General features: G+C 71.1%; 53 protein-coding genes (2 of these 53 cut by a window edge). 12 read left to right on the top strand and 41 right to left on the bottom strand.

Features of this window, described 5'->3' with window-relative positions; translation table 11 throughout:
* The 4 genes from ACIPSE_RS19555 to ACIPSE_RS19540 all read right to left on the bottom strand — a co-directional run.
* Positions 1-226, bottom strand: the 5' portion of a protein-coding gene (locus ACIPSE_RS19555) for a GntR family transcriptional regulator (protein ID WP_401664272.1). Its footprint begins 425 nt before the window's first position; 226 of the gene's 651 nt are visible here — the first part of the coding sequence; its start codon is at positions 224-226; its stop codon lies off the left edge, out of view.
* 98 nt (positions 227-324) lie between these two features.
* Positions 325-1,905: a TROVE domain-containing protein gene (locus ACIPSE_RS19550; RefSeq protein WP_401664269.1), complete on the bottom strand. Its 1,581-nt coding sequence runs from the start codon at positions 1,903-1,905 to the stop codon at positions 325-327.
* 497 nt (positions 1,906-2,402) lie between these two features.
* Complete coding sequence (locus ACIPSE_RS19545; protein WP_401664266.1) at positions 2,403-3,842, bottom strand: alkaline phosphatase PhoX; 1,440 nt, start codon at positions 3,840-3,842, stop codon at positions 2,403-2,405.
* A 269-nt stretch (positions 3,843-4,111) separates the two neighbouring features.
* On the bottom strand, positions 4,112-5,542 hold the full coding sequence (locus ACIPSE_RS19540) for a hypothetical protein (RefSeq protein WP_401664263.1): 1,431 nt from the start codon (positions 5,540-5,542) through the stop codon (positions 4,112-4,114).
* A 376-nt stretch (positions 5,543-5,918) separates the two neighbouring features.
* Between ACIPSE_RS19540 and ACIPSE_RS19535 the strand changes: the two genes are divergently transcribed.
* Positions 5,919-7,748, top strand: a complete 1,830-nt coding sequence (locus ACIPSE_RS19535) for an endonuclease/exonuclease/phosphatase family protein (protein ID WP_401664260.1) — start codon at positions 5,919-5,921, stop codon at positions 7,746-7,748.
* A gap of 24 nt (positions 7,749-7,772) precedes the next feature.
* Here ACIPSE_RS19535 and ACIPSE_RS19530 read toward each other — a convergent pair whose 3' ends face one another.
* The 5 genes from ACIPSE_RS19530 to ACIPSE_RS19510 all read right to left on the bottom strand — a co-directional run bounded on the left by ACIPSE_RS19530 (position 7,773) and on the right by ACIPSE_RS19510 (position 10,894).
* Entirely contained in the window at positions 7,773-8,522 is a 750-nt protein-coding gene (locus ACIPSE_RS19530) for an SRPBCC domain-containing protein (RefSeq protein WP_401664258.1), read from the bottom strand.
* 3 nt (positions 8,523-8,525) lie between these two features.
* On the bottom strand, positions 8,526-9,170 hold the full coding sequence (locus tag ACIPSE_RS19525; protein WP_401664255.1) for an ArsR/SmtB family transcription factor: 645 nt from the start codon (positions 9,168-9,170) through the stop codon (positions 8,526-8,528).
* A gap of 84 nt (positions 9,171-9,254) precedes the next feature.
* Positions 9,255-9,962 (bottom strand): antibiotic biosynthesis monooxygenase, encoded by a 708-nt coding sequence (locus ACIPSE_RS19520; RefSeq protein WP_401664252.1) that lies wholly within the window; start codon positions 9,960-9,962, stop codon positions 9,255-9,257.
* A gap of 99 nt (positions 9,963-10,061) precedes the next feature.
* On the bottom strand, positions 10,062-10,742 hold the full coding sequence (locus ACIPSE_RS19515) for a hypothetical protein (RefSeq protein WP_401664250.1): 681 nt from the start codon (positions 10,740-10,742) through the stop codon (positions 10,062-10,064).
* Complete coding sequence (locus ACIPSE_RS19510; protein WP_401664247.1) at positions 10,739-10,894, bottom strand: hypothetical protein; 156 nt, start codon at positions 10,892-10,894, stop codon at positions 10,739-10,741. The genes ACIPSE_RS19515 and ACIPSE_RS19510 overlap by 4 nt, the downstream gene beginning before the upstream one ends.
* A gap of 164 nt (positions 10,895-11,058) precedes the next feature.
* Here ACIPSE_RS19510 and dapA point away from each other — a divergent pair, with 164 nt between their 5' ends.
* A complete protein-coding gene (dapA, locus tag ACIPSE_RS19505) occupies positions 11,059-11,982 on the top strand; it encodes a 4-hydroxy-tetrahydrodipicolinate synthase (RefSeq protein ID WP_401664244.1) in 924 nt (307 codons plus the stop codon).
* Here the strand turns inward: dapA and ACIPSE_RS19500 are convergent, their stop codons facing one another.
* Both ACIPSE_RS19500 and ACIPSE_RS19495 read right to left on the bottom strand, forming a co-directional pair.
* Positions 11,983-13,194, bottom strand: a complete 1,212-nt coding sequence (locus ACIPSE_RS19500) for a WD40 repeat domain-containing protein (protein ID WP_401664241.1) — start codon at positions 13,192-13,194, stop codon at positions 11,983-11,985.
* On the bottom strand, positions 13,191-13,739 hold the full coding sequence (locus tag ACIPSE_RS19495) for a SigE family RNA polymerase sigma factor (RefSeq protein WP_401664239.1): 549 nt from the start codon (positions 13,737-13,739) through the stop codon (positions 13,191-13,193). The genes ACIPSE_RS19500 and ACIPSE_RS19495 overlap by 4 nt, the downstream gene beginning before the upstream one ends.
* Before the next feature lie 136 nt (positions 13,740-13,875).
* Between ACIPSE_RS19495 and ACIPSE_RS19490 the strand changes: the two genes are divergently transcribed.
* Positions 13,876-14,373, top strand: a complete 498-nt coding sequence (locus ACIPSE_RS19490) for a hypothetical protein (RefSeq protein WP_401664237.1) — start codon at positions 13,876-13,878, stop codon at positions 14,371-14,373.
* 60 nt (positions 14,374-14,433) lie between these two features.
* On the opposite strand, the gene dapD is transcribed toward ACIPSE_RS19490, so the two are convergent.
* The 4 genes from dapD to ACIPSE_RS19470 form a co-directional block, all read right to left on the bottom strand.
* Positions 14,434-15,423, bottom strand: coding sequence for a 2,3,4,5-tetrahydropyridine-2,6-dicarboxylate N-succinyltransferase (dapD, locus tag ACIPSE_RS19485; protein WP_401664234.1), 990 nt, complete (start codon positions 15,421-15,423; stop codon positions 14,434-14,436).
* 54 nt (positions 15,424-15,477) lie between these two features.
* Positions 15,478-16,095 (bottom strand): TetR/AcrR family transcriptional regulator, encoded by a 618-nt coding sequence (locus ACIPSE_RS19480; RefSeq protein WP_401664231.1) that lies wholly within the window; start codon positions 16,093-16,095, stop codon positions 15,478-15,480.
* Complete coding sequence (locus ACIPSE_RS19475) at positions 16,095-16,415, bottom strand: DMT family transporter (protein WP_401664228.1); 321 nt, start codon at positions 16,413-16,415, stop codon at positions 16,095-16,097. The genes ACIPSE_RS19480 and ACIPSE_RS19475 overlap by 1 nt, the downstream gene beginning before the upstream one ends.
* A 91-nt stretch (positions 16,416-16,506) precedes the next feature.
* The gene (locus ACIPSE_RS19470; RefSeq protein WP_401664225.1) at positions 16,507-17,532 is read right to left on the bottom strand and encodes a sulfotransferase family protein; all 1,026 of its coding nucleotides are present in this window, start codon (positions 17,530-17,532) and stop codon (positions 16,507-16,509) included.
* A 220-nt stretch (positions 17,533-17,752) separates the two neighbouring features.
* Between ACIPSE_RS19470 and ACIPSE_RS19465 the strand changes: the two genes are divergently transcribed.
* Positions 17,753-18,583 carry an AbfB domain-containing protein gene (locus ACIPSE_RS19465; protein WP_401664222.1) on the top strand — a complete coding sequence of 277 codons (831 nt, stop codon included), beginning with the start codon at positions 17,753-17,755 and terminating at the stop codon, positions 18,581-18,583.
* A gap of 61 nt (positions 18,584-18,644) precedes the next feature.
* Here the strand turns inward: ACIPSE_RS19465 and ACIPSE_RS19460 are convergent, their stop codons facing one another.
* The 8 genes from ACIPSE_RS19460 to ACIPSE_RS19425 form a co-directional block, all read right to left on the bottom strand.
* The gene (locus ACIPSE_RS19460; RefSeq protein ID WP_401664219.1) at positions 18,645-18,977 is read right to left on the bottom strand and encodes a metal-sulfur cluster assembly factor; all 333 of its coding nucleotides are present in this window, start codon (positions 18,975-18,977) and stop codon (positions 18,645-18,647) included.
* Entirely contained in the window at positions 18,974-19,426 is a 453-nt protein-coding gene (sufU, locus tag ACIPSE_RS19455) for a Fe-S cluster assembly sulfur transfer protein SufU (protein ID WP_401664217.1), read from the bottom strand. Before sufU ends, ACIPSE_RS19460 begins: the two co-directional genes overlap by 4 nt.
* A 101-nt stretch (positions 19,427-19,527) precedes the next feature.
* Positions 19,528-20,784, bottom strand: a complete 1,257-nt coding sequence (locus tag ACIPSE_RS19450; protein WP_401664214.1) for a cysteine desulfurase — start codon at positions 20,782-20,784, stop codon at positions 19,528-19,530.
* The gene (sufC, locus tag ACIPSE_RS19445) at positions 20,781-21,545 is read right to left on the bottom strand and encodes a Fe-S cluster assembly ATPase SufC (RefSeq protein WP_401664211.1); all 765 of its coding nucleotides are present in this window, start codon (positions 21,543-21,545) and stop codon (positions 20,781-20,783) included. Before sufC ends, ACIPSE_RS19450 begins: the two co-directional genes overlap by 4 nt.
* A gap of 7 nt (positions 21,546-21,552) precedes the next feature.
* Positions 21,553-21,870, bottom strand: coding sequence for a non-heme iron oxygenase ferredoxin subunit (locus tag ACIPSE_RS19440; RefSeq protein ID WP_401664208.1), 318 nt, complete (start codon positions 21,868-21,870; stop codon positions 21,553-21,555).
* Positions 21,867-23,060 carry a Fe-S cluster assembly protein SufD gene (gene sufD, locus ACIPSE_RS19435; protein WP_401664205.1) on the bottom strand — a complete coding sequence of 398 codons (1,194 nt, stop codon included), beginning with the start codon at positions 23,058-23,060 and terminating at the stop codon, positions 21,867-21,869. The genes ACIPSE_RS19440 and sufD overlap by 4 nt, the downstream gene beginning before the upstream one ends.
* A gap of 55 nt (positions 23,061-23,115) precedes the next feature.
* Positions 23,116-24,537 (bottom strand): Fe-S cluster assembly protein SufB, encoded by a 1,422-nt coding sequence (gene sufB / locus ACIPSE_RS19430; RefSeq protein WP_401664202.1) that lies wholly within the window; start codon positions 24,535-24,537, stop codon positions 23,116-23,118.
* On the bottom strand, positions 24,534-25,253 hold the full coding sequence (locus ACIPSE_RS19425; RefSeq protein WP_401664199.1) for a helix-turn-helix transcriptional regulator: 720 nt from the start codon (positions 25,251-25,253) through the stop codon (positions 24,534-24,536). Before ACIPSE_RS19425 ends, sufB begins: the two co-directional genes overlap by 4 nt.
* A gap of 275 nt (positions 25,254-25,528) precedes the next feature.
* Between ACIPSE_RS19425 and ACIPSE_RS19420 the strand changes: the two genes are divergently transcribed.
* The 3 genes from ACIPSE_RS19420 to ACIPSE_RS19410 all read left to right on the top strand — a co-directional run bounded on the left by ACIPSE_RS19420 (position 25,529) and on the right by ACIPSE_RS19410 (position 28,329).
* Positions 25,529-26,452 (top strand): ABC transporter ATP-binding protein, encoded by a 924-nt coding sequence (locus ACIPSE_RS19420; protein WP_401664196.1) that lies wholly within the window; start codon positions 25,529-25,531, stop codon positions 26,450-26,452.
* Positions 26,449-27,231, top strand: a complete 783-nt coding sequence (locus ACIPSE_RS19415) for an ABC transporter permease (RefSeq protein WP_401664194.1) — start codon at positions 26,449-26,451, stop codon at positions 27,229-27,231. The genes ACIPSE_RS19420 and ACIPSE_RS19415 overlap by 4 nt, the downstream gene beginning before the upstream one ends.
* 78 nt (positions 27,232-27,309) lie before the next feature.
* A complete protein-coding gene (locus ACIPSE_RS19410; RefSeq protein WP_401664191.1) occupies positions 27,310-28,329 on the top strand; it encodes a heme A synthase in 1,020 nt (339 codons plus the stop codon).
* Here ACIPSE_RS19410 and ACIPSE_RS19405 read toward each other — a convergent pair.
* From ACIPSE_RS19405 to ACIPSE_RS19390, 4 genes are all read right to left on the bottom strand, one after another.
* Positions 28,284-29,021, bottom strand: coding sequence for a nucleotidyltransferase (locus ACIPSE_RS19405; protein ID WP_401664188.1), 738 nt, complete (start codon positions 29,019-29,021; stop codon positions 28,284-28,286). The genes ACIPSE_RS19410 and ACIPSE_RS19405 overlap by 46 nt on opposite strands.
* Before the next feature lie 49 nt (positions 29,022-29,070).
* Positions 29,071-30,177, bottom strand: coding sequence for an amidohydrolase family protein (locus ACIPSE_RS19400; protein ID WP_401664185.1), 1,107 nt, complete (start codon positions 30,175-30,177; stop codon positions 29,071-29,073).
* A 141-nt stretch (positions 30,178-30,318) separates the two neighbouring features.
* A complete protein-coding gene (locus tag ACIPSE_RS19395; protein ID WP_401664183.1) occupies positions 30,319-30,666 on the bottom strand; it encodes a hypothetical protein in 348 nt (115 codons plus the stop codon).
* Between the two features lie 58 nt (positions 30,667-30,724).
* On the bottom strand, positions 30,725-31,678 hold the full coding sequence (locus ACIPSE_RS19390) for a heme o synthase (protein WP_401664180.1): 954 nt from the start codon (positions 31,676-31,678) through the stop codon (positions 30,725-30,727).
* Between the two features lie 399 nt (positions 31,679-32,077).
* On the opposite strand from ACIPSE_RS19390, the gene tkt reads away from it, so the two are divergent.
* The 5 genes from tkt to pgl are packed head-to-tail and all read left to right on the top strand — an operon-like array spanning position 32,078 to position 38,798.
* Positions 32,078-34,165, top strand: a complete 2,088-nt coding sequence (tkt, locus tag ACIPSE_RS19385; protein ID WP_401664177.1) for a transketolase — start codon at positions 32,078-32,080, stop codon at positions 34,163-34,165.
* A 33-nt stretch (positions 34,166-34,198) separates the two neighbouring features.
* Entirely contained in the window at positions 34,199-35,317 is a 1,119-nt protein-coding gene (gene tal, locus ACIPSE_RS19380) for a transaldolase (RefSeq protein WP_401664174.1), read from the top strand.
* Positions 35,318-35,320: 3 nt separating this feature from the next.
* On the top strand, positions 35,321-36,859 hold the full coding sequence (zwf, locus tag ACIPSE_RS19375; protein ID WP_401664171.1) for a glucose-6-phosphate dehydrogenase: 1,539 nt from the start codon (positions 35,321-35,323) through the stop codon (positions 36,857-36,859).
* Positions 36,856-38,019 (top strand): glucose-6-phosphate dehydrogenase assembly protein OpcA, encoded by a 1,164-nt coding sequence (gene opcA, locus ACIPSE_RS19370; RefSeq protein WP_401664168.1) that lies wholly within the window; start codon positions 36,856-36,858, stop codon positions 38,017-38,019. The genes zwf and opcA overlap by 4 nt, the downstream gene beginning before the upstream one ends.
* On the top strand, positions 38,016-38,798 hold the full coding sequence (pgl, locus tag ACIPSE_RS19365; protein WP_401664165.1) for a 6-phosphogluconolactonase: 783 nt from the start codon (positions 38,016-38,018) through the stop codon (positions 38,796-38,798). Before opcA ends, pgl begins: the two co-directional genes overlap by 4 nt.
* 46 nt (positions 38,799-38,844) lie before the next feature.
* Here the strand turns inward: pgl and ACIPSE_RS19360 are convergent, their stop codons facing one another.
* From ACIPSE_RS19360 to ACIPSE_RS19295, 14 genes are all read right to left on the bottom strand, one after another.
* Positions 38,845-39,825 carry a hypothetical protein gene (locus ACIPSE_RS19360; protein ID WP_401664163.1) on the bottom strand — a complete coding sequence of 327 codons (981 nt, stop codon included), beginning with the start codon at positions 39,823-39,825 and terminating at the stop codon, positions 38,845-38,847.
* 98 nt (positions 39,826-39,923) lie between these two features.
* Complete coding sequence (gene pgi, locus ACIPSE_RS19355; RefSeq protein ID WP_401664160.1) at positions 39,924-41,576, bottom strand: glucose-6-phosphate isomerase; 1,653 nt, start codon at positions 41,574-41,576, stop codon at positions 39,924-39,926.
* 52 nt (positions 41,577-41,628) lie between these two features.
* Positions 41,629-42,897 (bottom strand): MFS transporter, encoded by a 1,269-nt coding sequence (locus ACIPSE_RS19350; RefSeq protein WP_401664158.1) that lies wholly within the window; start codon positions 42,895-42,897, stop codon positions 41,629-41,631.
* A gap of 161 nt (positions 42,898-43,058) precedes the next feature.
* Positions 43,059-43,394: an RNA polymerase-binding protein RbpA gene (locus ACIPSE_RS19345; RefSeq protein WP_003976875.1), complete on the bottom strand. Its 336-nt coding sequence runs from the start codon at positions 43,392-43,394 to the stop codon at positions 43,059-43,061.
* A 199-nt stretch (positions 43,395-43,593) separates the two neighbouring features.
* Entirely contained in the window at positions 43,594-43,824 is a 231-nt protein-coding gene (gene secG / locus ACIPSE_RS19340) for a preprotein translocase subunit SecG (protein ID WP_401664457.1), read from the bottom strand.
* 143 nt (positions 43,825-43,967) lie between these two features.
* Positions 43,968-44,744: a triose-phosphate isomerase gene (gene tpiA / locus ACIPSE_RS19335; RefSeq protein ID WP_401664155.1), complete on the bottom strand. Its 777-nt coding sequence runs from the start codon at positions 44,742-44,744 to the stop codon at positions 43,968-43,970.
* 6 nt (positions 44,745-44,750) lie between these two features.
* Positions 44,751-45,962: a phosphoglycerate kinase gene (locus tag ACIPSE_RS19330; RefSeq protein ID WP_401664152.1), complete on the bottom strand. Its 1,212-nt coding sequence runs from the start codon at positions 45,960-45,962 to the stop codon at positions 44,751-44,753.
* Between the two features lie 132 nt (positions 45,963-46,094).
* A complete protein-coding gene (gene gap / locus ACIPSE_RS19325) occupies positions 46,095-47,105 on the bottom strand; it encodes a type I glyceraldehyde-3-phosphate dehydrogenase (protein ID WP_401664150.1) in 1,011 nt (336 codons plus the stop codon).
* A gap of 228 nt (positions 47,106-47,333) precedes the next feature.
* Positions 47,334-50,285, bottom strand: coding sequence for a M14 family zinc carboxypeptidase (locus ACIPSE_RS19320; RefSeq protein ID WP_401664148.1), 2,952 nt, complete (start codon positions 50,283-50,285; stop codon positions 47,334-47,336).
* Positions 50,286-50,475: 190 nt separating this feature from the next.
* Positions 50,476-51,465, bottom strand: coding sequence for a DNA-binding protein WhiA (gene whiA, locus ACIPSE_RS19315; protein ID WP_401664145.1), 990 nt, complete (start codon positions 51,463-51,465; stop codon positions 50,476-50,478).
* Complete coding sequence (gene yvcK / locus ACIPSE_RS19310) at positions 51,456-52,523, bottom strand: uridine diphosphate-N-acetylglucosamine-binding protein YvcK (protein ID WP_401664142.1); 1,068 nt, start codon at positions 52,521-52,523, stop codon at positions 51,456-51,458. The genes whiA and yvcK overlap by 10 nt, the downstream gene beginning before the upstream one ends.
* Positions 52,520-53,488 (bottom strand): RNase adapter RapZ, encoded by a 969-nt coding sequence (gene rapZ, locus ACIPSE_RS19305; RefSeq protein WP_401664139.1) that lies wholly within the window; start codon positions 53,486-53,488, stop codon positions 52,520-52,522. The genes yvcK and rapZ overlap by 4 nt, the downstream gene beginning before the upstream one ends.
* Complete coding sequence (gene uvrC, locus ACIPSE_RS19300) at positions 53,485-55,506, bottom strand: excinuclease ABC subunit UvrC (protein WP_401664136.1); 2,022 nt, start codon at positions 55,504-55,506, stop codon at positions 53,485-53,487. The genes rapZ and uvrC overlap by 4 nt, the downstream gene beginning before the upstream one ends.
* A 75-nt stretch (positions 55,507-55,581) precedes the next feature.
* On the bottom strand, positions 55,582-56,135 hold the 3' portion of the coding sequence (locus ACIPSE_RS19295; RefSeq protein ID WP_401664133.1) for a response regulator. The gene runs 121 nt beyond the window's last position; only the last 554 of its 675 coding nucleotides appear in the window; its start codon lies beyond the right edge, outside the window; it ends in the stop codon at positions 55,582-55,584.

Here is a 56,135-nt window from a genome sequence, read left to right as displayed (position 1 = left end):
TCACCCGGGTGTAGCTCTGCGGCTTGCTCTCCAGCAGCCCCTCGTCCACCAGCCGCGAGAACGCCTCCCGCACCGGTGCCCGCGACAGCCCCAGCCGCTCCGCCAGATCGGCGTCCCGGACGACCTCCCCGGGCGCGAGCTGCCCGATGACGATGGCGTCCCGGATCGACTCGTAGGCCCGGTCGCGGAGGAGGGAGCGGGGGAGGCGGGTGAGGGGTGACTGCATGAACTGAAATGTTAGATGTCACATGTGACCGCAGACAAGACCCCAGACACGACAACGGCCCGCACTCCCCCGAAGTGCGGGCCGCGCCTCACCTCCGACTAGGCCGTCCAGGGCCAGTCCGCGTCCCGGGCGTTCTCCAGCAGAGGCACCATCCGGAACGCCGCGTCCGAGAGGCCGCCGAACGTGTGCCGGTTCGCCGTGCCCGACGGGCCGTGGCCCGCCCGGTACCCGGCGAGGTTCCACGTGTAGACGGGCACCTCGGCGGGGACCTGCTCGGTCGGCCCGCCGTGGCGGCTGTGGGTGTACTGCTCGTCGGTGACGATCAGCACACGGTCGTGTCCCCGGTAGTGGCGGCGGACCGCCTCGGTGGTGTCGGTGCCGCCCAGGTCGCCGAAGCGGTCGAGGATCTTCAGCACCGACTCGCCCCGGCCGTGCGTCACCGGGGAACTGCTGGAGCCGAACTGCACGAGGTCGGCCCGCTCCGCGCGCAGCGCCAGCGCCGTGCCGAAGATCGCCGCCGCGTCGGCCCGGTTGAGCTGGGAGCGGTCGGACAGCCGCGCCCACATCGAGCCGGAGCGGTCGACGAGGATCAGCGAACGGCCGGGCAGCGCGGGCACGTTGGCCAGCGAGTGACCGAGCGCCTGTTCCAGCGGGTACGCCCAGCGCAGCGACGGCGCGTGCCGGTACGCGGCCAGGTAGCGGAAGGGGAACTGCCGCGACCGCGCGACCTCGGCGGGGTCGCTGATCCGTGCCGCGACCAGCGCGGCGACGTCGTCGCCGACTCCGGCCTCGTCGAGATTGCGCAGGTTTCGGGTCAGTGCCATCGCCCCCATGGAGGGGATGACGGCCTCCCAGGCCGCCTTGTCCAGCGGCCCCTGGAGCCAGCCCGCGAGGGCCTCCCAGGTCATGCCCGCCTCGGCGAGCCGCTCGGCGCCGCCCTCGGAGGTGACGACCGCGCGCCGCTCCTCGACGGGCAGTGCCATCAGCGCCCGGTGGGCGGTGAGCAGACGGTTCGACGCGGGCGGCACGGCCGTGTCCGGGTTGTGCCGGCGGTCGAGCGCGTACTGGAACAGCTCGCCCTGCCCTGCCTTGGCGGGGTCCGGCGCCGCGTGCACCAGGTTGAGGATGTCGCCGAAGCGGTACCCCTTGGAGGCGGTGTCGTACTTCAGCAGGGACCTGCCGCTGTAGAGGCGCCGTACGGCGTCGGCGACACCGCGCTTGACGGGCTTGGGCACGTTGCGGCCGTACGTGGCGGTCCAGTAGCCGAGCATCTCGCCGGGCTCGTCCGGGCGCTGGAGCACGGAGGCGACGACCTGCCGGTTGGCGGGGCCGTCGGTGGCGCCCGCGTCGAGGCGTGCCTTCACGTACTCGGCGGCGCCGACGAGGGCCGCGGTGCGCAGGTTGCCCTCGCCGCGCAGCCAGCCGAGCAGGCCGGCGGTCCAGACGGGGTCGGTGACGGCGAGTTCGCGGACGAGACCGGCGTAGCGGTCGTCGCGGGTGTCGCCGGGCTCGTAATAGGTCTGCTGGGAGACGAAGTCGGCGATCGCGAGCAGGAAGAGCTCGGAGCGCGCGTCGCGCTCGCTGCCCCGGCCGCCCTCGTAGGTGCGCAGGACGCGGCCGGTGGAGGTCACGCGGGACGTGGGACGTGCTCTCGCGGCACGCGTGTTGAATCGCGCCATGGTGAATTCCCCCCGAATTCAGTGGTGTTCCGGAGAAAGGCGCGACAGACGGAGGGTGCCCGAGATCCGGGGTCGGCGACGGACTTATCAACTGGCGCGTCTTCCGTTCCGCCACACCGGCGCTGAGCCGATGACGGGATTCGAACCCGCATCCGCATTTCTGCGGACCAGTTCCCTGAAGTAACCGTTGCCTGCGCACCGGGCACCCACCGTGGGTCGCGCCTCCCGAGATCAGGTCGGCGGCGGCGTGGGATTCTTTTGAGAGAAGAAGTAGCCGCAGCCCGCGCACCGGGAGGTGCGATGAAGTTGTGGTGTCCAGAGATCGAGGCCGGCGGAACCGACGTAGGTGCTCTGCCCCTGAGCTACACCGGCGCGTGGTACCGGTGGCGGGACTCGAACCCGCGACCGCCCCATTATGAGTGGAAGTAGGTCCTGCCTTCGCACCTGGACGTTCTTCACTTTAGGAGGCGGGCCGCGGGACGGGCCAGCTATTAAATTCAGCCGCGCTTCTGCCGTTTCCACGGCCCCGTGACGGCGAGCATGATGCCGGGGGTCTGGATGTTGGCGTAGAGGGTCTTGCCGTCGCAGGAGAAGGTGACCCCGGTGAACTCGCTGTATTCGGGCTCGTCCTCGGTGCCTATGTTGAGGTCGTTGCGGGCGATCGGGTAGGTCCGGCCGCTGTCGGTGGCGCCGAAGAGGTGCTGGACGCCTTCGCCGTCCTCGGCGATGACGAGGCCGCCGTAGGGGGAGACGGTGATGTTGTCGGGGCCGTCGAAGGCGCCGTCCTGGGAGGGGTCGGGGTTGACGCCGAGGAGGACCTTGAGGGTGAGGGTGCGACGCTTGGGGTCGTAGAACCAGACCTGGCCGTCGTGCTGGACGGGGCTCTCGTCGCGGGCGTAGGAGGACACGATGTAGGTGCCGCCGTCGCCCCACCACATGCCTTCGAGCTTGCGGGCGCGGGTGACCTGGCCGTCGGTGAACTGCTTGCGCACGGCGACGGTCCGGGCGTCGCGGTCGGGGACCTCGACCCAGTCGACGCCGTAGACGGTGCCGGTCCTCGTGGCGCGGGAGAGGTCGTCGACGAACTGGCCGCCGGAGTCGAAGCACTTGAAGGCTTCGAGGACGCCGGCGTCGTCGGCGAGGGTGCGGAACCTGCCGCGGCCGTGGTGGAAGCCGTGCGGCGGGGTCCAGCGGAACAGGAGTCCGTTGGGCGAGGACGCGTCCTCGGTGAGGTAGGCGTGGCCGCGCTTGGGGTCGATGACGACGGCTTCGTGGTCGTAACGGCCGAGGAACTTCAAGGGCTTGGGGCCGCGGTTGGCCCGGCGGTCGATCGGGTCGACCTCGAAGACGTAGCCGTGGTCCTTGGTCATGCCGTTGGTGCCGGCCTTGTCGGAGTTCTCCTCGCAGGTCAGCCAGGTGCCCCAAGGGGTGCTGCCACCCGCGCAGTTGGTGGAGGTACCGGCGATGCCGACCCATTCGGCGACCTGGCCGCCCGGGCGGACCTCGACGACGGTGCAACCGCCGGAGGCGGCGGGGTCGTAGACGAGGCCCTCGGTGAGGGGGACGGGGTACTTCCAGTTGGCGCGGGGGCCCTTCAGCTCGTGGTTGTTGACGAGGAGGGTGGTGCCGCGGGGCCCCTCGAAGGCGGCGGTGCCGTCGTGGTTGGAGGGGGTGGTCTCCCCCGACTCCAGCGTCGTCCTGCCGCTGTAGGTGATGACGCGGTACGTGAACCCGGCCGGGAGCGCGAGGATGCCGTCGGGGTCGGGCAGCAGCGGTCCGTAGCCGACGCCGCCGCCGTGACCGGCCGCCTCGCTCTCGGTCTCCGTGGACGCGAGGGCGTTGGGCGCGGTGGCGAGGGCGCCGACGGTGCCCGCCAGCGCGACGCCGGCGCCGGTGATCGCGGAGTTTCTGGCGAAGTCCCTGCGGGTGAGCGACATGCGGTCTCCTGAGCGGTGTGTGTGGCCGTGGAGGGTGGCGACCTCGATCGGCGCCACCGTCCCGCCCACGTCTGAACAGGAGTTGAACTCGGGGCGACGTCGGCGGACTCGCTTCCGTGAATCCGTACGGCGGCACTCACGGGAACCGCAAGGGCACCACGAGCCGGGTGGGCACCACGAGCCGTGTGGGCACCACGAGCCAGGTGGGCACCACGAGCCAGGTGGGCACCACGAGCCGGAAAGGCCGGACACGGTGGCCCGCCCGTCGCTCAGCCGCCCTGCTGCGAGCGGGCCTTGAACGCGGCCTTGCGGGCCTCCTTGGCGATCTTCTTGTCGGGGTGGAGGCGGCCCATGGCTTCGAGCACGTCGGCGGTGGCGGGGTGGTCGACGCGCCAGGCGGCGGCGAAGAACCCGCTGTGCTGCTGGGCGAGCCCCTCGACGAGTCCGCGGAGCTCCTCGGAGTTGCCCTCGGCGGCGAGCTGGGCGGCGAGGGTGTCGACGGTGAGCCAGAAGATCATCGTCTCGGAGGGCGGCGGTACGTCGCCGGCGCCGTGTTCGGCGAGCCAGACGCGGGCCAGTCCCCCGAGTTCGGCGTCGTCGAGGACGTCCCGCAGGGCGGGTTCGGCCTCGGGGCCCAGGAGGGACAGGGCCTGCTGGCAGCGCAGACGGCGCAGCGGGGCGCCCTCGTCGGCTCCGCGGCTGGCTGCGAGCAACTCGCGTGCGGCGGGGAGGGGTTCGCGGCGGGTGAGCCACTGCTCGGTCTCGGCCTGCGCGGCGCCGGGCGGGAAACCGGCGGTGCCGTCGAGGAGGGCGTCGGCGCCCTTGTCGGCGAGGTCTCCGACGGCGGGCGCCTCGAAGCCGGCCTCCAGGAGCCGGGCCCGCAGCCCGTACCGGCCGAGCGGGGTGAGCCGGACCATGCCGTAGCGGGAGACGTCGGTGTCGTCGACGGGGGCGGCGGGTTCCTCGTCGGCGTCGGCCATGAGGGCCTCGTCGACGGGCTGGTACTCGACGAGGCCGACGGGTTCGAGGAGGCGGAACTGGTCGTCCAGGCGCATCATCGCGTCGGACACCTGTTCAAGGACGTCGTTGGTGGGTTCGCCCATGTCGCTGGGCACGATCATCGAGGCGGCGAGCGCGGGCAGCGGTACGGGTGCCTCGCCGGGGCCGTCCTCGGTGGCGGTGAGGAGGTAGAGGTTGCCGAGGACGCCGTCGAGGAACTGTGCCTCGGCCTCGGGGTCCCAGTCCAGGGAGGAGAAGTCGATCTCGCCGCCTTCGTCCATGGCGTCGACGAGGTCGTCCAGGTCGGGGACGGCGGCGTCGGCGAGGACGCTCTCCAGGGCGGTCAGCCACACGCCGAGCACCTCGCCCGGCGAGCCGCCGCCGGTGAGCACGGCGAGGTCCTCGCCCGCGGTGACGGTGCCCTCCTCGTCGTCGGTGATCTCGACGAGCCCGGTGTCGACGGCGGTCCGCCAGGCCTCGCTCGCGTGGGCGGCGGCGTCGTCCCCGGTCAGGTCCAGTGCCGCGGCGGCGGCCGGGAGCTGTGCCTCGACGAGTCCGCCGCCGGCGTCCACCCGGGTCGCGGGCCCGGCCCAGCGGGCGAGCCGGGCGGCCCGGGACAGCAACGGCGTGGACAGCGCGTCCCGCGCCAGCTCCGCTTCGGGGTGCAGCCGCACGGGCGGCAGGGGGGAGCTGTCTGACATCGGCGGCTTCTCCTAGGGGGCGATCCGGGTGGCGGGCGACTCGGGAGGGCGTGTCGTACCGCTCAGCCGCTCAGCCTAGACGGATTTCCACCCATGCCGCCCGGTTCATCTGCCCGCCGCCCCTCGTACATGGCCGAATCCTTGACAACTGACCTGATCACGCAGGAGATTACGCGCGTAGAAACCTGCTGGACATGTGTTCACCGAGTGCGGGGAGCCGGTCCGTGCCAGGTTTCTACGCGCGTCACACCGTCCCACCGGTGACGGCTCCCGCCGTTCGTCGCGGCTCCGTCAACGTCTCCTCGCAGCTCCGTCTCGTCTCCTCGCAGTTTCACCCTCGTCCCGGCGCACCACGTATGTCCCCGGAGGGATTCCGTTGCCGAGCAAGTCTTCCGCGCGTCTCGCCGCGCTCACCGTCGCCGCCGTGTGCTCCGTCGCGTCCACGGTGGTCCTGACGTCCCCCGCGCACGCGGACTCCGTGCGCATCCATGACATCCAGGGCACGACCCGGACCTCCCCGTACGCGGGTCAGCAGGTCACGGACGTGTCCGGTGTCGTCACCGGCATCCGTACGTACGGTTCGTCGCGGGGGTTCTGGATCCAGGACCCGGACGCGGACGCGGATCCGGCCACCAGTGAGGGCGTGTTCGTCTTCACCGGCTCCACCCCCAAGGGTGTCGCCGCCGGTGACCTGGTGACGGTCTCCGGCACGGTCACGGAGTACGTGCCCGGCGGCAGCACCTCGGGCAACCAGTCGGTCACCCAGATCTCCAAGCCGGTCACGACGGTCGTCTCCAGCGGCAACGCCGTCCCGGCCGCCACGGTCGTGGACGCCCGGTCGGTCCCGGCCGCCTACGCCCCGGCCGGGGACAGCGCCGCGGGCGGTTCGGTGGGCGCCCTGACGCTGCTGCCCACCCGCTACGCCCTGGACTTCTACGAGTCCCTGGAGGGCATGAACGTCCAGGTCGCGGACGCGCGCGTGGTCGGCGCCAGCGACCCGTACACCGAGCTGTGGGTCACGGTGAAGCCGCGGGAGAACACCTCCCGCCGCGGCGGCACGGTCTACGGCTCCTACGCGTCGCAGAACACCGGCCGGCTCCAGATCCAGTCGCTCGGCGCAGCGTCCGCCTTCCCGGTGGCCGATGTCGGCGACGTCCTGGCGGGCACCACCGCCGGCCCCCTGGACTACAACCAGTACGGCGGTTACACCCTGGTCGCCCACACGATCGGCGCGCTCCAGGACGGCGGCACCGAGCGGGAGACGACCCGCGCGCAGCAGCGGGGCGAGCTGGCCGTCGCGACGTACAACGTGGAGAACCTGGACCCGTCGGACGCCACGTTCGAGGAGCACGCCGCCGCGATCGTGAACCACCTCAAGTCGCCCGACATCGTGTCCCTGGAGGAGATCCAGGACGACAACGGCGCGTCGGACGACGGCACGGTCTCGGCCGGGGTGACGGTGCGGAAGCTGATCGACGCGATCGCCGCCGCGGGCGGCCCGGCGTACGACTGGCGCTCGATCGACCCGGCGAACGACAGCGACGGCGGTGAGCCGGGCGGCAACATCCGTCAGGTGTTCCTCTTCAACCCGGAGCGGGTCTCCTTCACCGACCGCGCGGGCGGTGACGCCACGACGGCCGTCGGCGTGACGAAGGTGCGGGGAAAGGCGGCCCTGACCGTCTCCCCGGGCCGCATCGACCCGACGGACACGGCCTGGGCGTCCAGCCGCAAGCCGCTGGTCGGCGAGTTCGTCTTCCGCGGCAAGACCGTCTTCGTGATCGCCAACCACTTCAACTCCAAGGGCGGCGACCAGGGTCTGACCTCGCAGTACCAGCCCCCGGCCCGCGGCTCGGAGACCCAGCGCCATCAGCAGGCGACGCTGGTGAACGCGTTCGTCAAGGACGTCCTCGCCGCCCAGAAGAACGCGGACGTCGTCGCCCTCGGCGACATCAACGACTTCGAGTTCTCCGGCACCGCCGAGATCCTGGAGTCGGACGGCGCTCTGTGGTCGGCGATCAAGTCCCTGCCGAAGAGCGAGCGTTACTCGTACGTTTACCAGGGCAACGCGCAGGTCCTGGACCAGATCCTGGTCTCCCCGGACATCCGGCGCGGCTGCGACCTCGACTACGACAGCGTGCACATCAACGCGGAGTTCCACGACCAGATCAGCGACCACGACCCGCAGGTGCTGCGCTTCAAGCCGTGACGACCGCCCGGCCCCGGCTCCGGCTCAGCGGGGCCGGGCGAACGTACGGTCCAGCCAGCCCTGCCAGGCGGCCTCGCACGCGCCGATCTCCGCGTCGGCGCCCGGGGCGAAGTCGTGCAGGGAGACGCCGACCGGGTGGCCCCAGTGGTTGCGCCCGAAGATCCGGGTCAGGCTCCGGTCGGTGCGCAGCCCGATGAAGTACGGGTCACGGAAGTCGACGACGGCCTCGAACGCGTCCGGCCCCTGGACCGTCACCTTCGTCCCGGCGCCGACGCCCTCCCCCAGCCCGAGGGCCCGCGCGACGGCTTCGAGCGCGTCGGGCGCCTTGGACGCCTCGGGCCCGTCGAAGGTCGCGAAGGCGACGGGACGGGGCGCGAAGTGGACCAGGTACTCGCGCAGGGTGTGCAGATAGAAGTCGGTGTGCTTCGCGGCGCCGTCGTACTGGTTGTCCCAGTCGTCGACGAAGATCCCGCTGTGCACGTACCGCACCCAGGCCCGCTTGCCGTCGTCGCGCGGCTCGATGGTGTAGTCGAGCTGGTTGGCGCTCTGCTCGGAGATCTCCTCGACGTTCTCGACCCGGTTGGTGTACCGGTGGGGCGGCTCCCACGCGGTGACGGTCGACCCGAAGGGGCCCTTCCCGCCGACGCGGGGCTCGGGCGGCTCCATGGGCCACAGATAGCCACCGGTCCCGGCGGTGACCGCCTCCCACACCTCCTGGGGCGAGGCGTCGACCTCGAACTCCCGGACGATCTCGAACTCTTTGCCTGCGGTCATGATCTACTCCACCTCGTTCTGCTGCGATGGGCCTTGCTGCGGGGCGTGTCGCTCCGCCTCGTCCTGCTGCTTGAGCGTGGGATGGACGGCGACGACGATCCGGTGGTCCCGGCCGCCCGCCGCGCCGGGGGCGTCGTACTTCCGCACCAGCGCGCTGACGCCTGCCGTCAACTCCTCGATGAACGCGGCCCGTTCGGCGGCCGAGGCGAACCGCACCTCGCCGTCCAGGGCGTACGTCGCGAGCCGCTTGCGCGCCTTGGTGGCGCCGGTGATGAGCGCGCCGACGTCCCGCACCAGGCGGGCGCCGAGCGCGAGCAGCCAGCGCGCGGAGAGCTGGTCCCGGAACCGGTCCGGGTCGGGCTGCACGGCGGCGAGCGCGAGCGGCGAGATCACGTACGACGCGGCCGTGGCCCGCATCAGCCGCTCGGTGACGTTCCCCTTGCGCCGCTCCCCCGCCAGCTCGACGAGGCCGTGCCGCTCCAGCGCCTTGAGGTGGTAGTTCACCTTCTGCCGGGGCAGCCCGACCTTCGTGGCCAGCATCGCGGCCGAGGCGGGCCCGGCCGCCAGCTCGGCGAGCAGCCGGGCCCTTATGGGGTCCAGGGAGACCGCGGCGGCCTCGGGGTCCTCGATGACGGTGACGTCCAGCATGGGTCCACCGTCTCACCGAAAACTTTTTTTGTCCAGGCGAAGAATGTTGTCGGTCTGAGTCCGAGGGAAGCGGGGGAGGCGGCCTCAGGTGGCGGGGATCAGCCCGAGGACGTGCTCGTACCGGCGGACCGTGCCGCTCCGCACGCCCGGCCAGTTCCGCACCCGCTCCCACGGGGCGGTGGCCGAGCCGATCCCGTCGCCGGGTGCGGCGAGGGCCTCGCGGTGCGCGCGGGCGCTCTCCCACTCGGCGTAGTTGAGGACGCGGGTCCCGTCGGTGTTCAGGTGGAAGTGGGCGCCGATCCCGCCGGGAGGCGGCTGCGGGTCGCTGTCGAGCGCCTCGAACACGGCGTCCACCCAGGCCCGTTGGCGCTCCGGGTCGGGTCCGTCGAACTCGACGTCGACGATCACGACGCACCCGGGCACCCGGGGGTCGTCCTCGCGGGCGGCACTCCGGTAGTGGCGGAAGCGGTCGAGCCGGACGCTTTCGATGCCGGGTACGGCCGAGTCGATCTCCTCGACGCGCTCGTCCCGGTGCGTCGTGCGGTACCCCTCGAACGCCGCCTCGTCCGTCCACCGCGAGTGGTGCAGCAGCGTGGTGCCGTCCTCCCCGGCGTACACGTGGTACGACAGCAGCCCTCGGGCCGGCCACGCCCGCCGCTCCCACGCCCGCGCGATCGCCGCGACGGCGAGCCGCTGCCGCTCGGGCGTCCCGACCCGCCAGGTGCTGAACAGGGGTGCACCCACGCGGGGATCGGCCGGATCGGGGTGCTCGTCGGTGCGTCGGGTCGTCATGCCGCCTCCACAGGTCGCCGGTCGCCGTGTCACGACGACGACCCTCCGCCCTCAAGCGGGCTTGAGGTCAAGCGGGCCGCGACGGGGACGGTCCGGCGGTCACCCCCGCGGACCCGCGTCCCCGCCCCGCTCACCGAGGCGCGCGAGCTGGGTCTGGAACCAGTCGAGCCGCGCCTGCAACAGAGCCGCCTCGGCGGCGAGTTCGGGCACGCCCAGGCCGTCCTCCGGGCCGGGCGCGGCGCCCCCGCCGGCCGCGACCACCCGCAGCCCCTCCCCCGCGAGCCGCGCGAAGGACGGGAGCGAGACGGACGTACGGCCGCCCACGCACCCCGCGCAGGCGGGGGCGAGGGCGAGCCGGCCGGGCCTGCCCCAGTGGGCGTCGGCGAGGGCGGTGGCGACGGCGCCGCAGGCACAGGGGCCGACGGTGGCGGTGCGGACGCGCTGACGGGCGTAGCGGAAGCCGAGTTCGAAGCGGAGGTAGCGGCCGAGGACGAGCACGTCGAGCAGGACGGCGGTGCGATGCTCGGCGGTGCACAGCATCGCCTCGGCCGTCGCGCGGTCGTGGACGCAGTGGAAGCCGCAGTCGCAGCGGCGGTGCGGCGCCCGGTGCCGCAGGCCGTAGACGCAGGACGCGTCGGCCAGGACTCCGTAGGGCAGCGCGCCGCCGAGCGACACACCGGTGAACCCGGCCCGGGTGCCGTCCTGGGACAGCATCGGGTGGGCGATCTTGTATCCGGTCGGCGGCTCCGTCGGGTGTTCCTCCGGAAGCCGCGGCCTCACCGGGCGGCCGGGACCTCTTCGGGGGCCCGCACCGCCTCGGACTCCGCGACCGTGCCGGGGATTTCGGTGACCTCGGCGATGCCGGTCTCCGGTTCGTCGGTCCGCGGCCGTTCCTCCGCGACTCCGGTGGCGAGTACCTTGCCGAGCTTCATGACGCCTCCCATGACCTGGGGCCGATGACCGTCCTCGCCATGGTGACCCACGGATGCCCGTTCTGGACATAGGGCCTCTGCGCACCCACCTCTCAGCAACACTTACCCGTACCTTGTAGAAGAATTAAGTGGAGCTTCACGATCGGCGTGTCGAGACTACCTTCATGACGTACTCCCCTCCCTCCCCCGCCACGGCTCCGGCTCCGCCCTTCGGGCGCGCCCTGTGCGCCATGATCACGCCGTTCACGGACTCCGGCGCCCTCGACCTGGACGGCGCGCAGCGGCTCGCGGAACGGCTCGTGGCCGAGGGGTGCGACGGGCTGGTGCTGTCCGGTACGACGGGCGAGTCACCGACGACGTCGGACGCCGAGAAGACGGACCTGGTCCGGGCCGTCCGGGAGGCGGTGGGGACGGGGGCGTCGATCCTCACCGGCGTCGGCACCTTCGACACCCGGCACACCGTCGAACTCGCCCTGGCGGCCGAGAAGGCGGGCGCGGACGGGGTGCTGCTGGTCAGCCCGTACTACAGCAGGCCCCCGCAGGACGCGCTCGAAGCGCACTTCCGGCAGATCGCGGACTCCTGCGGCCTGCCGATCGCCCTGTACGACATCCCGGGCCGCACCGGCACCCGGATCGAGCCCGACACCCTGCTGCGCCTGGCGGGCCATCCGCGGGTCGTCGCCGTCAAGGACTGCTCCTACGACTTCCTCGCCGCCCAGAAGGTCATCTCCCGCACCGGGCTGGCGTACTACGCGGGCTGCGACGAACACAACCTGGCCCTGTACGCGGTGGGCGGCGCGGGCTACATCAGCACGGTCGCCAACGCGGTCCCCGCCCATCTCCGCTCCGTCCTGGACGCGTTCGACGCCGGGAACACCGCCGAGGCGGCCCGCCTCCAGCAACGCGCCACCGGGCTGATCGAGTTGACGATGTCCGCCGGACTCCCGGGCACCGTCACGACCAAGGCCCTGCTCACCCGGCTCGGCCTGCCCGCGGGCCCGGTCCGCGCCCCCCTGCTGCCCGCCGGCCGGGAGACGGCCGACGGACTGCTGGCGGCGTACCGGGAGTTGACGGGGGCCGACGCCTGATCAACGGTCGACGAAGAGGGGTTCCCAGGCCTGGCGGTCGACGTCCTCGTCCGGGTCGCGCTCCCCGCTCAGGGGGACGACCGCGTCGACGCCGATGGTGACGAGCACGAGCCGGTCCTTGTATCCGCCGTCCAGGCCGGTGGTGCGGTGCCAGGCGATGAGCCGCCGGTCGTCCGCCCAGGCGACAAGCGTGCCGCCGCGCGCCTTGGTGATCTCCTCACCGGTCAGCGGGTCCCGGATCGAGGAGTACGACCTGCCGGGGTCGCCGTCGACCTCCTTGCTCAGCCCCCAGGCGGCGAGTCGCCCGTTCGGGGAGAGCCGGGCGGGGACGTCCCAGCGCAGGTGGCTCTCGTTCGCGGGAGCGGGGGTCTCGGCGCCGGAGAGGTCGTAGAACTTCTCCATCCCGTCCTTGCCGCCGACGACGCGCGCGTACAGACCGGTGTCGCCGCGGGTGAAGGCGAAGTCGGCGCGGCTCATGACCTCGCGGCCGGACGTGACCTTCCACCACGCGCCGTTGCCGCCGGGCAGGTCCACGAGCCGGAACCCGGTCCGGCTGGTGGCCCGGTCCGCCATCCAGCCCCCCGGTTCGCCCTCCTCGTCCAGGCTCCTGGTGCGCAGGTCGGGGTGGTCGTCGTAGGTGGTCGCCACGAGCCGCTTCCCGTCGCCGGACCAGGCGAGACCGCCCACCCCCTGTTCGACCGGGATCCACCGCTCGACCTCCCCCGTCGTGAGGTCGAGCAGCCCGATCCGGTGGGCGGGCAGGGTCCGTTCGAGGACGGCGGCGGTGCGCGCGCCGGGTGCGACGGCGACGAACGACCAGCGGTCGTCCTTCTCGTATCTGCCGGTGCCGGGATTCAGCAGCCGGTAGGTCCGCTCGAAGACGCCCCGGTCCTTGCCCACGGGCACCGTCCTCGCCGTGTAGTAGGCGGCGAGCACGGTCCGCCCGACGGCGATCATGTCCCGTGGCGGCGACTGCTCCTGATGACCCGTCACCCCACTGGGGCGTACGTCGTCCCGGCCGTCCCGCTCCAGCCGCGGCACCGCCACGGAGACGGCGACGACAGCCGCGGCGGCCATCGCGACGGCCGCGAGCCTGCGGGTGCGGCGGCGCCGCCGCACGGCCAGCACCCGGTCGGCGAAGCCCGGCGCGGGCGCGGCCTGTTCGACGGCCAGGTCCTTCAGGGAGCCGCGGACGAAATCCTCGACGTTCACGGACGTACCTCCGCGGGTGTGTAGTCACGGGCCGGGCGGCTGTGGCCGTCCAGTGCGGCGAGTTCGGGTGCGAGCGCGCGCAGCCGGGCGAGCGAGCGGTGGGTGGTGGAGCGGACGGTCCCGACGGAACAGCCCATGATCCGGGCCACGTCCGCCTCCGGGAGGTCCTCGAAGTAGCGCAGCACGAGGACGGCGCGCTGCCGGGCGGTGAGCCGCGCGAGCGCGCCGCGGATCACCAGGCGCAGCTCCGCGGCGGAGGAGGCGTCGCCGTCCCCGCGTCTCTCCGGCGGCTCGGCGACGGTGAGTTCACGCCGGGGCCACTTCAGGCGCCAGCGGCCGATCTGCTGCCGGTAGAGGATCTGCCGTACGTAGGGCTCCGGTTCGTCGATCCGGTGCCAGCGTCCGGCCGCTTTGATCAGCGCGTTCTGCAACAGGTCCTCGGCCGCGTGCCGGTCGCCGCCGCTGAGCAGCACGGCCGTCCTCAGCAGCGCGGACGACCGGTGCTCCACGAACTCCCGGAACCTGTCCTGCGCTTCGGCGTCCATCGCCACCTTCCCTCCCCCGGTCCGGACCCCGCGCCCAGCCCCTCCACCCCACCCGACGCCTCCACCTTCCCCCCGCTATGCCTGCCGCCGGAGGAATTTCCCGTGGCGGCCCCCGGTCCTCCCGTACGGTGACGGGGTGAGCCGCCCCTTGCTGTTCCTCGACGTCGACGGCCCGCTGAACCCCTACGCGGCGCAGCCGGAGCGCCGCCCGGAGGGGTACACGACGATCCGGGCCGCCGTGGGACCGGGCCGCCCGCTGCGCGTCTGGCTGAACCCGAGCCACGGCCCGGCCCTGCTGGCCCTTCCCTACGACCTGTGCTGGGCGACCACGTGGAGGGACGCCGCCAACCGCTGGATCGCCCCGGTCGTCGGCCTGCCCGAGCTGCCGTACGTCGACTTCGGGGAGCAGCTGTTCGCCCGCCGGCCCGACGGGACGCACTGGAAGACGGAGACGCTCGTGGCGTACGCCGAGGGCCGCCCGTTCGCCTGGGTCGACGACGAACTGGGCCCGGCCGACGCGTCGTACGTCGCCGAGCACCACGGCGGGCGGGCGCTGCTGCACCACGTCGACCCCCGACTGGGCCTGCGCGCGGCGGACTTCACCGCGCTGGAGGAGTTCGCGGCGGACGGGTGACCGGACGCACGAGCGCCCTCCCGGATGTGCCCGGGAGGGCGCCCCACGCTGTAGCGGCGGTCAGTTGTGGCTGTGCAGGACCTCGTTCAGTCCGCCCCACACCGCGTTGTTCGGCCGGGCCTCGACCGTGCCGGTGACCGAGTTGCGGCGGAACAGGATGTTGGACGCGCCGTTGAGCTCGCGGGCCTTGACGATCTGTCCGTCGGGCATGGTGACCCGGGTCCCGGCGGTGACGTAGAGGCCGGCCTCGACGACGCACTCGTCGCCCAGCGCGATACCGACGCCCGCCTCGGCGCCGACCAGGCAGCGCTCGCCGATGGAGATGATGACCGCGCCTCCGCCGGACAGGGTGCCCATGGTGGAGGCGCCGCCGCCGATGTCCGAGCCGTCACCGACGACGACACCGGCGGAGATACGGCCCTCGACCATGGACGTGCCGAGCGTGCCGGCGTTGAAGTTGACGAAGCCCTCGTGCATGACGGTCGTGCCCTCGGCGAGGTGCGCACCGAGGCGGACGCGGTCCGCGTCGGCGATGCGGACGCCCTTGGGGGCGACGTAGTCCGTCATCCGGGGGAACTTGTCGACGGAGGTCACCTGGAGGTGCAGGCCCTCGGCGCGGGCGTTGAGCCGGACCGTCTCGACGTCGTCGACGGCGACGGGGCCGAGCGAGGTCCAGGCCACGTTGGCGAGGAGGCCGAAGATGCCCTCCAGGCTCTGGCCGTGCGGCTTGACCAGGCGGTGCGAGAGCAGGTGCAGCCGCAGGTAGGTGTCGTGCGTGTCGAGGGGCTTCTCGTCGAGCGAGGAGATGACCGTGCGGACCGCGACGACCTCGACGCCCCGGCGCGTGTCCGGGCCGATCGCCTTCGCGGCGCCCTCGCCGAGCAGCTCCACGGCTTTGTCCGCGGACAGCCGCTCGGTACCGGACGGGCCGGGCTCGGCGACGAGCTCGGGGGCGGGGAACCAGGTGTCGAGAACAGTGCCGTCGGCGGCGATCGTGGCAAGGCCGGTGGCCACGGCGCCGGTGGTGCGCGGAGCAGTCGTGTCGGTCATGAGGGCAACCTAACCGGCCGGAGGGCGCGGAGGCCAACCAGCGCCGCGGACGTCTCAGGTGTCGGGCTCCCCGGCCGGTCCGCCGACCGATCCGCCGGCCGGTCCACCGGCCCACCCGCCGGCCCCCGCGTCCCGGTCGGGGATCACCCGGGAGAGCACGTCCCGCGCGTACCCCTCGTCGTAGGGCCGGTCCGTGAGGAGGACCTGGAGGCAGATCCCGTCCATCAGGGCGACCAGGGCCCGGGCGGTGACGGGATCGGTGCGCGGGGTGAGGAGCGCGGCGAGGTCCTCGGCCCACTCGGCGGCGACGGGGCGCAGCGCGGGGCGGCGCAACGCGGCGAGATAGAGCTCGTACTCCAGCTCGACGCCGGTGCGGTCGCCGGCGAGCCACTCGCCCATCCAGCCCGCGAGTTCACCGGCGAGGTCGGCGGCCGGGTCCTCCAGGCCGCCGCGGGCGGCGACGACCTTGGCGAAGCCCTCGTTCGCCTGGCGCAGGGCGGCGACCATCAGCTCGTCGAGGGTGCTGAAGTGGTACGTCGTGGAGCCGAGCGGCACGTCGGCCTCGGCGGCGGCGCTGCGGTGGCTGAGCCCGGACAGGCCCTTCGCGCCGACGACCCGGATCGCCGCGTCGATGATCCGCTGCCGTCGCCCGGGGTCGTAGCGGCGGGCCATCAGTGGGCGCCGCCCAGGTTCAGGACGACGACCCCGAGGATGATCAGCGCGATCCCGGACGCCTTGACGGCGGTCATGCCCTCGCCGAGGAAGACCATGCCGATGGTGACGATGACCGCCGTGCCGACACCGGCCCAGATCGCGTAGGCCGTGCCGACCGAGACGGTCTTCAGCGTCTGCGCGAGCAGCGCGAAGGACACGACATAGCCGAGGACCGTCAGCAGCGACGGCAGGAGCCGGCTGAAGCCCTCGCTGTACTTCATCGCGGTGGTCGCGGCCACCTCTGCCGCGATCGCTCCGGCGAGCATCACATACCCCATGTGTACGAGGGTACATAACAGTGTTCCCACAGGACCCGGACAGCCTGACCGCGGCGCGCGCGGACGACAGGGGCGGGACGCGCCGCCCGCATCACCCCCCGAGCCGAACTCCGGTGAAGGGCCGGGCCGCCGAGACGGGGCCCGGCTCCCGCACCCGCGCCAGGCGGTCGAGTGTCCGCCGCTTGGCGTGGGCGGCGCGGCGCAGCGCCGAGACCCGGTGATAGCGCAGCAGTTCGGCCGGATCGGGCCGGACGGCGCCGCTCAGCGCGTACCCGTTGCGCACCAGCCGCTGCCCCAGCACGGCCTCGCAGAGCCGGATCTGATCCGGCGTCAGCCTGTGCTCCCAGCTGCCCGCGCGGGAGGCGTCCAGGGCGCCGTGGGTGCGCCGGTGCCAGGTCTTGCGGGCCGGTACGGCCTCCCGGGCGACCGCCCGGGGCTCGGTCATCTCGGGCGCGTACTCCTCGCCCAAGTAGCCGCACAGGGAGCGCAGTGGGGGTTCCGGGTCGGCCACGAGGTCCTCGAAGCGCAGCTCGTGCCAGCTGTCGGGGCCGAGCCGCGCGGCGTACCGCCGGGTGACGTCCATGACCTGCGCCCAGGTCGCCACGGCCTCGTGGAAGCCGCGGTGCCACCAGGGCATGCCGAGCAGCGAGGCGACGCAGTCCCGGCCGTCGCGCACGAGGTGCACGAACTGGGCGTCGGGGAAGAGCCGCAGCACCTCCTCGACGTGCAGGGCGTAGGCGGGCCGCTTGTCGCCCCAGCGGACCTTGCCGTGCCGTTCCGCGTACGCGCGCAGGGGGACGCCGAGGGCCGAGCCCAGGGTGGGCGGGGCGCCCTCGATCCGCCGGGCGACGGCGTCCGCGTCCAGGCCCAGCTCATGGAAGCGGGACTCCTCGCGGCCGGTGATCCAGCGGGCGAGCCCGGCCCGGTTGGCGGCGTCCCGCAGATCGCCGAAACCGCGCCGGCCCGCGTAGGCGGGCAGGACGAAGCGGGTCTCGGGAGGCAGCGCGATCCGGGGGTGCGCATGCAGCATGAGCTGCAACAACGTGGTTCCGGAGCGGGGACAGCCGAGCACGAAGACCGGGCGTTCGGAGGGTGCGGGCGCAGCGAAGGTGGACACGTGCGCCACGCTGCCCGGACGGCATGGGCCAGGGCTGGGAGAGCTCTGGGAAACGCCTGTGGATGACGACGCACGCCCGCTGTGAAAACGATATAGAAACCGCTCGCTCAAACGCCTGCTCGAACCGAACCGGGTCCACTACTGTGCCCCCTGCCTCACTGTTCGCACACCCCCCATCACAGCCGGCGCCTTGCCATGGGCTCCGCCGGAGGAACCACGCATGCCAGAAAACCAGTCCCGCCTCCCCCAGCCGTGGGAGAACGGGTGGGTCCCGGACACGTCCCGGGCGCCCGGAACCCGGCGGCTCTATCTCGCGGGCGCGCTGGCGGTGGCCACGGTCGTCACCTGCGCGGCGGCGGTCGCCCTGACGGACCGCAGGCCCGCCCCGTCGGCACAGCCCGCCGCGGAGGACTCGACGTCACCGGGCCTGATCTCCTACGCCACGCCGTCGCCGGGCACGACCACCGCCCCGCCGAACAAGACCGGTCTGACGAGGCCGAAGAAGGACACCGCCTCCGCGTCCGCGAACGAGGAGCAGCACAGCTCCGCCGCCCCCGCCCCGACCGCCGGGCAGACGGCCACCAAGTCCCCCTCGTCCCCGGCGGGTTCGCCCACCCCGAAGACGCCCTCCACGACGTGGCGCTCGGTCCGCGCGGTCAACTACCCCGACCGCTACTGGCACGTCAGCGGCGGCTCCGTGAAGCTCGACCCGCTGCGCGGCTCGGAGTCCCGTGAGGACTCCACCTTCAAGCTGGTCAAGGGCCTGGCGGACAGCTCCTGCTACTCCTTCGCCACGCACGACGGCGAGTATCTGCGCCACCGGAACTTCGTGCTCGTCGCCGACCGCGACGACGGCTCGGCCCTGTTCGAGAAGGACGCCACCTTCTGCCCCCGCGCGTCCTCCTTCTCCGGCGCGGTCATGCTGGAGGCGGTGAACTACCCGGGCCGCTATCTGCGTCACCAGAACTTCCAGCTGAGGCTGGACCCGTACCAGAACGGCGGCACCTACCGCGCCGACTCGGCGTTCCGGCTGGTGGACGGAGTGGCCTGAGCACGCCGAAGGGGCCGCGGCACACCGCCACGGCCCCTTCTTCCAGGTCGAAGACCCTCGCTCAGACGTTGAACCCGAGCGCCCTGAGCTGCTCGCGGCCGTCGTCCGTGATCTTGTCCGGGCCCCACGGCGGCATCCAGACCCAGTTGATGCGCAGCTCGCTGACGAGGCCGTCCGTGGCGGACTTGGCCTGGTCCTCGATGACGTCGGTCAGCGGGCAGGCCGCCGAGGTCAGCGTCATGTCGATGGTCGCGATGTTCGCGTCGTCGATGTGGATGCCGTAGATCAGACCCAGGTTGACGACGTCGATGCCCAGCTCGGGGTCGACGACGTCGTACAGCGCCTCGCGGACCTCGTCCTCGGAGGCGGGCTTCATCTCCACCGTGTCGGTCATGCCGTCTTCCTTTCGAAGGCCTGGGAGGTGGCGTCCTTCCAGGCCATCCAGCTCAGCAGGGCGCACTTGACCCGGGCCGGGTACTTGGAGACGCCGGCGAACGCGATCGCGTCCTCCAGGACCTCCTCCATCGCGTCGTCGGGCTCGATCCGGCCCTTGGACTGCATCAGCTCCAGGAAGGTCTCCTGGATCTTCTGGGCCTCGGCGAGGTCCTTGCCCACCAGCAGGTCGTTGAGGACCGAGGCCGACGCCTGGCTGATCGAGCAGCCCTGGCCCTCGTACGAGACGTCCTCGATGGTCGTGCCGTCGTACTTCACCCGCAGGGTGATCTCGTCGCCGCAGGTCGGGTTCACGTGGTGCACCTCGGCGTCGCCGTCCCTCAGACCACGCCCGTGCGGGTGCTTGTAGTGGTCCAGGATGACTTCCTGGTACATGGAGTCCAGCTTCACGACTGCCTACCTCGCGTCCCATCGTCCGTCGCGCGATCTCTCGGCCGGGGGTCCGGGGGGTGTCCCCCGGGGTGACACAGCACTGTCTCAGCTCACGTCCCTCAGCCGAAGAAGTTCCGTACGTGCTCCAGCCCGTCGACCAGTGCGTCGATCTCGGCGGGCGTGGAGTACAGATAGAACGACGCTCGCGTGGTCGCGGGAATTCCGTAGCGGAGGCAGACGGGGCGCGCGCAGTGGTGACCCACGCGGACCGCGATGCCCTGCTCGTCCAGTACCTGGCCCACGTCGTGCGGGTGGATGTCGCCGAGGGTGAAGGAGATCGCCGCACCGCGGTCCTCGGCCGTGGACGGGCCGATGATCCGCAGGCCGGGAACCTCGCCGAGCCGGCGGACGGCGTACTCCGTCAGCGCGTGCTCATGGGCGAGGATCTTGTCCATGCCGATGGAGCTCAGGTAGTCGATGGCCGCGCCGAGCCCGACCGCCTGCGCGATCGGCGGCGTACCGGCCTCGAACTTGTGCGGCGCCGGCGCGTACGTCGACGAGTGCATCGACACCGTCTCGATCATCTCGCCGCCGCCGAGGAACGGAGGCAGGTCCTCCAGCAGCTCCTGGCGGCCCCAGAGCACACCGATGCCGGTCGGGCCGCACATCTTGTGGCCGGTGAAGGCCACGAAGTCGGCCTGGAGGGCCTGGACGTCCAGCGGCATGTGGGGCGCCGCCTGCGAGGCGTCGATGCAGACGAGGGCACCGACCTGCTGCGCACGGCGGATGATCGTCTCGACCGGGTTGACCGTGCCGAGGATGTTCGAGACCAGCACGAAGGAGACGATCTTCGTCTTCTCGGTGATGACCTCCTCGATGTTGGAGAGGTCGAGACGGCCGTCGTCGGTCAGCCCGAACCACTTCAGCTTCGCGCCGGTGCGCTGCGAGAGCAGCTGCCACGGCACGATGTTGGAGTGGTGCTCCATCTCCGTGATGACGATCTCGGTCTCGGAGTCCACGCGGTAGGGCTCGTCGGCCCAGCCCAGCATGTTCGCGACGAGGTTGAGCGATTCGGAGGCGTTCTTGGTGAAGATCACCTCGTCGCGCGAGGGGGCGTTGATGAACTCCGCCACCTTGTCGCGCGCGCCTTCGTACAGCGCCGTGGCCTCCTCGGCGAGCACATGCACACCGCGGTGGACGTTGGCGTTGTAGCGCTCGTAGTACTCGCTCAGGGCGTCCAGCACCTGGCGCGGCTTCTGCGAGGTCGCCGCGTTGTCCAGGTACACGAGCTTCTGCCCGTCGTGGACCTGACGGTCCAGGATGGGGAAGTCCTTGCGGATCGCCTCGACGTCGAGGAGGCCCGGCAGCTGTGTCACTCGGATGCGCCACCCTTCGTGTAGGCCGCGTAGCCCTCGGCCTCGAGCTTGTCGGCGAGCTCCGGGCCACCGGACTCGACGATCTTGCCGCCCGCGAACACGTGCACGTGGTCGGGCTTGATGTAGCGCAGGATGCGCGTGTAGTGCGTGATCAGCAGGGTGCCGACCTCGCCGGTCTCGCGGACGCGGTTGACGCCCTCGGAGACGATGCGCAGGGCGTCGACGTCGAGGCCGGAGTCGGTCTCGTCGAGGATCGCGACCTTGGGACGGAGCAGTTCGAGCTGGAGGATCTCGTGGCGCTTCTTCTCACCGCCGGAGAAGCCCTCGTTGACGTTGCGCTCGGCGAAGGAGGGGTCCATGTCGAGGCGCTGCATGGCCTCCTTGACCTCCTTGACCCAGGTGCGCAGCTTCGGGGCCTCGCCGCGGATGGCGGTGGCGGAGGTGCGCAGGAAGTTGGAGACGGAGACACCCGGGACCTCGACCGGGTACTGCATCGCCAGGAAGAGGCCCGCGCGGGCGCGCTCGTCGACGGACATCTCCAGGACGTCCTCACCGTCGAGCAGCACGGTGCCGCCGGTGATCGTGTACTTGGGGTGCCCGGCCAGCGAGTAGGCGAGGGTCGACTTGCCGGAGCCGTTGGGGCCCATGATGGCGTGCGTCTCGCCCTGCTTCACGGTCAGGTCGACACCCTTGAGGATCTCCTTCGTGGCGTTGTCGGCCTCGACGGTGACGTGCAGGTCTCGGATTTCAAGCGTTGCCATGGGTGCCTCAGGACTCCTGGGTGACGGAGACGAGCACATCGTCCCCTTCGATCTTTACGGGGTATACGGGGACGGGGCGCGTCGCGGGAAGGCCGGACGGCTTGCCGGTGCGGAGGTCGAACGCGGAGCCGTGCAGCCAGCACTCGATCTGGCAGTCCTCCACCTCGCCCTCGGAGAGCGAGACGTTCGCGTGGGAGCAGATGTCGTGAATGGCGAACACCTCGCCCTCGGTCTGCACGACCGAGACCGGCGTGCCGTCGAGTTCCACCCGCTTGGGGGTGTCCTCCTCCAGCTCGCTCAGCCCACAGGCGCGTACGAAGGTCATCGGCCCGATCCAGACACGGTCTCCAGCTCGGCCTCGATCTTCTCCAGCAGCCGTGCCTCGATGTCCTCGACGCCGATCTGCTGGACCAGTTCGGCGAAGAAGCCGCGGACCACCAGGCGGCGGGCCTCGTCGGCGGGGATGCCGCGGGCCATCAGGTAGAAGAGCTGCTCGTCGTCGAAGCGGCCGGTGGCGCTGGCGTGACCCGCGCCGACGATCTCGCCGGTCTCGATCTCCAGGTTGGGGACCGAGTCGACCCGCGCGCCGTCCGTGAGGACCAGGTTGCGGTTCATCTCGTAGGTGTCGGTGCCCTCGGCGGCGGCCTCGATCAGCACGTCGCCGATCCACACGGCGTGCGCGCCGTCGCCCTGGAGCGCGCCCTTGTAGACGACGTTCGACTTGCAGTGCGGGACGTCGTGGTCGACCAGGAGGCGGTGCTCCTGGTGCTGGCCGGCGTCGGTGAAGTAGAGCCCGAACAGCTCGGCCTCGCCGCCGGTGCCCGCGTAGCTGACGCGCGGGTGCAGGCGGACGACGTCGCCGCCGAAGGTGACGACGACGGACTTGAAGGAGGCGTCGCGGCCGATGAGCGCGTTGTGCTGCGCGACGTGCACGGCCTTGTCGTCCCAGTCCTGCACGGACACGACGGTCAGCTTGGCGCCGTCGCCCAGGACGTAGTCGACGTTGGCGGCGAGGACCGCGTCACCGGTGTGGTCGATGACGACGACGGCCTCGGCGAACGCGCCGAGCTCGACCACCTGGTGGGCGAAGGCGGTGCCGCCCTCGCCGTGCACGGCGATCCGGATCGGCTCGGTGAGGACCGTCTCCTTGGGGACGGTGACCACGCCGGCCTTCTCGAACGCGGAGTAGGCCTGCGCGGCGATCCGGTCCACCGGGGTGCCCGCGCGGCCCAGGCGCGCGTCGTCACGGCCCACGGTCTCGACGGTGACGCCCTCGGGGGTCTGCACGTCGACCTTGACGCCGTCGCCGGTGGCGACGGCGGTGCCGTCGTGCAGCCCGCGCAGGCGCTCCAGCGGGGTGAACCGCCACTCCTCCTCGCGGCCGTGGGGGACGGGGAAGTCCGCCACGTCGAAGGACGGGGGCGCGCTCATGCGCGTGGCGACGGTCGACTCGGCGGCCACCGCGATGGCGCCGGCGGTGGTGGAGCCCACCGGGGTGTTCTGAGCCTCAGCCATGGCTGTCGGTCTGCTCTCTTCCTGCGTAAGTGACGTGAGGGAGACGGGTCGGGGGTTAGCCGACCGCGCCTTCCATCTGGAGCTCGATCAGCCGGTTGAGTTCCAGCGCGTACTCCATCGGCAGCTCCTTGGCGATGGGCTCGACGAAGCCGCGCACGATCATCGCCATCGCCTCGAACTCGCTCAGACCGCGGCTCATCAGGTAGAAGAGCTGGTCCTCGGAGACCTTGGAGACGGTCGCCTCGTGGCCCATGGACACGTCGTCCTCGCGGACGTCCACGTAGGGGTACGTGTCGGAGCGGGAGATGGTGTCGACGAGCAACGCGTCGCACAGCACGTTGGACTTGGAGCCGTGGGCGCCCTCGCCGATCTCGACGAGACCGCGGTAGGAGGTACGGCCGCCACCGCGCGCGACGGACTTCGACACGATGTTGGACGAGGTGTTCGGCGCCATGTGGACCATCTTGGAGCCGGCGTCCTGGTGCTGGCCCTCGCCCGCGAAGGCGATGGAGAGGGTCTCGCCCTTGGCGTGCTCGCCCATCAGGTAGACGGCCGGGTACTTCATCGTCACCTTGGAGCCGATGTTGCCGTCGATCCACTCCATGGTCGCGCCCTCGTAGGCGACGGCGCGCTTGGTGACCAGGTTGTAGACGTTGTTCGACCAGTTCTGGATGGTCGTGTAGCGGCAGCGGGCGTTCTTCTTGACGATGATCTCGACGACCGCGGAGTGCAGCGAGTCCGACTTGTAGATCGGGGCCGTACAACCCTCGACGTAGTGCACGTAGGCACCCTCGTCGACGATGATCAGGGTCCGCTCGAACTGGCCCATGTTCTCGGTGTTGATGCGGAAGTAGGCCTGGAGCGGGATCTCCACGTGCACGCCCGGCGGCACGTAGATGAAGGACCCGCCGGACCACACGGCGGTGTTCAGCGAGGCGAACTTGTTGTCACCGACGGGGATGACGGTGCCGAAGTACTCCTTGAAGAGCTCCGGGTGCTCCTTCAGGGCGGTGTCGGTGTCGAGGAAGATGACGCCCTGCTCCTCCAGGTCCTCGCGGATCTGGTGGTAGACGACCTCGGACTCGTACTGGGCCGCGACGCCCGCGACGAGGCGCTGCTTCTCCGCCTCGGGGATGCCGAGCTTGTCGTACGTGTTCTTGATGTCCTCGGGCAGGTCCTCCCAGGACTCCGCCTGCTTCTCCGTGGACCGCACGAAGTACTTGATGTTGTCGAAGTCGATGCCGGAGAGGTCGGAGCCCCAGTTCGGCATGGGCTTCTTGTCGAACAGCCGCAGGCCCTTGAGACGGAGCTTGGTCATCCACTCCGGCTCGGACTTCTTCGCGGAGATGTCCTTGACGACATCCTCGTTCAGACCGCGCTTCGCAGAGGCGCCGGCTTCGTCGGAGTCGGCCCAGCCGTATTCGTACTTGCCCAGACCCTCAAGTTCGGGGTGGGCAGTCTCCGTGGGGAGAGTCATGCGGGGTTCCTCCCGGCCGTGCTTGCAGATGCGTGATGTGTGTTCGGGGAAATCTTCGGGATGAATGTCGTACAGACGCCGTCGCCGTGCGCGATGGTTGCGAGTCGCTGGACGTGCGTTCCGAGCAGCTGGGAGAAGATCTCGGTCTCCGCCTCGCAGAGCTGAGGGAACTTTTCCGCGACGTGGGCGACGGGGCAGTGGTGCTGGCAGAGCTGCTCGCCGACCGGTGCGCTGCGCGCCGTAGCAGCGTACCCGTCCGCGCTCAAGGCCTTGGCCAGGGCTTCCGTCCGTCCCTCGGGGGCGGCGGCCTCGACGGCCTCGCGGTAGGCGGCGGCCTGCTCGGCGATCCTGGCGCGGGCGAAGGCGACGACCGCCTCGTCCCCGCCGAACCGCTCCTGGATGAAACGCAGGGCGTCCGCGGCGAGCTTGTCGTACGACTGGTCGAAGGCGTCGCGGCCACAGTCGGTGAGCGCGAAGACCTTGGCGGGACGTCCGCGCGTCCGGGCCCCGTAGACCCGCTGCTCCCGTGCCTCTACGACGTCGTCGGCACCGAGCGCGTCGAGATGACGGCGTACGGCGGCCTGCGTCAGCTTCAGCCGGATCGCGAGCTCCGCGACGGTCGACGGTCCGTGATCCAGGATGGACCGCGCGACCCGGTTGCGGGTGGACCGCTCACCGGTCGCGAGCTCCTCCTGAGCCTCGTCGACGTTTTTCACAACGCCATTGTTGCGTAATTCCTCAGAAGCGGGCAAGCCGCGCCCGACCCCGCGGACGGTGCCCTACATCACTTAGGCACACCTAACCTGACCTGCGGGAATGATCTTTGATCGATCGTATGCACTGCCCTCCCCGCTCCGCCCGCACCCCCTCCCACCGGCGCACTTGCCGCCCGGGAGGCGGTCCGGGGCACAGTCCTCGCACAGCCCTCGTGCGGGGGAGATCCGCCACCCGCCGGTCCCGGGGCTCCACCGTCTCCCTAGACTCTGGATCCATGCGAACTGACCCCGTGGTCCAGGTCCGGGCCCTGGTGAAGCGGTACGGCACGAAGACCGCGGTGGACGGCCTCGACCTGGTGGCCCGGGCGGGCGTGACCGCCGTACTGGGGCCCAACGGCGCGGGCAAGACGACGACGGTCGAGACCTGCGAGGGGTACCTGAAGCCGGACGGCGGCACGGTGCGCGTCCTCGGCCTCGACCCGGTCCGCCAGTCCGGCGCGCTGCGCCCCCGCATCGGCGTGATGCTCCAGTCCGGCGGCGTGTACTCGGGCGCGCGGGCCGACGAGATGCTGCGCCACGTCGCGAGGCTGCACGCGCACCCCCTGGACGTGGACGCCCTGATCGAGCGCCTCGGCCTCGGCGGCTGCGGACGCACGACGTACCGCAGGCTCTCCGGCGGCCAGCAGCAGCGCCTGGCGCTCGCGATGGCGGTGGTGGGCCGCCCCGAGCTGGTGTTCCTGGACGAACCGACCGCGGGCCTTGACCCGCAGGCCCGCCACGCCACCTGGGACCTGGTGCGCGAGCTGCGCGCCGACGGCGTCTCCGTCATCCTCACCACGCACCACATGGACGAGGCCGAGCAGCTCGCCGACGACGTCGCGATCATCGACGCCGGACGGGTCATCGCGCAGGGCTCCCCCGAGGAGCTGTGCCGGGGCGGCGCCGAGAACACCCTCCGCTTCACCGGCCGCCCCGGCCTCGACGTGGGCTCCCTCCTCAAGGCGCTCCCCACGGACTGCACGGCGGCGGAGCTCACCCCCGGGTCCTACCGGGTGGGCGGCAAAATCGATCCGCAGCTCCTCGCGACGGTGACGTCCTGGTGCGCCCAGCACGGGGTGATGCCGGAGAAGATCTCGGTGGAGCGGCACACGCTGGAAGACGTTTTCCTGGAGCTCACGGGCAAGGAGCTGCGCTCATGACGACGGTGGGCACCGGTACCGGTCTCTACACCCCCGCGCCGGGAGCGGCCCCGCTGGGCCGCATGATCGCGGCGCAGGCGGCCCTGGAGACCAGGATGCTGCTGCGCAACGGCGAGCAGCTCCTGCTGACGGTCGTGATCCCGACCCTCCTGCTGGTCCTGTTCGGTTCGGTCGACATCGTCGACACCGGCGCGGGCGAGGCGGTGGACTTCCTGGCCCCCGGCATCCTCGCGCTGGCCGTGATGTCGACGGCGTTCACGGGCCAGGCCATCGCGACGGGCTTCGAGCGCCGCTACGGCGTCCTCAAGCGCCTCGCCGCCTCCCCGCTCCCCCGCTGGGGCCTGATGACGGCGAAGACGCTGTCGGTGCTGGTCACGGAGATCCTCCAGATCGTCCTGCTCACCGCGATCGCCCTCGCCCTCGGCTGGTCCCCGCACGGCGACCCGCTGTCGGTGCTCCTGCTGCTGGTCCTCGGCACGGCCGCCTTCTCGGGCCTCGGCCTGCTGATGGCCGGCACGCTCAAGGCCGAGGCGACCCTGGCCGCCGCGAACCTCGTCTTCCTGCTTCTGCTGGTCGGCGGCGGTGTCATCGTCCCGCTGGACAAGTTCCCGCCCGCCGCCCAGGACGTGCTGGGGCTGCTCCCCGTCTCGGCGCTCTCCGACGGCCTGCGGGACGTGCTCCAGCACGGCGCCGGAACGCCCTGGGCCGACCTGGGCATCCTCGCGGTCTGGGCGGTCGTGGGACTGGCGGCGGCGGGGCGGTTCTTCCGCTGGGAGTAGCGCGCCCCTCAGCGGAGTGCCCGCGCGTGGCGCGTTTCACCAACCCCTCGTGAAAGCGTGCACAAGCGGCGGCCTACGATGGTGCGCGTGCCAAACGTGACCCGCGCCGACGCCGTAGCGGCCGTGCGCAACCCGCTCGCCTTCATCGCCGCACGCTGGACCCCGGATCCGAGGACCGTCCAGCGGGCGGCGCTCATCGCGCTCGTCATGTCGGTGGTGATCGTGGTCACCGGCGGTGCCGTGCGGCTGACCGGGTCGGGCCTGGGCTGCCCGACCTGGCCCAAGTGCACGGACGACTCGCTGACGGCGACGAGCGCCATGGGCTTCCACGGCGCGATCGAGTTCGGCAACCGCATGCTGACGTACGTGCTGTGCGCGGCCGTCGGCTGGGCGATCATCACCGCGCGGTCCGAGAAGCCGTACCGGCGCAGCCTGACCCGGCTGGGCTGGGCGCAGTTCTGGATCGTGATGAGCAACGCGATCCTCGGCGGCATCGTGGTGCTCGTGGGGCTCAACCCGTACACGGTCGCGGCCCACTTCCTGCTGTCGACGGCCCTGATCTCGGTGGCCACGGCGATGTGGCAGCGCACCCGCGAAGGCGACGGCGCGCCGCGTCCGCTGGTCGGCAAGTCGGTCCAGCAGTTGGTGTGGTTCCTGGTCGCCGCGTCGGTGCTGCTGATCGCGGTGGGCACCGTGGTGACCGGTTCGGGCCCGCACGCGGGCGACTCCAGCGAGGTCGAGCGGATGCCGCTGGACTGGGAGACGGTGAGCAAGCTGCACGCCGTCCTGGCGTGGATCGTGGTCACCCTGACCTTCGCCCTGTGGTTCGTCCTCAAGGCGGTCGACGCGCCCAGGGGCCCGCTGGACCGCACCCGCGACCTGTTCCTGGTCCTCCTCGCGCAGGGCGTCATCGGCTACGTCCAGTACTTCACCGACCTGCCCGAGGTCCTGGTCGGTCTGCACATGCTCGGTTCCTGCCTGGTGTGGATCGCCGTCCTGCGCGTCCTGCTGGCCCTGCGTGAGCGCCCCGAGCCGGAGATCGACCTGCCGGATCAGGCGTACGCCGCCACCAGCCCGTCGATCGCCGGCCCCAGGTAGCCCCGCGCCAGCTCACCTCTGCGGACCGCCCACGCGTCGGTGGGCGGCGGGGCGTCCTCGTACCGCCGCCTGCGGATGTCCTCGACGACCTCGACCGGGGCTCCGAGCTCCGGCAGCAGGTCCAGCGCCTCGCGCTTGGAGATGAGCCGGCCGTCGCGCAGGGTGGCGGTCGCGCGGGCGAAGGTCGTCAGGCCGATGTCCACCCACGGCGCCTGCCGCCACCGCTCCGGCTTCACCAGCTTCGGCCGCCAGAAGTCACGCTGGTCGCGTACGACGAACTCGCGCAGTTCCGCGTCCGGCACGGACGGCAGCAGTGCGGCGGGCGCCGGTCCGTGCAGCACCCGCCCGAAGGAGTGCAGCTCCCGGCGTGTCACCGGTGTGACCGGCCGCCTGAACAGGCGTTCGTGCGCCCAGGTCGGATGGGACCGCCGGGAGTCCTCGACGCTCTCCGGGGTCAGATAGGTGCAGTGCAGCAGGGCGGCGAGCGGCTCGTCGCGCAGCCGGGCGTGCAGCCCCGCCAGCCGCCAGAGGCCGCGCGCCGTGAGCGGACGGTCCAGCATCGCGATCAGGTCCAGGTCGCTGCGCCCCTCCTGGTAGTCCCCGCCCGCGAGCGATCCGTGGGCCCAGACGGCGAGCGGGTCCGACGGGGCGAGGCCGGACAGGAAGCGGTCGAGCAACGCGTCGGTCTGCATGCCCTCATCCTGCGCACCGCCCCCGCGGTCCACACCACCCGCGACCGCGTCACTCCAGCGTGTACACCCGGCGGGCGTTGCCCGCGGCCACCATCCCCGCCACCCGCTGCGCGTCCGCCAGGGACCACGCGCCCTCGGCGACCCAGGTGCCCAGCACCCGGCTGAGCGCCTCCCGGAACAGCCGCGCGCCGACGACGTGCAGCTCGGGCAGGCCCTGGGCGCCGCTGGAGAAGAGGATCTTGCCGAAGGGGGCGAGTTCGAGGATCTCGGCGAGCACGGTCGCGGCGCGGGCACCGGTGCGCACGAGGGCCGCCCCGGAGTCGGCGTAGACGTGCGGGAAGACACCCGCGAGATGGGCGGCGTGCCGGTGGTACGGGTAGCCGTGCAGCAGGACCAGGTCGGTGCCGAGCCCCGCCGTGGCGCGCACGAAGTCGGTGAGCAGGACCGGGTCCGTCCGGTCGATGCGGGTGCCGGGCTCCCCCAGTCCGGCGTGCAGTTGCAGCGGCAGGCCCGAGGCGACCGCGATCCACAGCAGGTGCCGCAGCAGCACCGGGTCGCTCAGCTCCCCGCCGACCCGCCGCCCCGCCAGCCAGCGCCCGGCCGCGCCCCGCACCTCACCGGGCCCGGGCGGTTCGGGGGCCAGCGCCAGACCGTGCCGTACGCCCGCCACCGAGGTGAAGGCGACGGCGTTCGCGGCGGCCCCGTGGACGGACTCGGCGAGGTTGGCGAGGAAGGACTCGACGGTGCCGGAGGTGTCGGCGACCTGCTCGGCCAGCAGTTCCAGGCGGACGATCTCGCGGGCCGCCGCGTCGCCCGTGGAGGCCATCTCGGCGGGGCCGGTGAGATCGCCGGGCAGGCCCGTGTCGACCAGGTACGTCGTGACGCCGCTGCCCCGCAGCAGTCTGCGGCCCGCCTCCAGTACGCCCAGCTCACGACGGCGGGCGAGATAACGGGCGGGGGGACAGTGCGGTTCCAGACCGAGCAGCGGGGGGCACCACCGCCGTACGGCGAATCCGGTCTGGGTGTCGAAGAGGGTCGTCCCCGGGGCGGGGGGTCCCTCGGTCCGGGCGAGCTGGGCCTCGAAGGTGCCGAGACCCAGCTCGGTACGGAGTACGCCGTGGCAGTACTGGTCCACGAGGGACGGCGTCTCGATCATCCGGGCTCCCGTGGGTGGACCGTGTCCTGCTTCGTCCTTACTACGGGGCCTAACGGGTGAAAGGGGCTTGAGGTGTTGGCCTCGCACACCCCGTACGAAACCAGTGCGCCTCAGGTGATCCGGGCGAGGGCGGCGGGCCGGTCAGGTGTTGCGGGGGCCGCCGAGCTGGATCCCGGCCATCCGGGTCCATTCGTAGGGGCCCGTCCTCACCTTGGCGGCGAACTCGCCGTCGAAGTCCTCGTGGACCTCGACGCCGGACTTCTCGACGGCCTTCCGAGCGATGTCGTAGGTGGGGGCGACGAGGTTGCCCCACTCGCCGTCCTCACCGACGAGGGCGATCCGGGCGCCGCGATCGCCGAGGTAGGCCACCTGGCCCCCGGCACCGCCGTGCGCCTTGGCGAAGGCGCCGATCTGCCGGGCGAGCTTGGCCGCCGTGCGGTCCGCCTTCGCGTCGGCCTGCTGCGCGTCAACCTGCTGCGTGTCTGCCATGGCCAGGATGCTACTCACCGGTAGATCGACTGGCGAGGGCAGGGCCCTGTGAGATGCGTCAGCGCAGGAAGGGGTCCACGGCCACGGCGACGAACAGCAGCGAGACGTAGGTGATGGACCAGTGGAACAGCCGCATCTCCTTCAGCTTCCCGCCCGTCACCTCGGCCTTCGCCCGGTTCTGGAGCGCGTGCGCCTCCCACAGCCACCAGCCGCCCGAGACCAGCGCGACCAGCGTGTAGAACCAGCCGGTGTAGCCGAGCGGGGTCAGCAGCAGGGAGACGGCGACCATCACCCAGCTGTAGATCACGATCTGCTTGGCGACCGTCTTGTTGGAGGCGATGACCGGCAGCATCGGCACGCCCACGCGCGCGTAGTCGTCCTTCACCTTCATGGACAGCGGCCAGTAGTGCGGCGGCGTCCAGAAGAAGATGACCAGGAAGAGGATGACCGGCGCCCAGGTGAGCGAGTTGGTCACCGCGGTCCAGCCGATCAGCACCGGCATGCAGCCGGCGATGCCGCCCCACACGATGTTCTGCGAGGTGCGGCGCTTCAGGATCATCGTGTAGACGACCACATAGAAGAGGAGCGCACCGAGGGACAGCCAGGCGGACAGCCAGTTGACGGCCAGGCCGAACAGCAGCGTCGAGACGACCGCGAGGGTGATGCCGAAGGCGAGGCACTCACGCGGGCTGACCATGCCGGTGACCAGCGGGCGCTGGGACGTGCGGTCCATCAGCGCGTCGATGTCGCGGTCGATGTACATGTTCAGCGCGTTGGCGCCGCCCGCGGAGAGGTAGCCGCCGAGGCAGGTCAGCAGGACCAGCTTCAGATCGGGCACACCCTGCTCGGCGAGGAACATCACCGGAACGGTGGTGATGAGCAGCAGCTCGATGATCCGCGGCTTGGTCAGCGCCACGAACGCCTTGACCCGGGCCCCGAACGGCCGCCGGCTCGGGCTCTGGCTCGTCCCGACGATCCCCGCTGGACGGGATTCAACGGCCGTCACGCACACCCCTGACAGAGACTCCCAGCGAGCCTCCCGATGTGAATGGCGGGTAAAGGCTCGCGCGTACCACGCCACTGTAGACGTTGCCCATACCCCGACATTCGCGGGGGTGGGGTCGTGTTGGGATGCACCCCCGGAAGAGCGGAGCGGTGTGCTGGGAAGACGCTCGCGGACCCCTCCCCGAAGAGCCGATCGTCACTCCATTGAGCACTCGAACGAGCGGCTTCGTATTCAGTTGCCGAACGTGAGTCTGCCCAGTCGGGAGGCGGATCCCCGCGACTCCCGGCAGTCTGGAATGACTCGAAAAAACGCACGTTCTCACGGGGGTAGGCTCGACAACGTCCGGGGCGCCCCGAGCACCGGCATTCGACATGTGTGACATGTGGAGAGGAGCCCTGACCCAGGGTGAGCACCAAGCCGACCACCACAGACCTCGAGTGGACCGAGTTGGACCAGCGGGCCGTGGACACCGCCCGCGTCCTGGCCGCCGATGCCGTACAGAAGGTCGGGAACGGCCATCCCGGTACGGCGATGAGCCTCGCGCCCGCCGCGTACACCCTCTTCCAGAAGGTGATGCGCCACGACCCCGCCGACCCCGAGTGGGTCGGACGCGACCGGTTCGTGCTGTCCGCAGGCCACTCGTCCCTGACCCTCTACACGCAGCTCTACCTGGCCGGCTTCGGCCTGGAGCTCGACGACCTCAAGGCGTTCCGCACCTGGGGCTCCAAGACCCCGGGCCACCCGGAGTACGGCCACACCAAGGGCGTCGAGACCACCACCGGCCCCCTCGGCCAGGGTGTCGCCAACGCGGTGGGCATGGCCATGGCCGCCCGCTACGAGCGCGGCCTGTTCGACCCGGAGACCGCCCAGGGCGAGTCCCCCTTCGACCACTTCGTGTACGCCATCGCCGGTGACGGCTGCCTCCAGGAGGGCATCTCCGCCGAGGCGTCCTCGATGGCCGGCCACCAGCAGCTCGGCAACCTGATCCTGCTGTGGGACGACAACCACATCTCGATCGAGGGCGACACCGAGACGGCCGTCTCCGAGGACACCGTCAAGCGCTACGAGGCCTACGGCTGGCACGTCCAGCGCGTCGAGCCCGCCGCCGACGGCGACATCGACGTCCACGCCCTGCACACGGCGATCGAGGCCGCGAAGCTGGTGACGGACAAGCCGTCCTTCATCGCCATGCGCACGATCATCGCCTGGCCCGCCCCGAACGCCCAGAACACCGAGGCCGCCCACGGCTCGGCCCTCGGCGACGACGAGGTGGCCGCCACCAAGCGCGTCCTCGGCTTCGACCCCGAGCAGTCCTTCGAGGTCTCCGACGAGGTCATCGAGCACACCCGCGCCGCCCTCGGCCGCGGTGCCGAGGCCCGCGCCGCGTGGGAGAAGTCGTTCCAGCAGTGGCGCGACGCCAACGCGGAGCGCGCGGCCGAGTTCGACCGCATCACCGCGGGCGAGCTGCCCGAGGGCTGGGAGTCCAAGGTCCCGGTCTTCGAGCCCGGCAAGGGTGTCGCCACGCGTGCCGCCTCCGGCAAGGTCCTCCAGGCGCTCGGCGCGATCGTGCCCGAGCTGTGGGGCGGCTCCGCCGACCTCGCGGGCTCCAACAACACGACGATCGACAAGACGTCGTCCTTCCTCCCGGCGGACAACCCGCTCCCGGAGGCGAACCCGTACGGGCGCACGATCCACTTCGGCATCCGCGAGCACTCCATGGCCGCGGAGATGAACGGCATCGCGCTGCACGGCAACACCCGCATCTACGGCGGCACGTTCCTCGTGTTCTCCGACTACATGCGCAACGCCGTGCGTCTGTCGGCGCTGATGCACCTGCCGGTGACGTACGTGTGGACGCACGACTCGATCGGCCTCGGCGAGGACGGCCCCACCCACCAGCCGGTCGAGCACCTCGCCTCGCTGCGCGCCATCCCGGGCCTGAACGTGGTCCGCCCGGCCGACGCCAACGAGACCGCCATCGCCTGGCGCGAGATCCTCAAGCGCTACACGAAGGTCTACGGCAAGGACGCCCCGCACGGTCTGGCGCTGACCCGCCAGGGCGTGCCGACGTACGAGCCCAACGAGGACACCGTCAAGGGCGGCTACGTCCTGTTCGAGGCGTCGACCGGCGCCCCCGAGGTCATCCTCATCGCCACCGGTTCCGAGGTGCACGTCGCCGTCGAGGCGCGCGAGCGTCTGGAGGCGGAGGGCGTGCCGACGCGCGTCGTGTCCATGCCGTCGGTGGAGTGGTTCGAGGAGCAGGACCAGGGGTACCGGGACAGCGTCCTGCCGCCCGCCGTCAAGGCGCGGGTGTCGGTCGAGGCCGGCATCGGTCTGACCTGGCACAAGTACGTCGGGGACGCGGGCCGCATCGTTTCCCTGGAGCACTTCGGTGCTTCCGCCGACGGCAAGGTCCTCTTCCAGGAGTACGGCTTCACTGCCGAGAACGTGGCCGCGAAGGCGCGGGAATCCCTCGCCGACGCCCAGCGCTGACGCCGACACACGACACGTAGGAGATGTAATTCCATGACAGACGCACTCAAGCGCCTCTCCGAGGAAGGCGTCGCGATCTGGCTGGACGACCTGTCGCGCAAGCGGATCACGTCCGGCAACCTCGCCGAACTGATCGACCAGCAGCACGTCGTGGGCGTCACCACCAACCCGTCGATCTTCCAGAAGGCCATCAGCAGCGGCGACGGCTACGAGCAGCAGCTCGCCGACCTCGCCGCCCGCAAGGTCACCGTCGAAGAGGCCATCCGCATGATCACGACGGCGGACGTCCGTGACGCCGCCGACATCCTGCGCCCGGTCTTCGACGCCAGCGGCGGCCAGGACGGCCGGGTCTCCATCGAGGTCGACCCGCGCCTCGCGCACAACACCACGGCGACGGTCGCCGAGGCCAAGCAGCTCGCCTGGCTGGTCGACCGCCCCAACACGCTCATCAAGATCCCGGCCACCCGGGCGGGCCTGCCGGCCATCACCGAGGTGATCGGCAACGGCATCAGCGTCAACGTCACGCTGATCTTCTCGCTGGAGCGCTACCGCGAGGTCATGGACGCCTACCTCGCCGGTCTGGAGAAGGCCAAGGCCAAGGGCCTGGACCTGTCCCTGATCCACTCGGTCGCCTCCTTCTTCGTGTCCCGCGTGGACACCGAGATCGACAAGCGGATCGACGCGCTCGGCACCGACGAGGCCAAGGCCGCCCGCGGCAAGGCCGGTGTCGCCAACGCGCGGCTCGCCTACGAGGCGTACGAGGAGGTCTTCTCCTCGGCCCGCTGGCAGGAGCTGGACAAGGCGCAGGCCAACAAGCAGCGCCCGCTGTGGGCCTCGACCGGCGTGAAGGACCCGGCCTACAAGCCGACCCTCTACGTCGACGAGCTCGTCGCCCCCAACACGGTGAACACCATGCCAGAGGCCACCCTCCAGGCCACCGAGGAGAGCGGCCAGATCCGCGGCAACGCGATCGCCGGCACCTACGAGCGCTCCCGCGCCGAGCTCGACGCCGTCGAGAAGATCGGGATCTCGTACGACGAGGTCGTGCAGCTCCTGGAGGACGAGGGCGTCGAGAAGTTCGAGGCGTCCTGGAACGACCTGCTCAAGTCGACCGAGGCGGAGCTGGAGCGCCTCGCACCCTCGGAGGGCTAAACCTTGTCCCCTCTTTCCGGTTCCGGAGCCAATCCGCTCCGCGACCCCGCCGACCGACGGCTCCCGCGCATCGCGGGGCCGTCGGGCCTGGTCATCTTCGGCGTCACGGGCGATTTGTCCCGGAAGAAGCTCATGCCCGCCGTGTACGACCTCGCCAACCGGGGTCTGCTTCCGCCGGGCTTCTCGCTGGTCGGCTTCGCCCGCCGTGAGTGGGAGCACGAGGACTTCGCGGCCGAGGTCCACGACGCGGTCAAGGCCCACGCCCGTACGCCGTTCCGTGAGGAGGTCTGGCAGCAGCTCATCCAGGGGATGCGCTTCGTCCAGGGCACCTTCGACGACGACGACGCGTTCGAGCGGCTGCGCGCGACCATCGAGGAGCTCGACAAGGCACAGGGCACGGGCGGCAACTTCGCCTTCTACCTGTCGGTGCCGCCGCGTTCCTTCCCGGTGGTCATCCAGCAGCTCAAGAAGCACGGGCTGGCGGACCAGAGCAGCGGTTCCTGGCGGCGCGCGGTCATCGAGAAGCCGTTCGGCCACGACCTGAAGTCGGCCGAGGACCTCAACAAGGTCGTCCACGAGGTGTTCGCCCCGGACCAGGTCTTCCGGATCGACCACTACCTCGGCAAGGAGACCGTCCAGAACATCCTGGCGCTCCGCTTCGCCAACCAGATGTTCGAGCCGATCTGGAACCGGTCCTACGTGGACCACGTACAGATCACCATGGCCGAGGACATCGGCATCGGCGGCCGGGCCGGCTACTACGACGGCATCGGCGCCGCCCGTGACGTCATCCAGAACCACCTCCTCCAGCTGATGGCCCTCACGGCCATGGAGGAGCCGTCCTCCTTCGACGCGGACGCGCTGGCCGCCGAGAAGACCAAGGTGCTCGGCGCGGTGCGGCTGCCCAAGGACCTGAGCCGGGACACCGTCCGCGGGCAGTACGCGGAGGGCTGGCAGGGCGGCGAGCAGGCGGTCGGGTACCTCCAGGAGGAGGGCATCGACCCGCACTCCAAGACGGACACCTACGCCGCGATCAAGCTGGAGGTCGACAACCGCCGCTGGGCGGGCGTCCCCTTCTATCTGCGCACCGGCAAGCGGCTGGGCCGCCGGGTCACCGAGATCGCGGTCGTCTTCCAGCGGGCGCCGCACTCCCCGTTCGACTCCACGGCCACCGAGGAACTGGGCTCGAACGCGATCGTCATCCGCGTCCAGCCCGACGAGGGCATCACGGTCCGGTTCGGCTCCAAGGTGCCGGGCACCTCGATGGAGATCCGGGACGTGTCGATGGACTTCGCCTACGGCGAGTCCTTCACCGAGTCCTCCCCCGAGGCGTACGAGCGGCTGATCCTCGACGTGCTCCTCGGCGACTCGAACCTCTTCCCGCGCACGGAGGAGGTCGAGCTGTCCTGGAAGATCCTCGACCCGATCGAGGAGCACTGGGACACGCACGGCAGGCCCGCCCAGTACCCGTCGGGTACGTGGGGGCCGGTCGAGGCGGACGAAATGCTCGCACGAGAGGGACGGAGCTGGCGCCGGCCATGAAGATAGACCTCACGGACACCACGGCCAGCAAGATCAACAAGGCGCTGGTGCAGGGCCGCCGGGCCATCGGCACACCCGCCGTCGGCATGGTGCTCACGCTGGTCATCGTCACGGACGAGGAGAACGCGTACGACGCCCTGAAGGCCGCCAACGACGCCTCGCGCGAGCACCCCTCGCGCACGCTCGTGGTCATCAAGCGCGTCACCCGCACCCCCCGCGACCGCACCCAGTCCCGCCTCGACGCCGAGGTACGCGTCGGCGCGGACGCGGGCACCGGTGAGACGGTGATCCTGCGACTGCACGGCGAGGTGGTCCACCACGCCCAGTCGGTCGTCCTGCCGCTGCTCCTGCCGGACGCCCCCGTGGTCGTCTGGTGGCCGGTGGAGGCGCCGCTCGACCCGGCGAACGACCCGCTGGGCGCGCTCGCCCAGCGCCGGGTCACCGACACCTACGCCTCCGAGCAGCCGGTACGGGACCTCGGTTCCCGCGCCGACACCTACACCCCCGGCGACACCGACCTGTCCTGGACCCGCATCACGCCCTGGCGCTCCATGCTGGCGGCGGCGCTGGACCAGGTCGCCGTCGAGGTCACGGGCGTGGAGGTGGAGGGCGAGGAGTTCAACCCCAGCTGCGAGTTGCTGGCGATGTGGCTCGCGGACCGGCTGGACGTGCCCGTCAAGCGGTCGCTGTCGTCGGGCCCCGGTCTGACGGCGGTCCGGATGGCCACCGACCACGGTGCGATCACCCTCGACCGCGCGGACGGCTCGCTGGCGACCCTGTCCATCCAGGGCCAGCCGGACCGTGCCGTCGCGCTCAAGCGGCGCGAGACGTCCGAGCTGATCGCCGAGGAACTGCGGCGGCTGGACCCGGACGACACCTACGCCTCGGCGCTGCGCTTCGGCGTGGACCGGCTGAACGGGGCGGCGGGGCCGATGCCTTCCTTTCGTGACCGGGCTTCCTACACGGGGCCCTTCAGCGGAGGAGCGGCCGAGCCCGTCGGGTCAGGGGCCGGAGAGTCCGTCACCTCGGGAGCCGGAGAGTCCGTCGACGGAGGAGCGGAAGGGGCCGGGCGGCGAGTCCCCGTCGGCGACGATCCTGCCGAGGCTCCCGAGGCGCAAGCGCCCGAAGCGGAACCGGTGAAGAAGGCGGCGGCACAGTGAGCACTCCCCAGCTGGTCGTGCACCGCGACAAGGAGCTGATGGCCCAGGCCGCGGCGGCCCGGCTGATCACGAAGATCGTGGACGCGCAGGCCTCTCGGGGCTACGCGTCCGTGGTCCTCACCGGCGGACGCAACGGCAACGGTCTGCTGGCCGCGCTGGCGGCGGCTCCGGCCCGGGACGCCGTCGACTGGGGCCGGCTCGACCTGTGGTGGGGCGACGAGCGGTTCCTGCCCGAGGGCGACCCGGACCGCAATGTCACCCAGGCCCGCGAGGCCCTGCTGGACTCGGTGCCGCTGGACCCGAAGCGCGTGCACGCCATGCCCGCGTCGGACGGTCCGCACGGCGCGGACGCGGACGCCGCGGCGGCCGGTTACGCCGAGGAACTGGCCCGTGCGGCCGGTCCCGAGAACCACGGCGCGGTACCGACCTTCGACGTGCTGATGCTGGGCGTCGGCCCGGACACGCACGTGGCGTCCCTGTTCCCGGAGCTCCCCGCGGTCCGGGAGACCGAGCGCACGGTGGTGGGCGTCCACGGCGCCCCGAAGCCGCCGCCCACCCGGGTCACCCTGACCCTCCCCGCCATCCGGGCCGCCCGCGAGGTGTGGCTCCTGGCGGCGGGCGAGGACAAGGCCCAGGCCGCCGCCATCGCCCTGTCGGGCGCGGGCGAGATCCAGGCTCCGGCGGCCGGCGCGTACGGCCGTCAGCGCACCCTGTGGCTCCTGGACTCGGCGGCGGCCTCACAGCTGCCGAGGTCGCTGTACCCCCCGGCGTCCCCCTGACGCCGTCGGCTCCCTGAGCCGCAGGACGAACCCGGAACCCGTACGGTCAACCGCCGTACGGGTTCCGGCCGTTGTAGGGGTTCCCTGCATTGTGCGGATTGCCGCCGTTGTACGGGTTCCCGGCGGGCGGGCCGTACGGGCCGGTGCCCTGCTGGTAGGGGTTGCCGTACCGCTGCCCGTACGGGTCGCCCTGCGGCGGGACGTGCGGCGGAGCGTAGGGCGGCGCGCCCGGGGGCATGTGCGGCGGCATCGGAGGGGTCATCGGAGGGGTCATCGGCGGAGCGAACGGCGCCCGGGCGTGCGGGTGGCGGGCCAGGTGGATGCCGTGGTGCTGCTTGAGGCGGTTCAGCTCCAGGAAGGCGATGCCGGTGACCGTCAGGGGCGCACCCAGGATGAACAGCAGCCCCAGGGCGAAGCCGAGGCCGTGCAGGTCTCCGGTGAACAGGTCCGGGAGCGCCATCAGCCAGGTCGTGACCGTGGCGAGCAGCGGCGGCAGGGCCCGGTGGACACCGGCGGTGCCGAAGAAGTTCGCCCCGACGTGCCAGGCACCCCGGGCCACGAAGACGACCAGCCAGAGCACCAGCGGGACGACGAGGAGGGCCGCGATCCCCACCCCGCTCGCCGACTGGAGCAGCACGACCGTGAGCACGATCGACCCCACGAAGAGCAGCAGCAGCTTCAGCGAGTTGACCAGCGGTTCCTTGAGCGCCGCCACCGTGCCGCCGCGCCGCCAGACGTAGAGCATCACGCCGACCGTCAGCGGGGTGATGAACAGCAGCACGGCGGACGCCGTCAGCATGTTCTCCAGCATCTCGTCGAAGGCGAACCCGCCCTCGACGAAGGTGTAGACACCGACGGCGGCGATCGTCCCCGCGATGAGGCGGATCTTCTTGAGCTGCTCCACCGACGGGTCGACGGCGTCCGGTATCCACGCCGGATGGAACACCGCGCGGGATGCGTGCTTGGGCCTCAGCAGATCCCGCGCGGACAGTCCGCCGCCGGTCCAACCGCCTTGCGAGCCAGCCATCTTGAACTCCCCCGAGCCATGCCCTCCATGATCGCGGGGAGTCTACGGGAAGCGGGCGGTTGCCCGCCGCCCACTTCTCCGCGTCGACGCCGCTCGGGTCACTCCCGCCCGCGCAGCTCCCGGTAGGTGGCGACCAGCGCCCGCGTGGACGCGTCCAGGCCCGGTACGTCCGCGCCCTCGGTCAGCGCGGGTTCGACCCGCTTGGCGAGGACCTTGCCCAGTTCGACGCCCCACTGGTCGAAGGAGTCGATGTTCCATACCGCGCCCTGGACGAACACCTTGTGCTCGTACAGCGCGATGAGCTGGCCGAGGACCGAGGGGGTCAGTTCCTTCGCCAGGATCGTGGTGGTGGGGTGGTTCCCCTTGAACGTCTTGTGCGCGACCAGCTCTTCCGGGACGCCCTCGGCGCGGACCTCGTCCGGGGTCTTGCCGAAGGCGAGGGCCTGCGTCTGGGCGAAGAAGTTCGCCATCAACAGGTCGTGCTGCGCCCTGAGCTGGTCGCCCAGTTCGGCGACCGGCTCGGCGAAGCCGATGAAGTCCGCCGGGATCAGCTTGGTGCCCTGGTGGATCAACTGGTAGTACGCGTGCTGCCCGTTGGTGCCCGGCGTACCCCACACGACCGGACCTGTCTGCCAGTCCACGGGCCGCCCGTCCCGCCCGACGTACTTGCCGTTGGACTCCATGTCGAGCTGCTGGAGATACGCGGTGAACTTCGACAGGTAGTGGCTGTAGGGCAGCACCGCGTGCGACTGCGCGCCCAGGAAGTTGCCGTACCAGATGCCCAGCAGGCCCAGCAGCAGCGGCACGTTGGACTCGGCGGGCGCGGTGCGGAAGTGCTCGTCGACCAGGTGGAAGCCGTCGAGCATCTCGCGGAACGCGTCCGGGCCGACGGCGATCATCAGGGAGAGGCCGATCGCCGAGTCGAAGGAGTAGCGGCCTCCCACCCAGTCCCAGAACTCGAACATGTTGGCCGTGTCGATGCCGAATTCGGCGACTTTCCCGGCGTTCGTCGACAGGGCGACGAAGTGCTTGGCGACGGCCGCCTCGTCCCCGAGCGCGTCCAGCACCCACTGGCGCGCGGAGGTCGCGTTGGTGATCGTCTCGATGGTGGTGAAGGTCTTGGAGGCGATGATGAACAGCGTCTCCGCCGCGTCCAGGTCGCGGGTCGCCTCGTGCAGGTCGGCGCCGTCGACGTTCGACACGAAGCGGACCGTGAGGTCGCGGTCGGTGAAGGCGCGCAGCACCTCGTAGGCCATCGCCGGACCGAGGTCGGAGCCGCCGATGCCGACGTTGACGACGTTGCGGATGCGCCGGCCCGTGTGGCCCGTCCACTCCCCCGAGCGCACCCGGTCGGCGAACGCGGCCATCTTGTCGAGGACCGCGTGCACCGCGGGCACGACGTCCTCCCCGTCGACCTCGATCACGGCACCCGCCGGGGCGCGCAGCGCGGTGTGCAGGACCGCACGGTCCTCGGTCGTGTTGATCTTCTCGCCGCGGAACATGGCGTCCCGCAGCCCGAACACGTCCGTCGCCGCGGCCAGCTCGCGCAGCAGCCGCAGGGTCTCGTCGGTGACGAGGTGCTTGGAGTAGTCGAGGTGCAGATCGCCCACCCGGAGCGTCCAGCCGGCGCCGCGTTCCGGATCGGCGGCGAACAGCTCCCGCAGCCGCACCTCGCCGAGTTCCTCGCGGTGCTTGGCCAGCGCGGCCCACTCGGGTGTCTGGTTGAGCCTCGTACGACCGTCAGCGTTCATGTCCGACTTCAGCCTTCTTTCGTGCCTGTCCCAGCTTTTCCAACCTAGTTGATCAGCGCACGGCATGAGCTGTCGTGGCGCCGTCCACCGGTGCACCAACAGGTACGTGCCGCTTGAACGCCGGTATCAACGACGCGACGGACAGGGTGAAGAAGACGGCGGCGAGCAGCGCCGGGGTGTTGAGCCCCCAGGCGGTGGCCGCGGCCCCGCCGAGCAGCGCCCCGACGGGTGCCCCGGCGACGGCGAGGGTCCGGAAGGCGGAGCTGACCCGGCCCAGCATTCCGGCGGGGCTGCGTTCCTGCATGAGGGTGGTGGTGTTGACGTTCCACACCATGCCCATCAGCCCGAACACGGCCATCGCGGCGACCAGCGCGCCCAGGTCGCGCACCGTGCCCATCACGACGAGCGCGCCGATCTGCACGCTCCCGGCGAGCAGCACCGCCCGTACCCGTCCGAGGCACGAGACGAGCCGCCGGTTGACCGCGCCCCCGGCCAGGGCGCCGACGGCGCAGGCGGTCGTCGCCGTCACGTACCCGGCACGGCCTCCCCCGTGCCAGCCGGTGACCAGGAGGACCATCGTGGCGATGAGGGCGCCCACGCCGATGTTGCACAGGGCGGTGGCGGCGCACAGGCCCCGCAGGGCCCGGTCGCCGACCAGGGCGCGCACTCCCTCGGCGATCTCCCGGCGCAGGGTGCTCCCCGCGGCCCGGGGCGCGCGCTCGGGCGGGGCGGGCCGCAGCGAGGCCACCAGGGCGGCGGCCAGCAGGAACGTCGCCGCGTCGGCCGCGAAGGGCAGTGCGGCGCCGCCGGCGAGGAGGAGCGGGACGACGGGGGCGCCCAGCAGCCCGCCCGCGATCTTCTGCCCGGTCATCAGCCGGGCGTTGGCGCTGCCGAGGGCGTCGCCGTCCACCAGGGAGGGCAGCAGCGCCGTGGAGGCGTTGTCGAAGAGGGTCTGGAGCGTGGTCAGGGCGAAGGCCAGCGCGATCAGCAACCCGATCGAGGCGTGCCCGAGGGTGACGGCGACCGCGAAGCAGGCGACGAGCAGCCCACGCAGGGCGTCCACCGTCCACATCGCGCGCCGCTGGTCGACCCGGTCGGCGACGGCACCGCCGAGCAGCCCGAACAGGAGCCAGGGCAGATAGCCGCAGGCGGTGACCGCGGCTATCGGCAGCGGCTCGTCGGTCAGGGACACCGCCAGCAGGGGCAGCGCCGCCGTCCGCAGCGCGTCCCCGAAGCTGGAGAGCACGGCGGCTCCCCACAACCGTCCGAACCCCCCGCGCCAAGCGGGCGCGCGTACCGCCACAGCCTCGACCGTCGCCACGGTTCCCCCTCACGATTCGTCCGCACCTGAGCGATGCACAAACCGTAGAGGTCACCACTGACAGCCGGTTGAGGCTGTGGACAACTCGGGCCCTGTGGAGAAACAGGGGCCCTAAACGGCTCCGGTCAGGCACCCGTGGGTGCCTGACCGGCCGTCAATTCCTAGATCTCGCCTCGCAGTTTGGCGAGCGCCTCGGCGAGGATCGCCTCGCCGTCCGCGTCGCTGCGCCGCTCCCGTACGTACGCGAGGTGCGTCTTGTACGGCTCGGTGCGCGGCGGGTCCGGCGGGTTGTCCCGGTCCTGCCCTGCCGGAAAGCCGCAGCGCGGGCAGTCCCAGGTTTCGGGAACCTGCGCGTCGCTGGCGAAGCTGGGCTGCGTCTCGTGCCCGTTGGAGCACCAGAAGGAGATGCGCAGCCGCGGCGCGGACTCGCCGCGCTCGGCCTCGCCCATCGGCCCCGCCCCGACCCGGCTTCCTCGGATCGCGTTGCCACTTGCCACGGTCGTAACTCCCTGCGTGATGGTGCCGCGAAGCGAGTCGGCGTGTCGCTTCGTTGCGAGCGCCTCAGTCTACGTAAGGCCCAACGCGCGTCCAGTGGTTGGAGTTACAGCTCCCGCACCTAGACGCAAGCCCCATGATAGGCCGCGCTCAGCTGCGCGTACCGAACATGGGGCCTTACGTGCGGATTGTGCGTGGCGGTCAGCTGTTCGTCTTCATGAGGAGACCGAGCACGATGATGCACGCGAACCACAGGACACCGACCACGATGGTGATCCGGTCGAGGTTGCGCTCGGCGACCGAGGAGCCGCCGACGGACGACTGCATGCCGCCACCGAACATGTCGGAGAGGCCGCCGCCCTTGCCCTTGTGCATGAGCACCAGCAGCATCATCAGACCGCTGAAGACGATCAGGGCGATCGAGAACCCCATAACCACGGCTGGACCAACTTCCTCGGATCTGGACGGACGACAGGGGCACAGCCGAAGAGCCGTGCCCCCGCAAGGGTACGACGGAACGCCGCTACCGCATACTCACCTCTTGCCGGTTCGCCTGCGGGGCGCCCGCCTCGGGCTCACTGGTCGCGGAAGCGCACGATCTTGACGAACTCGTCGGCGTCGAGGGACGCGCCGCCCACGAGGGCGCCGTCGATGTCGGCCTGGGCCATGATCTCGGCGACGTTGCCGGACTTCACGGAGCCGCCGTACTGGATGCGGACCTGGTCGGCCAGCTCCTGGGTGTACAGCTCGGCGAGCTTGGCGCGGATGGCGGCGCAGACCTCCTGCGCGTCCTCGGCGCCGCAGACCTTGCCGGTGCCGATGGCCCACACGGGCTCGTAGGCGATGACGACGGACTCGGCCTGCTCGGCCGGGAGGTCCTTGAGGCCGCCTTCGACCTGGGTGAGGGTGTGGGCGACGTGGTTGCCCGCCTCGCGGACGTCCAGCTCCTCGCCGACGCACAGGATCGGGGTCAGGCCGTGCTTGTAGGCGGCCTTGACCTTGGCGTTGACGACGTCGTCGGTCTCGTTGTGGTACTGGCGGCGCTCGGAGTGGCCGACGGCCACGTACGTGCACTTCAGCTTGGCCAGCATCGAGCCGGAGATCTCGCCGGTGTAGGCACCGGAGTCGTGCGCCGAGATGTCCTGGGCGCCGTACTTGATCTTGAGCTTGTCGCCGTCGACCAGGGTCTGCACGGAGCGCAGGTCGGTGAAGGGCGGCAGGACGGCGACCTCGACGGCCTCGTAGTCCTTGTCCGCGAGGGCGAAGGCGAGCTTCTGGACGTGGGCGATGGCCTCGAGGTGGTTGAGGTTCATCTTCCAGTTGCCCGCCATCAGCGGCGTGCGAGTGGTCATGCGGGGTCAGTCCTCCAGTGCGGCGAGGCCGGGGAGCGTCTTGCCCTCGAGGTATTCGAGGGAGGCGCCGCCGCCGGTCGAGATGTGTCCGAACGCGTTCTCGTCGAAGCCGAGCGTGCGCACGGCCGCGGCGGAGTCTCCGCCGCCGACGACGGTGAACCCGTCCGAGGCGACGAGTGCCTGGGCGACCGCCTTGGTGCCCTCGGCGTAGTCGGGGTGTTCGAAGACGCCCATGGGACCGTTCCAGAACACGGTCGCGGCGTCGGTGAGCTTGCCGGCGTACAGCTCGCCGGTCCTCGGGCCGATGTCCAGGCCCAGCTGGCCCTCGGGCATCTTGTCCGCGTCGACCGCGGAGTGCTCGGTGGGTGCCTTGGCCTTCAGGTCCGGGAAGCCCGGGGAGACCACGACGTCGACCGGGAGCACCAGCTCGACGCCGAGCTTCTCGGCGCGCTCCAGGTACTCGGTGACGGCCGGGATCTGGTCCTCCTGGAGCAGCGAGGTGCCGACCTCGTAGCCCTTGGCCTTGAGGAAGGTGAAGGCCATGCCGCCGCCGATGAGGATGCGGTCGGCCTTGCCGAGGAGCTGGTCGATGACGGCCAGCTTGTCGGAGACCTTGGAGCCGCCGAGGGCCACGGCGTAGGGCCGCTTGACGTCCTCGGTGAGCTTCTTCAGGACGCCGACCTCGGTGGCGATGAGGTAGCCGGCGTAGTGCGGCAGCCGGGCCGGGAGGTCGTAGACGGAGGCGTGCTTGCGGTGGACCGCGCCGAAGCCGTCACCGACGTAGACGTCCGCGAGGGCGGCCAGCCGGTCGGCGAACTCGCCGCGCTCGGTGTCGTCCTTGGACGTCTCACCGGCGTTGAAGCGGAGGTTCTCCAGGACCGCGACCTGGCCGGGCTCCAGGCCGTTCACCGCGTCGTGCGCGGCGGGGCCGACGGTGTCCTGGGCGAACGCGACGGGCGCGCCGAGGAGCTCCGCGAGCCGCTCGGCGGCCTGGATCAGGGAGAACTGGGGGTCCGGGGCGCCCTTGGGACGGCCCAGGTGGGAGGCGACGACCACCTTGGCGTCCGCGTCGGCGAGGGCCTTGATCGTCGGCAGGACGGCGCGGATGCGGCCGTCGTCGGTGATGACACCGTCGGCCATCGGCACGTTGAGGTCGGCGCGGACGAAGACCCGCTTGCCCGCGACGCCTTCCGCGAGAAGTTCGTCGATCGTCTTCATATAGGGGACTCCTGGGGCTCCTGGAGGACGGCTCTGGATCGTACGAAAGCTGGTCGCACGAGCGGGGGCCCGGACGGCGCGTCGTCGCGCCGCCCGAGCCCCGCACTCACGTCGAGCTGCCTGATCTGCTGATCAGAGCTGGCCGCCGACGAAGACCGTGAGGTCGACGAGGCGGTTGGAGTAGCCCCACTCGTTGTCGTACCAGCCGAGGATCTTCACCGTGTTGCCCTCCTGGACCATGGTCAGGGAGGAGTCGAAGGTGCAGGAGGCCGGGTCGCTCACGATGTCGGAGGACACGATCGGGTCCTCGGTGTAGACGAGGACGCCCTTGAGGTCGCCGTCGTCGGCGGCCTTCTTGAACGCGGCGTTGACCTCGTCCTTGGTGACCTCGCGCTGGAGGGTGACGACCAGGTCGGTGGCGGAGCCGGTCGGGACCGGGACGCGCATCGCGATGCCGTCGAGCTTGCCCTTGAGCTGCGGGAGGACCAGGGCGGTGGCCTTCGCGGCACCGGTCGTGGTCGGGATGATGTTCTCGGCGGCGGCGCGGGCGCGGCGCAGGTCCGAGTGCGGGAAGTCCAGGATGCGCTGGTCGTTGGTGTACGCGTGGACCGTCGTCATCAGACCCTTGACGATGCCGAAGTTCTCGTCGAGGACCTTCGCCATGGGCGCCACACAGTTGGTGGTGCAGGAGGCGTTGGAGATGACGTGGTGGTTCGCCGGGTCGTACTTGTCCTGGTTGACGCCCATCACGATGGTGATGTCCTCGTCCTTGGCCGGAGCCGAGATGAGGACCTTCTTGGCGCCGCCCGCGATGTGCTTCTCGGCGTCGGCCTTCTTGGTGAAGATGCCGGTCGACTCGATGACGATGTCGACGCCCAGCTCGCCCCACGGGATGTCGGCGGGGTTGCGCTCGGAGAGCACCTTGATGGTGTGGCCGTCGACCGTGATGGTGTCGGCGGTGTGCGAGACCTCGGCCTTGAGGCGGCCCAGGATCGTGTCGTACTTCAGCAGATGCGCGGTGGTAGCGGTGTCACCCAGGTCGTTGACAGCCACGATCTCGATGTCAGCACCCTGCTCCAGCAGTGCGCGGAAGTAGTTGCGACCGATACGACCGAAGCCGTTGATGCCTACGCGGATCGTCACGAACCGATCTCCTCGTTGGTACGCCGGCCATGCGGTGCCGGCGAGCTCTGTTTGGGATGTCCCCGACCGCCTCTGACCCTACCTCTCCGATGCCGCGTCGGTGACATCGAGATGCCCCATACACGGGCAGGCGGTCCGTACCCGCCAGTAGGGGTACGGACCGCCCGGGCCGAAAGGCCGTGTAGCTCGAAATGACTACGGAGGGTCAGTCAGTGTTGACCAGTGCGTTCACCCGCCGAGTGAGCCGAGGGCCTTTCCGAGCAGGGTCGCGCGGTCGGCCGCCGCGGTGAGGTGTTCCAGGCCGAAGCCCAGCAGGACCGTGTCGTCCGTGGTGACCGCGCCGTATGTCTTGAACAGTTCACCGGCGAGGCCCCAGTCCTTGACCGCGGCCGGGCTGCCCGCGGGCGGTCCGGGCACGGTCCAGGCGCCGAGCGACGTCTCGAAGCCCTCGGTCTCGACGGCCTGGCCGCCGATCACGACGGAGGCGTTGTCGACGAGGACGCCGCGTCCGCCGCTGCCGGGGTCGGTGATGTAGCCGAGGGAGATCTCGACGGTCCTCCCGGCGTAGGCGGAGAGGTCGAAGGAGACCTCCTGCCAGCCTTCGGACGCCCCGGTGAAGCTGTTCCACTGGCCACTGGTGCCGGAGGCCGTGCAGCCGCCGTCACCGAGGGTCAGATACCGCTTGAGCGCGGGGTGCGCGGCGATGAAGTACCCGGCCTCGCACTCCACGGGGACGGCGTTGCTGGTCTTCCCGTTCTGTTCGGGCAGCGTGGTCCAGTCCTCGCCGCCCGCGGTCCGCGCCTCCAGGACGGCGTGGTCGTAGCCCTCCTCGGTGCTCCACAGCATCCGGGTGCGGAACGTGGGCGCCTGCGCGGCGGTCACGTTCGTCAGGTCGATGGTGCGGGTCAGCCGGTTCCAGGCGTAGTCGCTGTGCGTGACGGCGGCCATGGAGGCGCCCTCGTAGGGGCCGTACGGGTTGACGGTGCCGGGGTAGGTGCCCGCGCCCGCGCTCGCGAACTGCGGGAACGTGGCGGCAGGGAGGTTGTCCGAGGTGACGCTGTACGACCCGGCCGCGTCCAGCGGGTTGCCCGGTGCCGCCCCGAGCGCCCCGTCGGCGCCGGTGAGCTTCCCGGTGCCCTGGAAGGCGGTGGCCCCGGGCAGGGTGGTGCGGGTGTAGGCGCCCAGGTAGTACTGACTGAAGTCGTTGGACAGGGTGCCGCCGCCGAGGTCGACGCTGCCGCCGGCCCGTTCGCCCGCCTCGATCAGCTTGCCGCCCTCGTTGAGGAAGGCGCGCAGTTCGAGCTGGGTGGCGTTGCCCGGTACGGCCGCGCCGGTGTAGTGGACGACGGTCCTGAAGTGGTCGAGGACGCCGAGCGCGTCGGGCGCGCCCTGGGTGGCGACGTCCCAGACGATCGCCTTGCGGCCGTTGGCCTTCAGGGCGTCGACGTAGGTCTGCGCCTGGGTGGCCGCCGCGCCCTCCTCGGCCACGACGAGCACGTCCGCGCGCGGGCGTTCGGCGACCGTGTAGGTGAAGTGCGCGCTGGAGACGCGCTTCTTTCCGCGGGCCTCGCCGGTGAACCACACCTCGACCTTGTCGCCGGGACCGGCGCCGGTGACCTTGGCCCGGTACTCGTCGAAGTAGAGGTTGTCCTCACCGCCGTAGGTCTCGCCGCCCTTCCAGGCGCGCAGCGAGGTGTCGTGCGTACGGCCGCCGTTGACGCGGTACTTGAGCTCCTTGTCGCGCACGGACCTGCGGGCGACGACGGAGACCTCCTGGTCGGCGCCGCGCGCGTAGGAGGTGGTGAACGTGGCCGGGGTGAAGTCGGCGGCCGTCAGGCCCAGGGAGGACTTGGGCTGGTCGGGCAGGCCGGCGGACTCGGCGACGGAGAGCGCGAAGGGGATGTTCTTCTCGAACTCCTGCTGGATCAGCTTCTCGTCGTCGGGGAAGTTGAAGACGGACTGGCAGTCGGCCGCGTTCCACTGGTCGTCCGGGTCGAGGTCCGAGGCGGTCTGGCAGGTCGACATCTCGGGGGTGAACATGGCGAGCCCGTTGACGTTCGACGCGTGGCCGTCCGCCTCGCCGTTGGTGGTGTACAGCTCCGAGGAGACCTGCGGGTGGTAGCCGGGGATCGCGGAGTTGTCCGGGGTGCCGGCGAGCGCCTTGTAGAGGACGTCGTCGGGGGTGTCGGTCGCGACCTGCCAGCCGACGCCGTAGAGCAGGAGTTCGGCGGCGGAGTGGTAGTTGATGCCGTAGGTGAAGCCGATCCGCTTCTCGAAGGTGTCGATGGCCTTCGTCTCGGGCTCGGAGCCCGGGCTCGCGCCGCGGTAGGTCTCGCTGGTGGTGTTGGGCGACGAACCCTCGTTGTCGTAGCCCCACTTGTAGGAGAAGTTGCGGTTGAGGTCGACACCGTCACCGATGCGGATGGTGCCGTCGCCGTTGTTGTCGCGCAGGTTCTTGCGCCACAGGCGGGTGTCCTCGCTCTGGAACGTGTAGTCGTAGCCGTCCGGGTTGGCGGAGACGACGAACCACAGCTCGCTGGAGTCGACGATCTTCTTGATCCGCCGGTCGGTGCGGTAGTTGTCCAGGTAGTAGTGCATCAGCCGCCGGGTCATCTCCGGGGTGATCCACTCACGCGCGTGCTGGTTGGACATGTAGAGGACGGAGGGCTTGGCGCCGTCCTTGGACTTCTTCGCGTCCTTGGTCAGTTTGAGCGCGAGGATGTCCTGGCCGCTCACGGTCTTGCCGATCGAGACGACCTTGGTCAGGCCGGGGTTGGCCTGGGCCGTCGCGAGGATCTCCTGCTGGATGCCACCGCTGCCGCTGTAGGGGCGGAAGACGCCCTCGGCGGCCTGCTCCACCCGGTTCTCGGCCTTGGCGGAGAGGGTGTGCTCGGTCAGGTCGACGCCCTGTTTCTCCAGCTTGCCGGCCTGTTCGTCGGTCAGATAGACCTCGACGGTGGCGGTGCCCCTGGCGGGCACCTGTTCGCTCAGCTCGTGGCCGTCCTGCCCGGCCGCCAGCAGCAGGGGTACCTGCGCGCTGGTGACCTCGGCACGGAAGACCTTGATCTCGTTCGGGTCGGGAGAGCCTGCGCCTTCCGCGGCCTGCGCGAGGGGCGCGAGGCCCGCCGCGCCCAGGAGGAGTGCGCCGACAGCGAGGATCGGTCTCGTTCTTCGTCTCATGAGCCCCCCTTGCGTGGTTCGCCACAGCAGCGAACGTATGCCAGGCTCATGACAGTTCATGATCCAGTCAAGGGCGCCACACGGACGTCGAAAAAGCCGGTGCCGCTCACCCGACTGGGCTACGGCACCGGCTTCTTGACGGAGGGTCAGCGACACGCCGGCACAGGGCCGTCGAGGTGCCGACGGGTGGTCAGCCGACCAGGTTGTCGGCCATCTCCTCGGTGATGCTGGACTCCGTGCCCGGGATGCCCAGGTCCTGGGCCCGCTTGTCGGCCATGGCCAGCAGACGGCGGATACGGCCGGCCACGGCGTCCTTGGTGAGCGGCGGGTCGGCGAGCGCGCCCAGCTCCTCCAGGGAGGCCTGCTTGTGCTCCATGCGCAGCCGGCCCGCGGCGGCCAGGTGCTCGGGGACCTCCTCGGCGAGGATCTCCAGCGCGCGCTGCACCCGGGCACCGGCGGCGACGGCCGCGCGGGCCGAGCGGCGCAGGTTGGCGTCGTCGAAGTTGGCGAGACGGTTCGCCGTGGCCCGCACCTCGCGGCGCATCCGGCGCTCCTCCCAGGCCAGCACCGACTCATGGGCGCCGAGCCGGGTGAGCAGCGCGCCGATCGCGTCGCCGTCGCGGACGACCACGCGGTCCACTCCGCGCACCTCGCGGGCCTTGGCGGCGATGGAGAGCCTGCGGGCGGCGCCGACCAGGGCGAGCGCGGCCTCGGGGCCCGGGCAGGTGACCTCCAGGGAGGAGGAGCGGCCGGGCTCGGTCAGCGAGCCGTGGGCGAGGAACGCCCCGCGCCAGGCGGCCTCGGCGTCGCAGGTGGCCCCGGAGACGACCTGCGGGGGCAGGCCGCGGATCGGGCGGCCCCGGCCGTCGACCAGGCCGGTCTGGCGCGCGAGCTGGTCACCGCCGGCGACGACGCGCACGACGTAGCGCGAGCCGCGGCGCAGTCCGCCCGGTGCCATCACGATCAGTTCGGAGCTGTGGCCGAAGATCTCCAGGATGTCCCGCTTGAGCCGGCGCGCCGCCATCGCGGTGTCCAGCTCCGCCTCGATCACGATCCGCCCGCTCACCAGGTGGAGGCCGCCGGCGAACCGCAGAATGGCGGAGACCTCCGCCTTCCTGCAGCAGGTCCGGGTGACGGGGAGCCGGGAGATCTCGTCCTTCACCGCTGCCGTCATCGCCATGGGCCGATCCTTCCATGCATCCGAAAAATACGGTCGTACGCGGCGGCAAGCAGCTCCGGGTCATGCCGGGGAGTCCCGTCCGGCCGGGCCACCGGCGCCAGCTCGACCGCGGCGCCGAGCCGCTTGGCGGCCTCGGTGAGCAAATCGCGATCGGGCACGGCGGCCTCGTCGGCCAGCACCACGTCCAGGGCGAGTTTAGGGGCGTGTCGTCCCAAAACCTCCAAATGACGCTGCGGTGAGAAGCCTTCGGTTTCTCCCGGCTGCGGCGCGAGGTTCAGCGAGAGTACCCGGCGCGCCTTGGTCTCGGTGAGCGCATCCAGCAGTTCGGGCACGAGGAGGTGCGGGATGACCGAGGAGAACCACGACCCGGGGCCGAGCACCACCCAGTCCGCGTCCAGCACGGCGGCGACCGCCTCCGGCACGGCGGGCGGGTCGTGCGGCACCACGTGCACGGACTGCACCTCGCCCGGGGTGAGGGCGACGGTGGCCTGCCCGCGGACGGTGTCCACGTCCTCGGGCCGCTCCGGATCGTGCCCCTTGACCAGGGCCTGGAGCTCCAGGGGCACGGCGGACATGGGCAGCACCCGGCCGTGCGCGCCCAGCAGCTTGCCGACCAGGTCGAGCGCCTGGACGTGGTCGCCGAGCTGCTCCCACAGGGCGACGATCAGCAGATTGCCGACCGCGTGCTCGTGCAGGTCGCCCTTGGACTGGAAGCGGTGCTGGATGACCCGGGCCCAGGTCTGGCCCCAGTCGTCGTCCCCGCACAGGGCGGCCAGTGCCTTGCGCAGATCGCCGGGCGGCAGCACGCCCAGCTCGTCACGGAGCCGGCCACTGGAGCCGCCGTCGTCGGCGACGGTGACGACGGCGGTCAGGTCGCCGGTGATCCGGCGCAGTGCGGCGAGCGAGGCGGACAGTCCCATGCCGCCACCGAGCGCCACCACCTTGGGCTGGGCGCCACGGCGCCGGGGCCTTGCGCCGCGGGTCTCGACGGGCCGTCCGGAGCGCCCTTCGGGCACCACCCGGCGCAGCCTGCCGAGCCGCGGAGAACGTGCGGTCATTCCCGTCCCATGTCCCGGTGTACGACGACGGTCTCCACACCCTGCGAGACCAGGCGGGCGGCGAGCTTCTCGGCGGTGGCCACGGAGCGGTGCTTGCCGCCGGTGCAGCCGACCGCGATGGTCACGTACCGCTTGCCCTCGCGGCGGTAGCCGGCCGCGATGAGCTGGAGCAGCTCGGCGTAGCGGTCGATGAACTCCTTGGCGCCGGGCTGGTTGAAGACGTACGCCGACACCTCCTCGTTCAGGCCGGTGAAGGGGCGCAGCTCCGGGACCCAGTGCGGGTTGGGCAGAAAGCGCATGTCCACGACCAGGTCGGCGTCGACGGGGAGGCCGTACTTGAAGCCGAAGGACATCACCGTGGCCCTTAGCTCGGGCTCCTCCTCGCCCGCGAACTGGGCGTCCATCTTCGCGCGCAGCTCGTGCACGTTGAGGCTGGAGGTGTCGATGACGAGGTCGGCGTCGCCGCGCAGCTCGCGCAGCAGTTCGCGCTCGGCGTCGATGCCGTCGACGATCCGGCCGTCTCCCTGGAGGGGGTGCGGGCGGCGCACGGACTCGAAGCGGCGCACCAGGGCCTCGTCGGAGGACTCCAGGAAGACGATCCGCCGGGTGACGTGCTTGGACTCCAGGTCGGCGAGGGACTCGCGGAGGTTGTCGAAGAAGCGGCGGCCACGGACGTCGACGACGACCGCGATCCGCGCCACGTTGCCCTGGGAGCGGGCGCCGAGCTCCACCATGGTGGGGATCAGCGCGGGCGGCAGGTTGTCGACGACGAACCAGCCGAGGTCCTCCAGACACTTGGCCGCGGTCGAGCGGCCGGCTCCCGACATGCCGGAGATGATCACCAGCTCGGGGATGGCCACGTCGGGGATCCCGGCCGCGTCGCTGGTCGTGCCCGTACTCACCTGTGCTCCTTCTCCGGCTCGGTCCGGTTGCCCGTCCTGCCCGTCGTTCCTGTTCACCTTCATGTCTCCTGCCCCCGTCGGTCGTCCGCGGTGCCCGCCGTCACGGGCTGCCCGCCGGAACCCGTCACGTCGGGTTCCTCTTCCATGATCTCTCCAGTGGCTGTGTTCACCGCGGGTGCGGCGGGTGCCGCCTGGGCGAGGGCCACGGCAATGGTCTCGGCTGTTTTGCGGCCTATACCGGGAACCTCGCAGATCTGGTCGATGGTGGCAGATCGAAGTTTCTTCAACGAGCCGAAATGTTTCAGAAGCGCCTGCTTGCGCGTGTCTCCGAGACCGGGGACGTCGTCCAGGGGGCTCGACCTGAACCGCTTGCCGCGCTTGGCGCGCTGGTAGGTGATCGCGAACCGGTGGGCCTCGTCGCGGACGCGCTGGAGCAGGTAGAGGCCCTCGCTGGTGCGGGGCAGGACGATCGGGTCGTCGTCGTCCGGCACCCACACCTCCTCCAGGCGCTTGGCGAGGCCGCAGACGGCGATGTCGTCGATGCCGAGCTCGTCGAGGGCCTTCCTGGCGGCGGCGACCTGCGGCTGCCCGCCGTCGACGACGACGAGCTGGGGCGGATAGGCGAACTTCCGGGGGCGGCCGTCCTCGTCCTGGAGCTCGTCGGCCCATTCACCGGTGCGTTCCTTGTCGGCGAGGTAGCGCCGGAAGCGGCGGGTGATCACCTCGTGCATGGAGCGGACGTCGTCCTGGCCCTCGAAGCCCTTGATCTGGAAGCGGCGGTACTCGCTCTTGCGCTGGAGGCCGTCCTCGAAGACGACCATGGAGGCCACGACGTCGTCGCCCTGGAGGTGGGAGATGTCGTAGCACTCGATGCGCAGCGGCGCGCTGCCGAGGTCGAGGGCCTCGGCGATCTCCTCCAGGGCACGCGAGCGGGTGGTGAGGTCGGAGGCCCGCTTGGTCTTGTGCAGGGCGAGCGCGTGCTGCGCGTTGCGTTCGACGGTCTCCATGAGGGCCTTCTTGTCGCCGCGCTGCGGGACGCGCAGCGAGACGTTGGACCCGCGGTGGCCCGCCAGCCACTCCTGGAGCGGTTCGACCGGGTCGGGCAGGGCCGGGACGAGGACCTCCTTGGGCACGGCGTCGCCGCGCTCCTCGCCGTAGAGCTGCTGGAGGGCATGTTCGACGAGGGCCGCGGTGGTGACGTCCTCGACCTTGTCGGTGACCCAGCCGCGCTGGCCGCGCACGCGTCCGCCGCGGACGTGGAAGATCTGGACGGCCGCTTCGAGCTCGTCCTCGGCGACGGCGACGAGGTCGGCGTCGGTCGCGTCGGCGAGCACGACGGCGCTCTTCTCCATCGCCTTGCGCAGGGCCTCGATGTCGTCGCGCAGCCGGGCGGCCCGCTCGTACTCCATCTCCTCGGCCGCCTCGGCCATCTGCTTCTCCAGCCGGCGCAGATACGTGCCGGTGCGGCCGGTCATGAAGTCGCAGAACTCGTCGGCGAGTTCGCGGTGCTCCTCGGGCGTGACGCGGCCGACGCAGGGGGCCGAGCACTTGCCGATGTAGCCGAGGAGGCAGGGCCGGCCGGTGCGGGCGGCGTTCTTGAAGACGCCGGCGGAGCAGGTGCGCACGGGGAAGACGCGCAGCAGCAGGTCGACGGTGTCGCGGATCGCCCACGCGTGTCCGTACGGCCCGAAGTAGCGCACGCCCTTCCTCTTCTGACCACGCATCACCTGGACGCGCGGGTACTCCTCGTTCAGGGTCACCGCGAGGTAGGGGTAGCTCTTGTCGTCGCGGTACTTGACGTTGAACCGGGGGTCGTACTCCTTGATCCAGGAGTACTCCAGTTGCAGGGCCTCGACCTCCGTGGACACCACGGTCCACTCCACGGACGCCGCCGTGGTGACCATGGTGCGGGTGCGGGGGTGCAGGTTCGCCAGGTCCTGGAAGTAGTTCGCCAGGCGCTGGCGCAGGCTCTTCGCCTTTCCGACGTAGATCACCCGGCGGTGCTCGTCACGGAACCTGTACACCCCGGGAGAGTCCGGGATCTGCCCCGGCCTGGGGCGGTAGCTGGAGGGGTCGGCCATGTCTCACACCCTACTGGCGCGCACCGACACTCCGGCGGGCCTGTGGACAAGCCCGGAGCCGCCTGTGCATCACCCCTAGCGCGACTCCAGGAAGGTGAGGACCGCCAGGACCCGGCGGTGGGCGTCCGTGTCCTCGGCGAGGTGGAGTTTGCCGAGGATGCTGCGGACGTGTTTCTCGACGGTGCCCTCGGTGACCCACAGGCGGCGGCCTATGCCGGCGTTGGAGCGGCCCTCGGCCATCAGGGCGAGGACCTCCAGTTCACGGGCGCTGAGGTGGGACAGGGGGTCGTCGCGACGCTGGGCCGTGAACAGCTCGTGGACCAGCGAGGGGTCCACGACCGAGCCGCCCCGGCCGACGCGTTCCAGGGCCTCGGTGAACTCGTCGACGACCGTGACCCGGCTCTTGAGCAGATAGCCGATGCCCCGGCCGCTGGCCAGGAGCTCCAGCGCGTCCTCGACCTCGACGAACGCCGACAGGACGAGGATCCCGATCGCCGGATCGCGCCGCCGGATCGCCCGGGCCGCCTTGAGTCCCTCGGTGGAGTGGTCGGGCGGCATCCGTATGTCGACGATCGCCAGGTCGGGGCGGGTCCTGTCGACGAGTTCCAGGAGCCGTACCGCGTCCCCGG

The sequence above is a fragment of the Streptomyces sp. NPDC090106 genome, from assembly GCF_044747265.1.
Classification (GTDB): domain Bacteria; phylum Actinomycetota; class Actinomycetes; order Streptomycetales; family Streptomycetaceae; genus Streptomyces.
Note: the sequence above shows the minus strand (reverse complement) of the source record. Positions and strands in the feature narration are given on the sequence as shown.

Excerpts from the sequence above, each read along its gene's own strand:
- ACIPSE_RS19550 (WP_401664269.1), bottom strand. The coding sequence starts at position 1,905 with ATGGCGCGATTCAACACGCGTGCCGCGAGAGCACGTCCCACGTCCCGC.
- ACIPSE_RS19545 (WP_401664266.1), bottom strand. The coding sequence starts at position 3,842 with ATGTCGCTCACCCGCAGGGACTTCGCCAGAAACTCCGCGATCACCGGC.
- ACIPSE_RS19540 (WP_401664263.1), bottom strand. The coding sequence starts at position 5,542 with ATGTCAGACAGCTCCCCCCTGCCGCCCGTGCGGCTGCACCCCGAAGCG.
- ACIPSE_RS19530 (WP_401664258.1), bottom strand. The coding sequence starts at position 8,522 with ATGACCGCAGGCAAAGAGTTCGAGATCGTCCGGGAGTTCGAGGTCGAC.
- ACIPSE_RS19525 (WP_401664255.1), bottom strand. The coding sequence starts at position 9,170 with ATGCTGGACGTCACCGTCATCGAGGACCCCGAGGCCGCCGCGGTCTCC.
- ACIPSE_RS19520 (WP_401664252.1), bottom strand. The coding sequence starts at position 9,962 with ATGACGACCCGACGCACCGACGAGCACCCCGATCCGGCCGATCCCCGC.
- ACIPSE_RS19510 (WP_401664247.1), bottom strand. The coding sequence starts at position 10,894 with ATGAAGCTCGGCAAGGTACTCGCCACCGGAGTCGCGGAGGAACGGCCG.
- dapA (WP_401664244.1), top strand. The coding sequence starts at position 11,059 with ATGACGTACTCCCCTCCCTCCCCCGCCACGGCTCCGGCTCCGCCCTTC.
- ACIPSE_RS19495 (WP_401664239.1), bottom strand. The coding sequence starts at position 13,739 with ATGGACGCCGAAGCGCAGGACAGGTTCCGGGAGTTCGTGGAGCACCGG.
- dapD (WP_401664234.1), bottom strand. The coding sequence starts at position 15,423 with ATGACCGACACGACTGCTCCGCGCACCACCGGCGCCGTGGCCACCGGC.
- ACIPSE_RS19480 (WP_401664231.1), bottom strand. The coding sequence starts at position 16,095 with ATGGCCCGCCGCTACGACCCCGGGCGACGGCAGCGGATCATCGACGCG.
- ACIPSE_RS19475 (WP_401664228.1), bottom strand. The coding sequence starts at position 16,415 with ATGGGGTATGTGATGCTCGCCGGAGCGATCGCGGCAGAGGTGGCCGCG.
- ACIPSE_RS19465 (WP_401664222.1), top strand. The coding sequence starts at position 17,753 with ATGCCAGAAAACCAGTCCCGCCTCCCCCAGCCGTGGGAGAACGGGTGG.
- ACIPSE_RS19460 (WP_401664219.1), bottom strand. The coding sequence starts at position 18,977 with ATGACCGACACGGTGGAGATGAAGCCCGCCTCCGAGGACGAGGTCCGC.
- sufC (WP_401664211.1), bottom strand. The coding sequence starts at position 21,545 with ATGGCAACGCTTGAAATCCGAGACCTGCACGTCACCGTCGAGGCCGAC.
- ACIPSE_RS19440 (WP_401664208.1), bottom strand. The coding sequence starts at position 21,870 with ATGACCTTCGTACGCGCCTGTGGGCTGAGCGAGCTGGAGGAGGACACC.
- sufD (WP_401664205.1), bottom strand. The coding sequence starts at position 23,060 with ATGGCTGAGGCTCAGAACACCCCGGTGGGCTCCACCACCGCCGGCGCC.
- sufB (WP_401664202.1), bottom strand. The coding sequence starts at position 24,537 with ATGACTCTCCCCACGGAGACTGCCCACCCCGAACTTGAGGGTCTGGGC.
- ACIPSE_RS19420 (WP_401664196.1), top strand. The coding sequence starts at position 25,529 with ATGCGAACTGACCCCGTGGTCCAGGTCCGGGCCCTGGTGAAGCGGTAC.
- ACIPSE_RS19415 (WP_401664194.1), top strand. The coding sequence starts at position 26,449 with ATGACGACGGTGGGCACCGGTACCGGTCTCTACACCCCCGCGCCGGGA.
- ACIPSE_RS19410 (WP_401664191.1), top strand. The coding sequence starts at position 27,310 with ATGGTGCGCGTGCCAAACGTGACCCGCGCCGACGCCGTAGCGGCCGTG.
- ACIPSE_RS19405 (WP_401664188.1), bottom strand. The coding sequence starts at position 29,021 with ATGCAGACCGACGCGTTGCTCGACCGCTTCCTGTCCGGCCTCGCCCCG.
- ACIPSE_RS19400 (WP_401664185.1), bottom strand. The coding sequence starts at position 30,177 with ATGATCGAGACGCCGTCCCTCGTGGACCAGTACTGCCACGGCGTACTC.
- ACIPSE_RS19395 (WP_401664183.1), bottom strand. The coding sequence starts at position 30,666 with ATGGCAGACACGCAGCAGGTTGACGCGCAGCAGGCCGACGCGAAGGCG.
- tal (WP_401664174.1), top strand. The coding sequence starts at position 34,199 with ATGACAGACGCACTCAAGCGCCTCTCCGAGGAAGGCGTCGCGATCTGG.
- opcA (WP_401664168.1), top strand. The coding sequence starts at position 36,856 with ATGAAGATAGACCTCACGGACACCACGGCCAGCAAGATCAACAAGGCG.
- ACIPSE_RS19360 (WP_401664163.1), bottom strand. The coding sequence starts at position 39,825 with ATGGCTGGCTCGCAAGGCGGTTGGACCGGCGGCGGACTGTCCGCGCGG.
- pgi (WP_401664160.1), bottom strand. The coding sequence starts at position 41,576 with ATGAACGCTGACGGTCGTACGAGGCTCAACCAGACACCCGAGTGGGCC.
- secG (WP_401664457.1), bottom strand. The coding sequence starts at position 43,824 with ATGGGGTTCTCGATCGCCCTGATCGTCTTCAGCGGTCTGATGATGCTG.
- tpiA (WP_401664155.1), bottom strand. The coding sequence starts at position 44,744 with ATGACCACTCGCACGCCGCTGATGGCGGGCAACTGGAAGATGAACCTC.
- ACIPSE_RS19330 (WP_401664152.1), bottom strand. The coding sequence starts at position 45,962 with ATGAAGACGATCGACGAACTTCTCGCGGAAGGCGTCGCGGGCAAGCGG.
- ACIPSE_RS19320 (WP_401664148.1), bottom strand. The coding sequence starts at position 50,285 with ATGAGACGAAGAACGAGACCGATCCTCGCTGTCGGCGCACTCCTCCTG.
- whiA (WP_401664145.1), bottom strand. The coding sequence starts at position 51,465 with ATGGCGATGACGGCAGCGGTGAAGGACGAGATCTCCCGGCTCCCCGTC.
- yvcK (WP_401664142.1), bottom strand. The coding sequence starts at position 52,523 with ATGACCGCACGTTCTCCGCGGCTCGGCAGGCTGCGCCGGGTGGTGCCC.
- rapZ (WP_401664139.1), bottom strand. The coding sequence starts at position 53,488 with ATGAAGGTGAACAGGAACGACGGGCAGGACGGGCAACCGGACCGAGCC.
- uvrC (WP_401664136.1), bottom strand. The coding sequence starts at position 55,506 with ATGGCCGACCCCTCCAGCTACCGCCCCAGGCCGGGGCAGATCCCGGAC.